We start from the raw sequence: 57,671 nt of genomic DNA, 5'->3' as shown, positions 1-57,671 counted from the left end.
TAAATCCAATAACATTAACACGAAAATTACTGTTTTGTATTACACTGAAATCGTCATTTACAACAAAAGGTGAAGATGAATCGATAGATTTTATCTCTCCATCAACTTTAACATCAAATTTTTGCTTACAATTTTGTGCAATCTCAAAGTATTGAGGTTTTAAAGTTGTTATTTTTTTGTTACCGATATAAACAACAATATTACCATTAACACCTTTTACGCTACCCAATGGATGCGAAAAGTCAAATACATTACTCTTCGATTTTATCGGAATAAAGCTTAAAGATTTTTTTATATCGGACAAATCTAATGAAATATTGTTATTTATTCGTAAAATTCCATAGTTTTTGAGTATTTCATCTAGGTTTCTTTCATTTAAATCAAAATCTCTTTCAAATGAAATTTCCATTATTTTCATAAATTCTTCTATTGCTAATAGTTGATAAAATACTTTTTTTGAGAGTGAAGATAAATTTTTACTGCTTTCTATTGCAAATGCCGGTTTATTGTTAGTTACGGCAAAATATGTTAAGGAGAGTTGCATCGCTTCATCATCGAATTTTGTATTAGTATTTTTTACATCTAGTGTATGGTGTTGTTTTAGTAATTTTTTATTAATTTTTTCAGTAACAGTAGAAGCTATAGAATTTAAGTTTCCAAATGGTTGATTTTGTTTTAATTGGCATTGATCTATAACACATGTTTGCCCCCAAGCATTAGGGTTAAATATATTACCTTTGTTTTCTTTTCTGTAAAAGCCGTTTCCATCGTGTAAATTTAATACCAATGAGACCTGTTTTGAGAGAATAATCTCTTTTATCTCTTTAACAATTGAACTGTCTTTATCGTTCTTTTTAATAACAGAAAATTTCCTGTTCATATCTCCATTTATACCTCTTCTGTTTGCCTGAACACTGGATTTATTTAGATTGGGTACTATCCAAAGATTTTTTGAATTTACTTTATAATGAGTCGCCAATACAGAAGCGGCAAAATAGCCGCCCGGCTCATCACCGTGAATACCACCGATAACAAGGAGAGTTGTATTTGAATCGGTATTTTCTTTTTTTATTAATTGTACATTTGGAGAAGCATGAATATTTACACTAAAAAATATTAAAAGAAGAATAAGTGTAATTTTATGCATATTATTTTTCTGTAACTATTTTCATGGTCTTATTTTCATCAATTCTTACTACTAATGTTTTGTCCCCAGTGAATTTAAAAGTGTCAGATTTATAAAACTCTTTAAATGTAATATAATAAGTGTCTTGTGTATTTGGATAAGGTAGTACATTAATATCATTGAAAATAATTGTTTTCTTTTCAACTTTTTTAAATACTCTGGTTTTATAATTTTTAAATTTATTAAAATTCATTCCATCAAACCTGAGAAATTCATCAGAATAAAAATTCAAATATCCTTCAATGTCATCAAACAACCAATAATATCTCCATAAATAGAGTTGTGAAAGTATAGTTGCAAGTGTTTCTTTTGATATATTTTTTTGTACTTCATTACTGTTTATTATAAGAAGGGTTTTATCAATATCTATGTTTCTGTTTAAACACTCTATATTTGTGTTGTCAATAGCTATACAGCCTTTTGTAAACTCATCTCTTGTCTGTTCGGTTGGAAGCCCATGAATCCAGATTCCATGGCCATTTTTACCTCTATATTTATCATATGTATTTGGGTAAGATGTTACAAAAGCCAAAGGACCGTAAAATGAGTCAAGATTAGTCTTTTTGGATAATTTTTTTGTTATTTGATAGATTCCTATAGGAGTTTTAAGGTCTCCTTCTTTTATCTTATCACCTTTTATTTTCCCTGTGTAAGCACTATATTCTTTTTTAAACGAGTATGTGTTATTTAAATCTTTTCTATATAAATTAAGAGTTGATTTTTCTTTATTACATGTTAAAATATTTGGATAAGACTCTATATAACCAAATGTTGTGTCGATGTCTTTTATATAATTGCTCCAGTACTCTTTTTTTGTGAGTTCCAAGTCCATCTGTTTTTCAATATTGTCAATACCGTTTATTCTATAGTTTGTTAGTATGTCATTAGAATATAAAGATAAAGTGATTAGTAGTAAAAAAATTATTTTCATGATTTATATCCTATTTCTTCCAAAAATGCTTTATCTTTAGACCAGCCTTTTTTTACACTTACTTGTAAATTAAGATATGCTTTTTTACCGCTTAGTCTCTCTACTTTTTCTCTTGCAGATTTGCCGATCCTTTTTATTGACTCTCCGCCTTTGCCAATAATGATTCCCTTTTGAGACTCTTTTTCTATAATAATAGTTGCATAAATTCTGTCGATGCCTTCTTCTTCTTCGATCGAGTCGATAAGAACGTCAGACTCGTAAGGTATTTCATCACTTACGTTTTCAAAAATCCCTTCTCTAATAAAACCGGCATATATATCACGGACAAGTTCACTTGTTAAATCTTCTGGGTCATATAGAAACGGGGAGTCAGGCAGATTTTTAGATATGGTTTTTAGTAAATCTTCATGACCTACTTTTTTTGGAACAGCAACAGGAATTAATGCTTCAAACTTATCTGAAAATTGATTATAAGAGGCAATTTTTTTAAAAAGTTTTTCTTGGTTTACCTGATCAATTTTGCTAAGAACTATTATATGTTTTACTTTGGAGTTATTTAGTTTTAGAAACTTTTCATAATGCTCTACGGAATCAGTTACAGGAGCTAAGTAAACTATTAAATCACAATCACCCATCGCCTTTAAAGCTTCATCCAGCATAAATTGGTTAAGAACTTTTTCTCTTTCATGAAGTCCTGGAGTATCTACAAAGATGATTTGTGTGTCTTGATACATTACTATGGCATTTGAACGTTTTCTGGTTGCGTTTGCCTTTTGGCTAACCATTGCTATATTTTCACCAAGAAGAGAATTCATTAGTGTGCTTTTACCAGCATTTGGACGTCCAATGAGAGATACGAAACCAGCTTTTGTCATAATATTGCCTTATTTTATAATTATTTGCAGATACAAGTATCTGCTTTTAGTCGCCACAGCGGCGCAAGAGGAGTAAAGGGGCTTAGCTCCTTTACGGGACTATTAAAGTATATATCTCGATAAGTCATCATCTTCGACAACAATATCAAGTTTATCATGTACTAGTTTATCCGTAACTATAAACTCTTTGTCTTTATATTCGTCAGCATCAAAACTGATGTCTTCAAGAACTCTTTCCAAAACTGTATGAAGCCTTCTGGCTCCAATATCTTCAGTAATTTCATTTGCTCTGTGCGAAAGTTTTGCTATGGCTTTAACAGCTTTATCTTCAAAAACAAGCTTTACGCCTTCAACACCTAAAAGTGCTTCATACTGTTTAAGTAGAGAGTTATGTGTCTGTGTAAGTATTTGATAAAGTGTATCTTCCGTTAATGATTCAAGTTCTACTCTTAGGGGAAATCTACCTTGTAATTCAGGAATAAGATCACTTGGCTTTGTTAGATGAAATGCACCCGCGGCAATAAAGAGAATATGGTCAGTATTTATGACACCGTATTTGGTAGTCACGCTGCTGCCCTCAACTATAGGAAGTAAATCTCTTTGAACTCCTTCTTTACTTGGATCATTTCGCCCTTGACTTTTTGCACTAATAGCAATTTTGTCAATTTCATCCAAAAAGATTATGCCGCCGTCTTCGGCACGTTTTAGTGCTTCAGTATTTATATTTGTCATATCTAGAAGCTTGTTGCCGGCTTCAACTTTTAGTATAGATTTAGCATCTTTTACAGTAACTTCTTTTTTATTGTCTTCTTTATTCATTGTCTCAAAGATTTTAGAGAAAGACTCCTGGACTTTTTGCATCTCAGGTGGAAGATTTGTATCACTGAATTCTACATGTACTTTGTCGAATTGAAGTTCTATGATTTTATCATCCATCTCACCGCTGAGAACTCTTTTTTCCATTGCTTCTAAAAGTCTTTGATAATCATCTTTTTTACTCTCACTAGCACCTTCTGGAAGTGGAGGTAAAAGTTTTTCTACTATCTTGTTTAAAATATAGTTTTCTATTTTTTCTTTATTTGCTTCTTCTTTTTCTTCTTTAACAATAGCAATAGAAGAGATAACCAAATCACGTATCATAGATTCAACATCACGACCGACAAAACCGACTTCTGTATATTTGCTTGCTTCTACTTTAATGAAAGGAACTTTCATCATCTTTGCTAGTCGTCTTGATATCTCTGTTTTGCCGACACCTGTTGAGCCTATCATTAAGATGTTCTTTGGCATGATTTCATTTTGTAGTTCTTGGGAGAGTTGCATTCTTCTATATCTGGTTCTTAGAGCAAGAGCAATCGTTTTTTTAGCATCACGCTGAGATATTACATATTTGTCTAGATATTCAACTATCTCTTTTGGAGTTAAATTCATTCTTTATTATCCTCTAATGTAAGAGTTTTTATGCTGTGGTTTGTATAGATGCACAGGTCTGCTGCAATAGATAAGCTCTCACGTACGAGTTCTTCTTCATCTAAGTCTGCATGTTTTTTAAGTGCACGCGCTGCAGAAATAGCGTAGTTTCCGCCACTGCCTATAGATGCTATTTCTCCATCTTCAGGTTCAACTACATCGCCGTTTCCTGTGAGTATAAAAATATGATCGTTATTGAGTACTATCATCATCGCTTCAAGGCGTCTTAAAACCTTGTCTTTACGCCAAGCTTTTGAAAACTCTATGACAGATTTTAATATATCGCCTTTTTTATCTTCCAAAAACTCTTCAAACATATCAAAAAGATTAAAAGCATCTGCTGTGCTTCCTGCAAAACCGGCTAGTATTTTGCCTTTGTGAAGTGTACGAATTTTTGTTGCATTACCTTTTAGAACCGAATCTCCAAAAGTAACCTGTCCGTCTCCACCTATTACAGCTTTGTTTTTGCCTTTGTAAGCAAGTATTGTAGTAGCGTCAAACATTATTCGCCTTGTACATCCACATGTAGTGTTGCGTGAATTGCGTGACCAAGTTTTAAGTCTAAGTCGTGTTCGCCTACAGTTTTGATAGCTACTTTATCAATAATATGTTTTTTGTCTATTTCTATATTGTGTTGCTCAAGCAGTGCTTGAGCAACTTCATCTTTTGTTATTGCACCAAAAAGATGACCGTTTTGACCAAGTTTTTTAGTGATGATGATTTCAACTTTGTCAAGTTTTGCAGCCATAGCTTTTAATGTTGCGATTTCTGCTGCTTCATCTTCTGCTCTTTGCAATTCGTCAGCCTTATGTTGTGCTAAAATCTCATCAGTTGCATGTTTAGCAAAACCTTTTCCTATTAAAAAGTTTTTTCCATAACCGTCTTTTACGTCTTTTACCTCACCAGCTTTTCCAAGGCTTTTAACATCTTTAATCAGTAATACTTTCATCATCTTTTCCTTAATTTTATTACACTATATTTTTTTGGGCAATAAAGCCTGCTTAACTAGTGCAATTGTTGTAATTATCTTTCTATTTCACCGCCATAAGAGACAATACCGTGAGTAAGATTTCCTATTTTAGTGTATCCCATATCTGTTAGTATTCTTGCACAGTGAGCCGAACGGCTACCAACATGACAGTAAAGAATTATATTTTCATCTTTAGATAGTTTTGCATCATCTAGCACTTGGAAGAAACTACTAGTAGGAACTAGAACATCCGCACCTTTGATATGACCCATTTGCCATTCCATATGCTCTCTAACATCTACAAGTTTAAAATCAACCATACCAAGTTCTCTAGCTTCAAGAAGTGATACTACTTCATCTCCGTCAAGTTCAGATTGTCCAACCAGCACTGCACATTCTTCTTTAGTAAGACCGCGAGAATGAGTATGAACTACTTCTTCCATTCCCATCTCTATGCGTTTTGATTCAGCAAATTCAGGAGTACAGAAAATACCGCAGTGACATACTCCATTTTCAGGAATCTCTCGCTCTATAGCAGGTTTACACGGGCATATTCTATCGTCAACACTTTTAGGTTTTTCACCAGTTGTATCAACCATAAAACATGGACAAAATCTTTTGCTGTACATCATCTTGTTTCTAGCAAGACCCATTTGTACGCCTTCGTTTACTTCTTCTTGAGGATTATAAACCCATCCACGAGATTCACAAACCTTATCAGTAAATTTTACTGTTTTTTCCATCTCAGTTTGAAATTCATCTGAGTTCATGTCTATCTTAATTATACTCATATCTTAGCTCCCTTTAAACTTTATTTTTGATTTCTTTTTTTACCGGCGATGATTCTTCTTAGTGCATTAAGTCTAATAAAACCTTCTGCATCTTTTTGATTATAAACTTCATCTTCTTCAAATGTCGAGTGTGCTTCAGAGTATAAAGACATGTCTGATTCACGTCCTACTACTTCAACATTACCTTTGTAAAGTTTTAGTTTAACACTACCTTGCACATATTTTTGTGTAGTGTCAATAGCAGCTTGAAGCATCTCTCTCTCTGGTGAGAACCAAAAACCGTTATATATCAGTTCAGCATATTTAGCAATCATACCGTCTTTCATATGAGCTTCTTCTCTATCTAAACAGATTGATTCTATGGCGCGGTGAGCTTTTAACATAATCGTTCCGCCCGGAGTCTCATAACAACCTCTAGCTTTCATACCGACAAAGCGATTTTCAACAATGTCGATTCTTCCGATACCGTGTTTGTTTCCATATTGATTTAAAGTTCTTAGTATTGTTGCAGGAGACATCTCTTCGCCGTTAATAGAGATAGGATCACCATTTTTATATCCAATAGTGATATACTCTTTTTCATCAGGAGCTTTTTCAGGTGATGTAGTCCATAACCACATTGATTCTTCAGGTTCATTCATCGGGTTTTCTAAATGAAGGCCTTCATATGAGATATGAAGAAGATTCGCATCCATAGAGTAAGGGCTTACTGTTGGATTACCATCTGCATCAACATGCTTTTGATCAATTTTTATTCCATGTTCTCTGGCATATGCTAAAAGCTTTTCTCTAGAGTTTAAATCCCACTCTCTCCACGGAGCGATTACTGTAATATCAGGGTTAAGACCTAAGTAACCAAGTTCAAATCTTACTTGGTCATTTCCTTTTCCTGTCGCTCCGTGAGATACTGCATCTGCACCCATTTTACTTGCTATTTCAATTTGTTTCTTAGCAATAAGCGGTCTGGCTATAGATGTGCCAAGCAAGTATTCACCTTCATAAATAGCATTTGCTCTAAACATAGGGAAAACGTAATCTTTTACAAACTCTTCTTGAATGTCAAGTATAAAAATATTTTCAGGTTTTATACCGTTGTCAAGCGCTTTTTGACGTGCAGGTTCTACTTCTTCACCTTGACCTAAGTCGGCTGTAAAAGTGATGACTTCAGCATTATATTCGTCTTGTAACCATTTTAAAATGATACTTGTATCAAGTCCACCAGAATAGGCAAGAACTACTTTTTTTACTTCTTTTTTCATATAGAGAGTTCCTTATAGCAAAATAATTGACGCGATTTTACTACAAAAGATATTAAAAAACGGTTAGTAGGACATTTAATTGTTAATAGAGGAATAGAATTAAAGAAATGGTATATGCTCAAAAGGGTAATTATTAATCACCCTTTTGAATCAAATAATATACCCGTTATCTCTTGCATTTTAGGAAGAAAATCCATTGCCTGTTCAGCCGGAAATCTTCGAATCATTTTACTTGTTTCTGATTCAACTACAGAGACATAAAAAACATCCTGTGAATCAACTCCAAATTTTAAATTTGTATTCATCGGTGCCATTGCTTTGTTAAGTTGATCTACCAATTCCCGCACTTGTTCTTTAGAGTTAATTTTAGTACTTGTATCAGAAGATTCTTTTTGAATTTCTTTTACAACATCAGCCTGTTTTGGTTGCTGAACTTGCTGAGCCGCTCTTCCCTGAGCTTCTTGCGAACTTAGTTGTGATTGTTGTTGTCTTGCAACATTTGCTATGCCATCCATGACGCACTCCTTGTTAAAAGAATATTGTTAGTACACAGCATATCGGCACAAAAAAAAATAACTTTAATAAATAAATAAAAATTTTTAAATTTTTTTTTTAAGTGCTGTAGAATATGATAATCTTTCACTTATGAAAGAGTATATACAACTATTAAAATCAGAACCAATTTTAAGAAGACTATCAACAATACAACTTATTGCATATTTTGGCGCATGGTTTAGTAATGTGGCGATATATACGTTGCTTCTTGACTTAAACGTATCAGCATCTGTAGTGGCATTTGTAGCAATGTTACATTTTTTAGCAGGTGTGGTTCAAGCACCTTTTTCTGGTTCAATTATTGACAGTGTACGACCGAAAAAACTTTTACTAATTCTTATCAGTTCAGAAATAATTGCAACTTTTTGTCTGATTTTTGTAAATTCTACAGCGGATTTATTACTTTTATATATGTTAATTTTTGTAAAAATGGCAGCGGCAAGTTTTTATTTTACTACTGAGATGTCACTGCTTCCAAAAATCTTACACGGCGATAAACTTCAAAAAGCAAATGAACTTCACTCTATTATATGGTCATTTTCATATACTTTGGGAATGGCGATTAGCGGATTTGTAGTGTATTGGCTTGGTGTTAAAGTAGCGTTTATTTTGGATGCATGTATGTTTGTTATTGGATTTATACTGCTTTACAATTTAGATATAAAAGTGGAGATAATCAAAACTGGTGAAAATCTGCTACAGATGATGCGTGATACTTTTAGATACATTAAAAGAACTCCTCAGGCACTGCATCTGATGATTATTCATTCTTTTGTTGGCTTAACAGCTTTTGATGCTTTGGTCGCTCTTATGGTTGATAAATATTATGCATCCGTGATAGCAACTTCTTTGGCTCTTGGCTTGCTTCATGCATCTCGTGCTGTTGGTTTAGTCATTGGACCCATAATTATCGGTAACTGGATAAATAATAGACGAATTGTATATATTTTTATTATGCAGGCGTTTGCTGTTTGGCTATGGGCTTTTATGATGAGGGATTTTTATCTGTCTCTTTTTGCCAGTGTTATTGTCGGCTTGTTTACTACAACACTTTGGTCATATACATATACACTGCTTCAAAAAAATATAGAAGAAAAATATTATGGAAGAATAGTTGCATATAACGATATGTTGTTTTTAAGTTCAGCAGCTTTTACTTCGTTTATGATAGGTTTTTTGGCAACTGCTAGTTTCTCTTTAGAATTTATAACAGTCATTATAGGAATGGGGTTTGTTATCGGCGGAATCTATTTTGCATGGATTTTAAAAACTCAAAATATTAAGGACATCAAATGATATATAAATCAAAAATCGGAGATATAGATTTAGCAAAGCTGACAAGACTTTATCCGGCTGCGGTCGTAGAGATGCAGGGTGAAGTGGCTGAGATGAGCTTGGAATGGATAGAGATGAATGAGGATAAAGTAAACCTAAGAGGGTATATTTTAGTCTTTGATTTCACTCCGCCAAAAGAAGAGATTAAAGATAAGAAAGTTTTGCATTTTGAAACAAAAGATGAACTTATTCAGACTATGACAGAGGTAGCACAATTTTTTCAAGACTGATTTCAAACGATACAAGACGTGTATTTAAAATAGCACTTCCCGCCGCTCTTAAACATCTGGTTGATATTTTACAGATTCTTATAGATATGCTTATGGTAGGGATGGTCAGCGTGTCTGCACTTGCAGCCGTTGGTATGAGTATGCAGTTTATGATGATTATAAATGTGTTGATGACTCTTTATGTAGTCGGAGGGAATGCTCTGATTTCTAGGTTTATAGGGCAGGGCAGAAAGAGACGGGCATCTGCTCTTTTGTATTCGCTTGGTATATTTGCAATTGTTCTTTCTGTTTTTGTGACTATCGGCGGTTACTTTGGAAGTGCATATATATACAGCATTATGGGAGCATCTGCTGATGTGGTGCTTGAAGGCTCTATGTACTTTAAAATACTTTCTCTTGGTCTAGTTGTTATTTTTATAGATACTCTTCTTTACAATGCACTCTCAGCTGCAGGAGATACTAAAAGTTCATTATATATAAAACTTTTCTCGGCACTCATAAATGCTTTTTTAAATTATGTGCTTATCTTCGGTCATTTCGGCTTTGAAGCATACGGTATAGAAGGTGCAGCATATGCCACCGTAATAGCCTATAGCTTTAATGTCATCGCTTATTATTTGCTTATTAAAAAATCAGATTCTCAACTGAATCTTATACCGATTATACGCATAAAAGACATGATAAGAGTTTGGAATATCGGCTGGAGTGCAGCACTTGACCGTGGCATCTCCAGTTTGTCGTTTTTGGTCTTTGTGTCAATTATAACGGCTTACGGAACTGCAGAACTTGCCGGTTATCAAGTAGGACTTCGCATAGAAGGCATAGCATTTATGCCTGGTTTTGGTTTTGCAATAGCTGCAATGGCTTTAGTTGGACAGAATCTAGGTGCAAACAATAGTGACCGAGCTTATAATATGGGTGTGATTAGTGGAAGAATTGCTTATGTATTTATGGGAAGCGTAGGTGTATTTTTAATTGTTTTTCCGGAAATTTTAGTTGGTTTTTTTACCCAAGACGCAGCTACTATACAAGTCGCATCGTATTATCTTATATTGGTAGGCTTGGCTCAGATTCCATTGGCCATTATGTTTGTGTATTCCGGAGCACTAAGGGGTGCTGGAGCTACCAAGACTACGTTGAAAGTCAATGTTCTGTCTTTATGGATTCTTAGAGTTATCCCGTCTTATATTGCTTATAAAACTGGATATGGAATTATTACAATTTTTATCATAATGAATGTGGAAACACTTCTCAAAGGCTTGATATATTGGTACATATATCAAAAAAAAGAATGGTTAAACACCAAAGTTTAAAATTAAAATGTTATAATCAAAAAAATTTATAATAATGGGTAATTTTGAGCATTCCTGAGCAGACAAAAAGAAAGACACTTTTGATATCTATAATTGTATTGCTTATATCATGGGTAGTAGGTTATATATTTTTAGATTACGAGTTTAAAATTTCTGTCGATGAACAATTTAAGAATATATCTGATTCTACAGAAAAACTTTTTGACATAAAAATCAAAGAAGAAGATAGAATTATGAAACTCAAATTAGATACAATAGTCTCTGCAGACGGTTTGGCCGAAGCTGTGGCAAAAGCTGATTATAAAAAAATAGATTCTATTGTTGCTCCTTATTATAATCGCTACAAAATTATAAACAGTGATGTAAAAATTCTTACATTTCGTTCTCCAGATGGCATAACACTCTATCGTGCGCATAAACCTGACTTTTATGGAGACTCATTAAACAAAAAAAGAAAACTTATTTTAGATACCAACACTGTGCAGAGATCTTTTAGCGGTTTTGAAGTAGGTAAGTTGGAGATGACTTACCGTACAACGCAAGCAATTTTCTATAAAGACAAATATGTCGGAAATGTTGAGCTTGGTGTTTCTCCTAATCTTTTTATAAAAGATTTGAACTCTATTTTTAATATTGACGCTGGAATTGCCATAGATAAATCTTTGGCAGATATTATGCTTGAGAAAGATTCATTATCTATAAACGACAAATATGCTTTAATTCGGGCTTCAAAGCGTTTAAAACATTATTTTGTTGAACCAGAGAAATTAGTTGATTTTAAAGTTAAAATGAATATACCACTGCAAAATCATCTATCTACTACATTGGGTTTTTTAGTAGTTGGATTTGATATAGCAAATATTGTAGAAAACAATAAAGCGTTTATGTATAAATTGCTTTTAATCGGAATATTTGTAGCCTTACTTCTCGTTATAGTTCTGCATGAGGGCTTTAATGTGATGTTAAATCATTTAACAAGGCAAGTCTATACGGACCATCTAACAGGTTTAAAAAACAGACAGGCGCTTAACGATGAGGTATATTCAGAAGAGAAGAATGTTCTTATACTAAGTAATATAAAAGAGTTTAGTCTTTTGAATGAGTTGTACGGTGTTGATATTGGCAATGAAGTCTTAAGACAAGTTGCAAATGAATTTGAAAAATTTGCATCTGAATATGAAATGAAAGCATATAGAGTTTCATCTGATGAGTATGTATTGTTCAAAGCAGATGATAACTTCGAGGCAGATGTTTATAATGATGTTTTAGATGAACTTCACAGTAAAATCAATTCATTATCTATATATATAAATGAATTAGATGAAACTTTAGGAGTAGAAATATATTCCGGTCTTGCGTTTGATCATTCACATTCTCTCGAAGAAGCTCAGATGGCACTAAAAAAAGCTAAAGAGAAATCATTGCCATACCTTGCATATTCGCAGAGTGTAGATACTAAAAAGAATTCTGAGCGCATATTAGGCATGAAAAGAGTCATTAGACACGCGTTAGAACATAAAAATATCATTCCGTTTTTTCAGCCCATTACAGATTGTGAAGGTAAAATTATCAAATATGAAGCCTTAGTGCGTATCGTAGATTTTGAGCATGGTGAGAAAAATATAATCTATCCGGATGATTTTTTACCCGTAGCTATAAAGAGCGGATTATATATTGACGTAGCGCTTGAGATGCTCTCTCAGGCACTTCCGTTTTTTGCCAAACGAGATGAAAAGATTTCTGTAAATTTATTGCCAAATGATTTTTTCAATTACACGCTAATGGATAAATTTATGAATCTCATAGGTGAGTTTGATTCACCACAAAACATAGTAATTGAAATTACAGAACAAGAGGGAATCGAAGATTTTGACAGACTAGAGCGAGTTGTCGGAAAGTTGAGAAAACTCGGTGTTTTAATAGCTATTGATGATTTTGGCAGCGGTTATGCCAACTATGCACATATTTTAAGAATTAAACCGGATTATCTAAAAATTGACGGTTCTTTGATTAAAAATATATTAACCGATGATGATTCAATCATACTGGTTAAAAGTATTATACATTTTGCTAAAGATTTAGGAACTAAAACTGTTGCAGAGTACGTAGAAAGTAAAGAAATTTTTGATGTTTTAAAAGATTATGGCGTAGATGAATTTCAGGGATACTATTTTGGTCATCCTGCGGATCTTTTAAATGATTAAATACGAAAGGATTTAAGAACGTGATTAGTTCAGAGTTAAAGATTTATTTAGAAACAAATTTACCAAAACCATCGCTAGATTTTAAGTGGAGTGATGCAGATAATAAAAATTTATTTCTTTTTATTGGTGAAAAATTTTCAAAAGAAGATATTCAAAAAGATGAGATTCAGGAAGATATTAAAAAAGCTTTTAAAAATTATTTTGAACCGGTGGGTTATATATTAATACAAATTAAGAACAATCGAATACGCCTAAAAGTTTTTCCATATACTCTAGAACCAAAGGATAGCGTGAATTTATCTTCAATAATTGAAATGATTCAGGATAACCTAGATTTAGTAAAATATGTTGACAACCGAGTCGTTATAAAAGAGAAATTAAGAAAAAATATTTATAACTTTGTTGATAATATTGATAATGAAGAGATAAACAAAAAAGAGTTGGCAAGGTTTGCAGTAAGAAAAGCCCTGGGACTTAAAAAGAATGATATTGTCATAATAAAAAAAGAGCAGATATTTATTAAAATTTTTAATGATAAAAAAATGCGCGAAGTGTCTTCAAGTGACCAAAATACCATAGCAGGACGTTTTAACGGGATTGAAGAAGCAGAACTGGATGATTTTTATGATGAATACTTTTCAAAAGAAGAGAGCAGAAACTTTTTTAAGGTAGTTGTAAAAATATTTGTTGAGACATATTTTATTGAAGAAAAAATTGACAACCTTACATATGAAACTAATGTGTTTGGGTACATTCAGTCTTTGATTATAGAACAGCTTATGAATGAATTTGACTGTAGTGAAGAGTTTTATAAAGGATTCTCCGGCTATATACTTAGAATACATTTTAATGATGTTTTTGAACTAATTGCTGATTTTATGTTAAATGAAATTTCTCTCTCAAATGAGTACATAATTGATTTTTTAAAATACTACTCACTAAATATTGTTATAGTCAATGGAGTAAAATATAAAGTTCCCGAATTAGAAACAGAGGATGGATTAAGATGGAATGTCATCTCCATGTTGTCAATTGCTAAAATATACACCAGAACAAGGACTTCTGTCAGAGAGTTAAATAAAGAGATACACAAACTTGATGAAGATATTTTAAAATTGTATATCAATGATCTCTCACCTGTTGAATATAATAATATTTTTATCAAAGAGAAGCAAAAAATAACTGAACAATTAAGAAGTGAAAAACAAAAATTAGAACAGTATATGGATACATTTAAAATAACGAAAGATGAAGAGAGAAAAAAAGTTTTAAATAATGATATCAATAGAATCAAAAGAGGCATAAGTCAATTGACGCAAAACATAGATAAATTGTCTAAAAAAGAGATTAGAAAGACTATTATTGACAAGTATCAAAAACTAGAAAGAGAAATGGATACTCTTCTTAGAGAACAAAAAGCGGCAGAAAAAATATTGGCTCAAAATGAAAAATCATATCAATCAATCAAAAAGTCGCTCGTAAAAGCCTTGATATCGAAAAAACAGAGAATCTAAGATGAATCAAAAAAGTTATGAAGAGGCAGTTGAAAAACTAAACCTTTATTCTCGTCACTATTATGTACTTGATGATCCTCTTACAACAGATGAAGTATATGATAAATTATATCACCAAGTAAAAGAGTATGAGGATAATCATGCCGATGAGATATTGGCTTCGTCACCAACTCAAAGAGTCGGTGATGTTATATCAAGTGGATTTACTAAAGCTTCGCATCTCTCTCGCATGTGGAGTCTGGAAGATATCTTTGATTCAAATGGACTGCAAAAGTGGCTTACTAAAACATATAAACTTGACGAGAATATCTCATTTTATTGTGAGCCAAAATTTGATGGAGCATCTCTAAACCTTATTTATGAAAACGGTGTATTGGCTCAAGGAATTACAAGGGGTGACGGAACCGTAGGTGAGCTAATTACTCAAAATGTAAAAACAATCCGCTCTATTCCTCTTACAATAGATCATTATGAACGTATAGAGATTCGCGGAGAAGTAGTCATCTTTAAAGATGAGTTTGAAAAAATCAACGAAGCAAGATTAAAAGAAAACGAACCACCTTTTGCAAACCCGAGAAATGCCGCGGCAGGAAGTCTTAGACAGCTTGATCCCAGCATCACTGCATCCAGAAACCTGGTCTTTTTGCCTTATGGTGTAGGCGAGAACTCATTGGAGCATAAACTACTGAGTGAAAAAATGGCGTATATTTATGAGCTAGGATTTAGAAAGCCGCCCGATCGTTCAACGTGCAAAGGCTTTAATGAGATAGAAGCCATATATGAAGTGATGAAAAACAGTAGAGACAACTATCAGATGATGCTTGACGGTATGGTTATAAAAGTCAACGAAATAGCATCTCAGATAGATATGGGCTATACGGTTAAAAATCCTCGTTTTTCTGTTGCATATAAATTCCCCGCTGTTGAGAAGATTACTACCATCAAAGAGATAGTTCTTCAAGTGGGACGAAGCGGAGCTGTAACGCCTGTCGCTCAAGTTGAGCCTACGGATATTGACGGCGTCATAGTAGAGCGCGCGACTCTTCACAATTTTGATGAGATAGACAGAAAGGACATACGTATAAACGATAAAGTGATCATTCTTAGAAGCGGAGATGTGATTCCTAAAATCATTAAAGTATTGAGTCATGAGAGAGACGGAAGTGAAGTCCCGTATCAGCGTCCTACACTTTGTCCTGTCTGCAACAGTGAGCTTCTTGATGAAGGAGTTTTATTAAAGTGCCAAAACTTGGAGTGTGAGGCAAGGGTAGTAAACTCTATCATCTACTTTGCCTCTAAGCCGTGTCTGAATATAGATGGTCTGGGAAACAAAATAGTAGAAGCTCTTTTTGCATCCGGGCTTGTAAAGAGTGTTGTTGATCTGTTTGATTTGACCTTGGATAAGTTGTTAGCTCTTGAAGGTTTCAAAGAGAAAAAATCTCAAAATCTTTTAGATTCTTTGGAAGCTGCAAAGGGGAGTGATTATTGGAGATTTATAAACTCTTTAGGTATTGAGCATATCGGAGAGGTAGCATCTAAGACTTTAAGCGAAAATTTCGGTTCATCTTTTATAGATGCCACAAAAGAAGAAATAGTCGCATGTGATGGCATCGGTGAAGAGATGGCCGAATCTGTTTTAGAGTTTGTAAGAGTAAACCGTGATACTATCTTAAACTTGCAAGAGATTTTAAAACCGCTTGAGCCGGCACAAAAAACTGAAGCGGCGGAAAACCCTTTCAAAGGTAAAACGGCAGTTTTAACAGGCACTATGAGTGAATCTAGAGGCGCTATTAAAGAGATGCTAGAAAAGCTTGGTGCAAAAGTATCAGGTTCTGTCTCTAAAAAGACGGACTTTCTGATTTACGGTGAAGATGCGGGAAGCAAGTACGACAAAGCTATCTCTTTGGGTGTAGAGTGTTTAACAGAACAAGAGATGAGAAAACTAATAAGCGAGAACACATAAATGAAAATAATCTTATCAATACTGCTCTTTTGTACACTTTTACTGGCAGATAGAGATGGCGGACCATACATAGGCTTAGGCTATGGACTTTCCCAATTTAATGATGATGGCGTCTATAAAGAACAAAAAATGAGCAGTTCGACATCGCTTATGCTCTATGGCGGTGCATATATAAACAAATATCTATCGGTAGAGCTGGCTTATGTAAATTTTAATGCTGGAAATGCATATAAAGTCGTAAACGATACTAATACAGAAGTAGAGATTAGTTTTACATCTTTAAATGTGAGCACTTTGGCGCACTACGCTTTTTTTGATGATACTTTGGATTTTTACGGGAAGTTCGGTGTTGGCGAAGTTGGTTCAAGCGGTGCAGGCACAAGTGGTTTTACCATGCTTTTTGGTACCGGTGTCGGATACAGGTTTAATGAGACGTACAGTATGAAATTAGCATATGACAGATATTTGATAGATTATAATAAAGCAACAGTAGAAAAACAGATGAATGTAGATGTATTATATGCAGCATTTGAGGTTCAGTTTTAATGAGATTGGACAACTATCTTGTCCAAAATGCACTTAGCGAGACTCGGACAAAGGCTCAAGACATAATAAAAGAGGGGCTTGTCAGTGTCAATGGAAAAGTAACTACCAAGAGCTCACTAAGGATAGAAGATGGTTATGAGGTTAGTGTAGGAGAGCATAAAGAGTATGTTTCTCGTTCGGCACATAAACTGAGTTTATTTTTGCAAGAGTTAAAACTGGATGTTAAAGATAAAGTAGCTTTGGATATAGGCTCATCTACAGGTGGATTTACTCAGGTTCTCTTGGAATGTGGAATTAAAGAAGTAAGTGCAGTAGATGTAGGACGTGACCAACTTCACAAGAGTCTGCTAGAAGATGAACGTGTGTTCTCACATGAGAGTTGTGATATACGAGAGTTTAAAAGCAATAAAATATTTGACATAGTTGTCAGTGATGTTGCTTTTATATCACTGCTTAATATTATAGACGACATAGACAGACTTGCATCTGAGAAAATCATACTTCTGTTTAAACCACAGTTTGAAGTCGGACGCGAAGCTAAACGAGACAAGCATGGTGTAGTAACAGATGAAAAGGCTATATTAAAGGCGATGATAAGATTTGAAGATGCAGCTAAATTAAAAGGATGGAAACTTATTATGAAATCTCCATCAAAATTGACAGGCAAGGAGGGTAATCTTGAGTATTGCTACTGCTATGAAAAATAGTACTGCCATAGCCATCGGCGGGTTCGATGGTATGCATATAGGTCATCAGCATCTCTTCGCGGAGCTTGATGATAACGGGACTATTGTTGTTATTGAGACAGGATATGCAAATCTCACTCCTAAAAGGGAGCGAGAGCATTTTTCCCATTACCCAATTATGTATCTTGAGCTTGATGAGATCCGTCACTTGAGTGGAGAAGAGTTTATATCTTTGCTTGAGAGTAAATTTCCAAAACTTAAAAAGATAGTTGTTGGTTATGACTTTCATTTTGGTAAAGACAGAAAGTATTCATTTGAAGATTTAGATATTCTTTTTAGCGGAGAGGTAAAAGTTGTTGCTGAGGTCACACATAATGGTGATTCAGTCCACTCTCACAAGATTAGAGCAAAACTGCAAATCGGTGATATTAAAGGCGCAAATGACTTTTTGGGGCATAACTACACTATAAAGGGAGCTTTAGTAGCCGGACAAGGTATAGGTAAAAAAGAGTTGGTTGCAACTATAAACATAGAAGCTACGGGCTTTTTAACTCCAAAAGAGGGTGTTTATGTAACTCTTACTCGTATAGACGATGAAGAACATTATCATCCGTCTGTCTCTTTTGTCGGACACAGAGTTACGACAGATGGCTCATTTGCCATTGAGTCACATATTCTAGATGGTGAAGTATTATGTGATACGAAAGCCAGAATAAGTTTTGTTTCTTTTATAAGAGACAATAAAAAGTTTGACTCCATTGCGGAGTTGAAAAAAGCGATACAGAGTGACATCAATATCGCTTCACAAAAATTAAAGTTGTTACAATTATGAGAAAAAGAGAATATTTACAGAGTGTCGGTGACGATATAGATTTTAAATTTTACCAGACTCCAACAGATTTTATTGTTGATGAAATACCATCAACAGAGTTCAAGGGCAAGGGTAATTACCTGATATTGCACGTTAAAAAAGTTGAACTTACCACTTGGGATATGATTGCCATATTTGCTGAGTATATGGGAGTTCCTGCACAAAAAATAGGTTATGCAGGTTTAAAAGACAAGCATGCAACTACTACGCAGTATATCTCTGTGGAAGCATCTTATGAGAAACTGCTTAAGAAGTTTTACCATAAGCAGATAAAAATACTGAGTACCACGAGACACTCTCACTCTATTCGTATGGGTGATTTAGCAGGTAACAGATTTAGCATTAATCTTCACTTTGTTGATAACATAGATGCCGGCAAGATAGAAAAAGTTGCGAGAAAAATAGCTAAAGAAGGTTTGCCTAACTATTTCGGTTATCAAAGATTCGGTCGCGATGCAGATAGTATCAAACAGGCTAAAGAGATGATTCAAGGAGAACTTTTTATAGAAGATAATAAAGTGAAAAACTTTTTGATATCTATCTATCAAAGCATTTTTTTCAATGAGTGGTTAAGAGAGCGAGTAAAACTTACATTAGATGCGAATGAAACGGTACTTAAGATAGTTGAAGGTGATGTTTTTGTTGATGATAAAGGAAAACTCTCTACTCCAAAAATTATGCCGATAAAAGAGTATCAGAGCAGAAAACTTATTCCGACAGGTCTTTTATGCGGTAGAGATGTTTTTCGTGCACGTTCAGATGCAAGAGAGATAGAAAAAGAGTATGACGATGAATTTTTACAAGAAAAAGGTTATAGAAGAGAAGCTGTAATATATCCAAAAGATATAGTGTGCAACTATGTCAAAAAACAGACACTTCTAAATATCTCTTTTACACTTCCTAAAGGTTCTTATGCTACCGTGTTTTTAGAATCAATAGCCGGAAAAAATTATAGTGCCAAAGATGTAAAAGCTAAGGCTAAAAAGTAGTAAATATAGATAATTTGTAAAAAAATATCTTTTATTATAATAATTTAATGCAAGTTAGATTATAATCACGCAATTTATTTGAGACAGGGAGTACACCTATGGGTGAATTATTCACATTTTTTGGTCTAATATCTCACGATAAGACTTTTATCTACTTAACACACATGATATTATCTGCCGGTATCGCTTTACTAATTGTAAGAGCAGCAATGTCAAACCTTCAACTTGTTCCTAAAGGAACTCAAAACCTAATGGAAGCGTATCTCGGCGGTGTTCTTCAAATGGGTGTAGATGTAATGGGTGCAGAAAATGCACGTCGTTATGTTCCTCTTGTTGCAACAATCGGTCTTTTTGTTGTTATTGCTAACCTAATAGGTGTGGTTCCAGGCTTTGAAGCTCCGACAGCATTTTTAGAAATGCCTTTAACACTTGCATTAGTAGTATTTGTTTATTACAACTACGAAGGTATACGTCGCCAGGGTGTTATCAAGTATTTTAAACATTTTATGGGCCCTGTTTGGTGGTTATACTGGTTAATGTTCCCGATTGAGATTGTTTCTCACTTTTCTCGTCTTATCTCTCTTTCTTTCCGTCTTTTTGGAAATGTAAAAGGTGATGATATGTTCTTAATGGTAATCTTGATGCTGGCTCCTTGGTTACTTCCAATGATTCCATTTGCACTGCTTACTTTTATGGCTTTCTTACAAGCTTTTATCTTCATGATGCTAACAACTGTCTACCTAGGTTCTGCAGTAGCTATAGAAGAACACTAAGTCTCACTTGAGATAATATGCAAAAAGATAAATTCGATAGAATTATAAGCTTTTTGCTTGGGGCATCATGGGCAATTGTCATCTTTGGTGCTCTTATAACTTTTAAACTTTTTCTCTTTCTCGGCTTTTCATTAGCTCTTTTTATCACAATCGTTTTTATTGTTATTTCATTTTTCTTGATTTTGACTCTAGATGCATTTGCCACAAACAGACAGAGACTTGAAGAAGCTAAAAAACAGACGGAATTATTAGAAAAGATTTACTCCAAACACACTTCATAAAAACCTTTAAAGCAAAAATTGGATAAAATGGATAACTAATTATTATTTATCCAAGGAAATATATGTTTGAGGTAGTTATAGGGCTTGAGGTCCATGTACAGCTAAACACAAAAACGAAACTTTTTTGCTCGTGTCCTACGAGTTTTAATCACAAACAAAATACAAATACCTGTCCAACCTGTCTGGCACTTCCAGGTGCTTTACCGGTTTTAAATAAAGAAGTTCTACATAAGTCGATTATGTTAGGTACTGCAATAGATGCGACCATAAACCAGACATCTTTTTTTGATAGAAAGTCTTACTTTTATCCTGATTCTCCGAGTGCATATCAGATCACTCAACTCTATACCCCAATAGTAGAACATGGAAAATTAAAGATAGATTTTGAAGACGGAACTCATAAGATCATAAGAATAAACCGTGCTCACATTGAAGCAGATGCAGGTAAAAACATACATGACGGTGACATCTCCAAAGTAGACTTAAATCGTGCAGGGACACCTCTTTTAGAGATTGTCTCAGAACCTGATATGAGAAGTGCTGAAGAAGCAATTTTGTATCTTAAAAAGCTTCATTCAATCATTCGTTATTTAGATATCGGCGATGCAAATATGCAAGAGGGAAGTTTCCGCGTTGACGTAAATGTTTCAATACGCCCTAAAGGTGATGAAAAGCTTTATACCCGTGTTGAGATTAAAAACATCAATAGTTTCAAATTTATTCAAAAAGCCATAGAGCTTGAAGTTGCTCGTCAGGTTGAAGCTTGGGAAGACGGTGTTTACGATAATGAGATATCTCAAGAGACCAGACTATTTGACCAGGTAAAACAAGAGACTCGTTCTATGCGCGGTAAAGAAGAAGCCGCAGATTATCGTTACTTTCCTGAGCCGGATCTCTTAAAAGCGATAGTTACTGACGAGATGATGGAGGTATACTCAAAAATTCCTGAACTACCGGATGAAAAGATGGCTAGATTTGTAAAAGATTACGGAATGAATGATTATAACGCCAGCGTTGTCACATCAAGTGTTGAAATGGCTCATTTCTTTGAGACTATGATGGAAGAGGGCATTAGTGCCAAAAATGCTCTTACATGGCTTACGGTTGAGTTACAAGGACGTTTAAAGGGTGAGGTAAATATTACTAATTCACCTGTAGATGCTAAAAAACTTGGTCATCTGGTTAAACGTATAGAAGACAATACGATCAGCGGTAAGGCGGCTAAAGAAGTTCTTGATAAGCTTATGGAGGAAAACTTGGATGTTGATGGTGTCATAGACGCATTAGGATTAAAACAAGTTAGTGACACAGGGGCAATAGAAGCTATGTGTGACGAGATAATCAACGCTAATCCGGAGAAAGTTGAACAATACAAAGGCGGTAAAGACAAACTTTTTGGTTTCTTTGTCGGTCAGGTTATGAAAGCTAGTAAAGGCAGTGCTAACCCGCAATCTGTAAACGAAGTATTAAAAGCAAAGCTTGGGTAGAGAGCAGTGATAAAGCGATTGATTGTTGATTTAGCCTATTTTATAAACACATCAGAAGCTTATCAAAAGAAAAAACATTTTTTTTACAACTTACTAGAAAATAGTAACTATAAATATAAAAAATATTTTGACATATTTATGATAACACTTATTTTTATGAGTGTTATCATACTGATCAGGGAAGTTAAGTCACCTGTAAATGATACTTTACTCTTTTTTAACAGCTATATCGTTTCTATTATATTTTTTATAGAGTATATATTAAGGCTTTGGATTAGCAGTAGTGTTACTCAGATAATTATAGATCAGAGTGAACATGATGTTATGCTTGGAGATAAGTTTAGACTTGTAAAAGCTCTCAAAGACATAACTATTGTTAAGTTTAAATATATATCATCAGTAAAAGCCATTATCGATTTACTTGCAATTATTCCGTTTTTTCATCAGTTAAGACTACTTCGCATATTTATACTTTTTAGAGTCTTTAAACTATTTAGATATGCAAAAAGTATTCAGACGTTTACCTCTGTAGTAGCAGCTAAAAAGTTTGAGTTTTTAACACTGCTTATTTTTGCTTCTATCATTATATTTGTTTCATCGGTTTTGATATACGTTATGGAAGCCAATAATCCCGATTCTCCTATAAATACACTTTTTGAAGCAGTTTACTGGTCAATAGTTACTATTTCTACAGTTGGTTTTGGAGATATAGTGCCTGTAACACAGGAAGGACGTGTTGTAGCAATGTTCGTGATTGTTGCGGGTATAGGTGTCTTTTCATTTACAACTTCACTTATAGTTACTTCTTTTACGGAAAAACTTGATGAGATAAAAGACCTTAAACTCATTGATGATATATCAAAAATTAAAGAGTTTTATCTTATCTGCGGGTATGAAAACGTGGCAAAAGAAGTAGCTAAAAAACTTAGTCTGCATAATAAGGTAATTATTTTAGAAGAAGATTTGAAAAAAGTAGAATCGGCAAAAAAAGATGGTTTTACTGCACTTAACTATGATCCTGGATCTATAGAAAGCTATAAAAAACTTCGCATAGATATAGAGTCTCAGGTGAAGGCTATCTTATGTTTAAGCCACTCGGATGTAGAGAATGTATATACTGCTCTGACTGTGCGGTCATTTAACAAGGATGTGTTTATACTCTCTATTTTAATAAATAAAGAAAATAGAAACAAGTTGAATTTTGCTGGTGTTAATGAGCTTTTTTATGAGAAAGAGCTGGTTGGAATAATCGCAAAGGAATTTGCAGGACAGCCTGTTGCATTTGAAGCAATACACGCTCTTCGCACGAACTATAACGGTATTGATGTTCAAGAAATATTAATAAGTGACAGAGTCCTTGAGAGCTTTGTAACGGTTGACCAACTAAGAAATAAAAAATATAGAATAGTACTATTGGGTATCTATAAAAAGGCTAAAAAAAGATTCTTCTTTAATCCTATTGAAAGTACTGTTCTTGAAGTTGGAGATTATCTTTTAGTAATAGGAAATTCCCAATTCCTAAAAGAGTTCACTACTAATCTTCATAAAAAAGGCTCAAGTGATGGAGAATAATGCTTTAATATTTGGATATAACGAATATACATTTGAGATTGAGAAAAACATATCATCAAATTATAAAAAAATACATATTTTAAAACTTGGTAAAGACGGTGAAGACGGCTTTGACTTAAGTGATAATTGGGATAATCTAAGTAATAGAGTCGATATGAATGATTGTGTCGCATTTTGTATTCTTGAAGATATGGCAGAGAACATATTTTTAACGATATCGCTTCGAGAAGCATTTAAAGATTTAATTATTGTTGCACTGGCACAGGACAAAGAGAGTGCAGATAAGCTCTCACTAGCAGGTGCTACCAGAGTTCTTCCTACCACTCAAACAACGGCTAATGTTATTGTTGAGATGCTTGAGAAGCCAATTGTTACAGAGGTCTTTCATGATATACTATATGAAAAGAGTGCCTTAAAAATAGCTCAAATAAAGATAGAAGATCATACAATATTCGAAGGAAAACATCCTACAGACATTGAATGGAGCTCTCAGTACGGTATTATTGTAATATCTGTCGTCCATGAAGATATGAGCAGTGAGTTTATTCATTCTACAAAGGCAAGACATCATGTTATAAAAAGTGGTGATATCTTTGTTGTAGTTGGTTATGAGAATGACATAAACGAGTTTGAAAAACTGATAGGGAGTAAGAGTGAGTAAAATAGGAGTAATTGGAGCTGGAAAATGGGGCTCTGCATTGGCTTTTGCATTGGGACAAAACAATGAAGTATATATTACTTCAAGAACACCAAGAGATATTGAGAATTTTGTTTCATTGGATGAGATCTTAAAGTTAGAGTATTTAGTTATAGCAATTCCGGCACAGCAAGTCTCATCATGGCTAAAAGAAAATTTTGTTTTTAATAATCAAAAAGTCTTAGTAGCCGCAAAAGGTATAGAAGCTAGTACAGGAAAGTTTTTAAATGATATTTACAAAGATTATGTTCCAGATGCAAATATAGCCTTTCTCTCAGGTCCCTCTTTTGCCACTGAAGTCAGAAAATCTTTGCCGACTGCACTCGTTATTAACTCTCATAACGAAGAACTAAGTGCAAAATTTGCTACTTTTTTTCCGTCATTTATAAAGACATATACTTCAACGGATGTTATGGGTGCTGAAGTTGCTGGAGCTTATAAGAATGTGATCGCAATAGCTGCAGGAATATGCGAAGGACTGAAACTTGGTAAAAATGCAGCTGCTTCTCTTATCTCACGCGGATTGGTTGAGATGCAAAGATTTGGCTACGTTTACGGAGCAAAAGAAGAGAGTTTTGTGGGGCTTAGCGGAGCAGGGGATCTGTTTTTAACCGCTTCATCTACAATGAGCAGAAATTTTCGCGTAGGGCTTGGAATAGCAGCCGGAAAAGGTCAAGAAGAGATACTAAAAGAGTTGGGTGAAGTTGCCGAAGGCATAGGAACTACCTATGCTCTTAATAAAATTGCTAAAAATAAAGATCTTTATCTTCCTATAGCAAGAGAAGTATATGAAATGTTAGAGGGAAAAGACCCTCATGTCAGCTTAAAAGATTTTTTGGCTAATTAAATATTATTTATCTAATATATACTCAGCAATAGCCTTAATTTCTTCGTTGGTAACAACCTCTCTTTGTGAAGGCATTAAACCAAAACGTTCTTTAGTCTCTTTTGGAAAAAGCATTTTGTCTTCTGATGGATTAAGTGCGTAATTTACAAGAAAAGTAACTCCGTCTAATCTATTTGGATAAGCCATTTTAATTTTTTTAGCTAAAGCCCAATATGGCGGTGCAGACATTCTGCTAAGCTTTTCTTTGGTTACTTTGCCCATAAGATGACATGCTCCACATTTTTTTTCTGCCAAACTTTCTATATCATCAGATGCTTGTACAAATAGTGATGTAGCAATAATCAAAGGTAAAACCAATAAATTTCGCATAATTAAATCCTTATAAAAATATTTAATAGGTATTATAATTCAATATTATTTTATTAGCTTTGACTTTAATCAAATCATCATGTATAATAATTTTATATTAACTTAAGTGAGTATAGATGAGAGAACACCAAGAGCAGTTTAAAAAAATAGGAATCGGTGTTGTCATCGGGATGATTGTATTTTCTTTTTCATTGATTCTATTTAATGCCACACAATCTTCACTTCTGGGGCTTATAGCACTCTTGGTCGTACTTTGGACAAATGAAGGTTTACCGCTTGCAGTTGTGTCACTTCTTCCGATCATACTCTTTCCCGCTTTTTCCATTTTAGACACAAAGGCTACGGCTGTTAATTATTCTCACCCTATCATATTTTTGTTTTTGGGTGGTTTTATGCTTGCCATAGCGGTTGAGAAAAGTAACCTGCATACTTGGATAGCGGATAAGATGCTGGGGATCTTTCCAAATACTCCAAGAGGAATGATTTTTTCTCTGGCTATTACATCAGGGTTGTTAAGTTCAATCCTTTCAAACACTACAACAACACTGCTTCTTATGTCTATTGCTCTTTTTATCACAGACGATGTAAAGTTAAAGATGAGATTTGCTCTTGCTATCGCTTACGGTGCAAGTGTAGGGGGAATAATGACTCCAATAGGAACACCTCCAAACCTTATCTTGCTTGGGATTATGTATGACAAAGGCATGAATGTTATACCGTTTTTTCAGTGGATTTGGATGGTTGCTCCACTTGCTTTTGTAATGTTTATAGCAGTAAGTATGTTGCTTAGTTTGGGTATTCCAAATACGGCTATTCATAGAGATGAAGAAAAGATACCTTTAAACACGGCACAGAAAAAAGTCCTTTATATAATAGCAGGATTGATTTTTCTTCTTCTTCTAAATGCACCGATGAAACCGTTTTGGGGTGGTCTTGGGCTAAGTGAAGCAGGAATTTTACTATTTGCGGGACTGCTTTTGTTTATGCCGCCGTTTAACGTGCTGGAATGGATGGAAGATAAAGCAAAAATACCTTATAGAATCATGTTCTTATTTGGAGCGGGTTTTTCTATAGCAAAAGCATTTAGCGGTACGGGTCTTGCAGACGAAGTAGCATCTTATCTCATTACGATGACGCATCTCTCTCCTATACTTTTACTTTTTTCAGTTGCAATGCTTATAACTTTTACAACAGAGATAACATCAAATACTGCGCTTATATCAATCATGCTTCCTGTTATCTACTCAGTAGCAGAACAGACAGGGATAAATACCACGTTATTTATGATGGTAGCAACTCTTTGCGCCAGTTATGCTTTTATGCTCCCTATCGCCACCCCGCCAAATGCAATTGCTATGAGTAGCGGTGCCGTAAATGTAAAGAGTATGATCAAGTATGGAATCATTTTAAATCTTGTCGGAATATTTTTGATAGTTATGATAGCCGAGTTTTTCTGGAAAGGGATTCTTACTTAGTATCGCATCTGTTGATTTTTTTGTTTTTTATCATAGTATATATGTCTTTTATGATTAAAATTGCACAGACGAACCAAAGAGCGTTGAGTATGTAGTTTTGGTTGAGTCCGTTTAAGTAAAGAAACGGATAGCCTACAAGATACGGCCACTTCAAAAAATAAAAAAACAGTATGGCACTTCCGTATAAATCTTTAAGAGCTTTTTTCATAAAGCTATTATGGTAAACTTTCACTAAAAAAGGCATAAAAATGATAGTACATATAGTAATGTTCAAGTTTAAAGATGAAAATAAAGACGCAAATATAGCCCAAGTGACTGAAAGATTAAACGCTTTGGTTGATTTGATACCGACTCTAAAATCAATGGAAGTAGGAATAGACTTTAACAAATCTGAGAGATCATTTGACCTTTCACTTTACAGCACTTTTGAGACAAAAGAAGACTTAAAAGCCTATGCAGTTCACGAAGAGCATCTAAAGGTTGTTGAGCTTATAAAAGAAGTTACACTTGAATCAAAAGTCGTTGATTATATATTAAACTAGTTTACTTAACATAAAAGGACAGAATAATGGCACTAGAAATCGAGAGAAAATTTTTAATAGACATAAACAAGTTGGAAGAACTGCAAAACGGTTATGAGATTAAACAAGGTTATATCCAAACTAAAGATGAAACTGTTGTTCGTGTTAGAATTAAGGGTAATGGAGCCTTTGTTACCATCAAGGGCGGAAATGTTGGTGCTACTAGACTTGAGTATGAATACTCTGTACCTGTAGAGGATGCTAATGAGATGCTAGAGAAATTTTGTACTAAACCTATCATACATAAGACTAGATATCTTATCTTGCATAAAAAGCATACCTGGGAGATAGATGTTTTCCACGAAGAAAATGAAGGCTTAATAGTTGCAGAAGTAGAGCTTGAAAGCGAAGATGAAACAGTAGAACTTCCAGAGTGGATACTGAAAGAAGTCACCGAAGATGCAAGATACTATAACTCTAATCTTTTAGAGAATCCATATTCACAGTGGGGTTAACGATAGGCTTCTTATCTTCAAGAAGCAGTATCGGTTCTATAAACGGGGCTACTTGAGCTAAAAAGTCCAAGAGCGCCATGACTGGAGATGCGTAGAAGAATTTTACCTTGTTGTTGTACTGCCAGAGTCTGTCGGCATATTGGTATATCTTGTGAGAAGTGTCACCGATGTTGTCGCCGTCTTTATCAAAACCTGTGTATCTGTCCCAGTAGTTATGCTCTACTACATTTAGCTTAGTCTCAAATCCTGCCGTACTCTTTACTATGTCGTCAATGTTGCCTACAAATTCATTATCTGTAAATGTATTGTTTCTTATAGTCAGGTGGAAGTGTATGGCTTCTTTGTTGTAAGATATCTCATTGTTAGTTATATATCTCTTCATTCCCATCTCTGTCCACTTTGAGTCTATGTACATTCCCTTAGCATTGTATCTGAGTATGTTATTCTTAAAAATAAGGTTAGAGCCACCCTTTAGCATTACTCCGATGCCGGCAGCTCCTTTAGAGCTTTGTATGATGTTGTTTGTTGCTTTTGTGTTTTGTGTCATCATCAGCATCAATGAGACTGAGTTATACTTAAAAGTGTTCTCTTTTACGATGTTGTCTTTTGAGTGAGAAATGTTAATACCGAATCTGGAGTTTGTGACAAAATTATTGATTACTTTGTTGTTGTTTGAGTAGTTTAGATTTGCATCTCTTGCTTTATCTATGATGTTATTGCTGATGATGTTGTTGTGAGAGTGCCAGATCTTTAGAGCATCTCCTCTTAGGCTTATCTCATTCTCTTTTGATGTTATAAAATTATCTGAGATGATGGAGTCTTCAACCATCAGCATGTTTATACCGTAAAGAGAGTTTAGAATCTTACAGTTGCTTATCTCAAAGTGTTTAGCTTTTTCTATAAATACGGCAGAATCTAAGTTGTACATCTCATTTCCACTGTTTGTAATAGTAAGGTTTTTGAGAGTTACGTCTGAGCTGTTTATGGTTATGACTACTCCGATGCCTTCACCGTCTATGATAACACCATCCTCGTTGCCAAGTATAGTAAGAGGTTTGTTTATAATGATGCCGCCTTTGTAGATGCCGGCGGGAAGCTTGATGGTTGCTCCAAAAGGAGCAGTGTCTATAGTTTCTTGGAGAATATTTGAGTGTAGGGCAGAGACAAAAAATATAAATAGTAAAAGTTTTTTCATCTGCTTAAAGTGGGTTTTTAGTAAAACCTGTGAATCTCTTCCATAATATTAGAAAAATCTACATCGTCACCTTTAGACTTAAGGAAGTTAACTAAATGCTCTTGAGAAGCTTCAACACCGTCTTTCTTTTCTATTTTTAAAAGTTCGGCATATAGCTCGGCAATAGTGTCTATAACAAATTTAGATATAGTTTTTCTAGATGCATGATAACCGATAATCTTACCAGTGTCAGTGTCTTTACGAATTTCAAACTCTGTAAATATCCAGTAATATCTGCCGTCTTTTGCAAGATTTTTTACAACTGCATTTATATTTTTACCGGCAGATATAGTTTCCCAGAGTAGTTTAAAAACAACTTTTGGCATATCAGGATGACGTACGATGCTGTGCGGAGAACCGATAAGCTCTTCTTCCGAATAGCCGGATACTTCTTTAAAGTAGTCATTACAGTATGTAATCTTACCTTTGGCATCTGTCTCGCTTACTATATATCTTTTTGGGTCTAACTCTATTTCAACATCTAATGGTGTAGGCTTAGTCATTTTATATCCTTCCGTTTAAAAGTCTGATAAGTGCTTCCGATATTTCATTGAAGTGCATGATTCTCTTGCCGTTATATGTCTTAGAGAAATCTTCTGCCGATTCATATGTTGCAAACGCAGGAAGGTCATCTCCGGCAGGAGAAGTAGGGCTTCCTCCGTAAACATAGAAAGCACCTTTGGCATTGATCGGTTTTAGTGTTGCAAAATCTGTAACAAGTATCTCTTTAAAGTCATCTTCACTTTTTACACCTACATCAAACCATTTTCCGGGTCTATGGTAAAATTCTATCATAGACTTAGGACTGCAGAAAAATACTTTCTTACCATTTTTTAATTCTATTTTTGCTACCCATTTCGGGTCTTTATATACTTTTAAATGTCTAACCAGACCAACTGTGTCCTTTGTATAATCCATTTCATATGAAAACAAAACACTCGCTGCTAAAACTACCGCTAAAACTATTTTTATCATTATTTCTCTCCAATATTAAACTAAATCTTTTTTCTCAAAAATTTTGTAACCCATAAATGCAAAAAGCAAACCTATAAAAAGAGGGTAACCTATAGATACAAGTACAAAAACCATCTGGCTCATCGAATCAAGTATGTAAAATGCTACCGGACCCATAACAGTAAGTTCAGGATCAAACAAAGATATGGCTGCAACACGGAAAATCTCCATAGGATTTGCCATTGCTATAAAGATAATAAGCTCTTCATTAAATCTGTTTTGCATCATAAGTGAGATAAGAGCAATATCTATAAATGCAAGTAAAAATATCCATACAAAAAATGCGATACCAAGTGCTACCTCACTAGATTTTACAAATGAAGAGATAAAAAAAGCTATGCCCAAAAAAGCACTGCTCATCGCAAACAAAAGACCTGTATACAAGAAGAAGATGCTCCAAGGAATATCTGCGCCTTTAAATGCTCCGTAAATCACAGCTATAACCATTGCAAAAAGTACAGGAAGATAGACTGTGATGAAACGACCTATTATCTTACCCCAGTAATACTGTTTAAGTGATATCGGAAAAGAGAGCATATACTCCAAGATATGATTATCCCTGTCTCCAGAGATAGACCTGACAGTAGTTATGAGTATAAATATAGGCAGAATTACAATCGTAATCTGTATATACATCAAAAGCAGTCTACTAAGACCACTAAAGCCCATAACCTGAGACTCGGTTACTCCTGCAATAAAAAATAGAGCGATAAGCCCTCCAAATACAAGAGAGTAAATTACAAACCATCTAGCTCTAAGAGACTCTTTTAAGTCCAAATATGCGATTAAATATAAATTTTTCATCAATGTCCTAGTATCTGTTTTCTAATTTTTGGGTTAGCCATGTGCTCACCTCTTAACATTTTCATAGTAACTTCATCAAAGTCTATATGACCTTCAAAACCGTTTTCATAGGCACAAAACCCATATGACATAGGTGTTCTTTCACCTATTTTAAAACTTGCACCTGCAGCATCTATATAGTGAGCAGTATCTTTAGAAAAGACTTTTGCTTTTTCTATATTAGCGTCGTATTCATTACCCCATAAAATCATACATCCAATATCATCAAAGTAGTGTATGGTACCATTATTAACTAAACTGGCACTATATTCGTTCGATTTTGAAACTTCCATATGACATTTTGGGCAAATCCTGACTTCACTCTTTAATGCTTGACTTGATGAACTCTCTGAAGAGTTACAAGCAGTGAAAAATGTGAGTGCTACAATGAGCAGAAGATTAAATCTTATCATCGGAAACCACTTTTCCTAAATCCATATATATTTGTCTGTTTACAAGATCTTTAACTTCTTCTAGTCTGTGTGTTACAAAAAGAAGAACTTTTTCTTCTTCGTTTTGTTTTAGCAGTCTGTAGAAGTCATCTCTGGCTTTTGGGTCTAAGTTTGCCGTCGGTTCATCATAGATGATAATATCACTTTTTTTAGCCAGTGAGATAGCTATAAGAAGCTTCTGCTTCATTCCGCCGCTGAGTTTAAAAAAAGATTTGCCCATATTTGATTTAAGATCAAGTTTCATCTCGTTTGAGTAATGCATGATCTTCTCTTTGCTCACATCTGCACTTATGCTGATGTACTGGATAAGTTCTTCGATGTTTAGCTTAATCGGAGGAGGCAGTTGAGGAACAAAACTGATCTCTTTTAAAACTTCGATTCTTTGTTTTATAGGATCAAGACCATTGATGGAAACACTTCCTGAATCTGCATGATAGTAACCGAGTATGGAGCGGATAAGAGTAGTCTTACCAGCACCGTTTGCACCCATAAGGGCAATAGACTCATTCTTGTTAAATTCACAACTGACATTGTCTAGAGAAACATGAGAACCAAATTTTTTAGTTAAGTTATTAATCTTTATCATTATCTACACCAAGCTTTTTAATCTAAAGTCAAATTTAAGAGCATCTACGTGACATACGTCTACGCATCTTCCACAAAGTGTACAATCAGCACCTGTGATATACTCTCTTGTAATACCTTTTTCTTCTCTTTGTTTGTCATATTTTGCTTTTGTTATTTCTAATACCTGATTTTCAAAACAAACATCGCTACAAACCATACAGTGGTCACAGTTATCATTCCACTCGATTCTAAGTGCAGAAGCTTTACCTATGTAGCCATAAGTAGTACCTATAGGACAGATGTAAGTACACCAAGCACGACGAGAATAAAAAACTTCTATAGCAAATACAACTACAACCCACAGAAGTGCTAAAGACCACCCGTAAGCAATCATTCTACTTAAAATTCCGACAACATTAAATGTCTCAAAAACCAAGTAGCCGCTTGTCGCAGATAAAATTAAAAATATTGCCCAAAATATGTGTCTGACCCTGTGGTCAAACTTACGTTCTTTGATGATTTTTTTATTTACCAAAGTGTTATGCCACTTTTCACCTATCTCACTTAATATTCCATAAGGACATACCCATGCACAGTAGCTTCTACCGCCTACAAGCAGGTAAACAATCAAAATAGTTGTTGTACCTATTATCATGTTTATCGGCAATTCATGAGTCGCTAAATACATTTGCATAGTCGTATATATATCTATCATGTGAAAACCTAGAAATCTAGATCCATTAAGCGTTCCCTCTAGCATCTGCAGGTCAATGAAAAATGACAAGAAGAAAAGAAGATGGATAGAAATAACAAGTATCCATCTCTTCATTCTATAGCTGAAAATTCTTTTGCCATCTTTTGTAGTATCAAAAAATGTAGAGAAGAAAGTTGATTTCTTTATGGTTTCTCTATTATTATACTTATCCATTTAAAAACTCCGTTTTATTTACTATTACTGTTGCTTTGCCGCTTGTTGTTTAGCTCTCTCTGGAAACTCTCCGATTTCTTTTGCAAATCTTTTTAAATCATCATCATTAAGCTTGATTAAAAGACCTTTCATAATCATGTTCTCTTTTCTGCCTGCTTTGAAGTCGATTAATTTTTTATATACTTCTTCTTCAGTCTGTCCAAACAGTTTAGGCCCCATCATAGGTTTTCCGTTTTGAAATCCTGAACCGTTAACGCCGTGACAAGATGAACATTTACTTTTATACTCATTACTTACTTTAAAAGCTCCTGCATTTCCTGCTTTGTCTCTAAGAGCACTAAGTGCTTCGTCTTCTTTCTCTCTATCAGATTTTTCTTTAGGATCTGCAGAAGTAGAAGTTGTTTGGCTCTTACCGTCACCTGTACCGAAATCTTTTATAACTTTTGAATGTTCTCCACCATGATATACAGCATCATCCATCGCTGTAAAAACCATCAATCCAATTATTACAAGTGTTAAAGCACCTACTATTATATTTTTCACTATTTATTCCTCATTTCGTTAATCTCTTTGTTGAACTGATAAATCTCATCAGCTAGTTTTTTAATTTTTTTATCATCCATCATTTTTACTAAGTCACTCATCAATGGATTTGATTTTTCTCCAGTTTTAAAACTGACAATTTTTTTGTATATGTAAGAAGAGTCTTTACCAAGAAGTGACGGACCGATTATTCCATTTGCGTAGTCATTGTGACATGCAGAACACTTTACTATAAATTCTTTGGAGAGTTTTCTTACAAGCATAGAAACCTGTACCTTCTCATACGGACTTCTAACATTCATATTTGCTTCAATGCTCGTTCTAGGTTTAGTACGCACTGATGCATCTTTATTTGCAGGTCTTGAGTTCTCATCATAAGCACTTTTGACGTTGTAATCATAATAATAAGACTTACTTTGAGACTTGTCATTTTCTTTTGCTTCGACTTTGATAGCGTGGGCATTTTCATTTTTCACGACTTCAATTTTCGAAGCATCTGCTACCTTAGCTGAAGTGTCTTTTTTTGACTGTTTATCTTCACCGTTGTCACTACAACCTGTAAATGCTGCAATAAGTAAAAAGCTTAGCGCATATACAACGCCTTGAATTTTATGTGTTTTCATGATTTCTCCTAGTTTTTACTTGCGTAATATTCTTCATAGGTAACTCTCGGTTTGACTACTATAGACGCTACAGTAGTTGGACAGACTTCTTGACATGCCCCACATCCAATACAACCATCGTAGATTTCGGGACGTTTACCACCCTTACTATCAGGAATCATTGCAATTGCACTGATTGGATTTGGAATTGGACACATATCTGCACAGAGGGTACATTGCTCACCTTCAAACTTTGAGAATTTCTCGGCAAGGTCAATTTCAAGCTGGGTAATGTTTGTAACAGAATCATTATATGCCAGCATATGATCGTTGTAGCCCTTAGGGACAACAGTTTTACTGATAGCCAGACAAGTGTCTGGAAATTCCAACACAGCGATCCCCATATGAATATCTTCGGGCTTTTCACAATGATGATCTAGAGCGCCGCTTGGACATGCCAAGACACAAGGAACAGCCTTACATGCATAACAAGCACGCTCGTCTGCATCTATGTATGGAGTTCCAAGACCATGACCTTTAGCCATATCCGAGAGTTTTATTGAGTGATACGGACATACTTGAAGACATTGACCGCATTTAATACATAGAGCAAGAAATTTTTTCTCATCAACAGCCCCGGGAGGTCTTAGTCTATTTTCTGCTCTAAGCGTGTATGGGCTAAATACTATTCCACCACCAAGGGCAAGACCTAGTATCCCAAGTGTAGAGTATTTTACAAACTCTCTTCTATCTGTTTGTACAGTTGCCATAATTATCCTTTAATCCTAACTTTAGGTTTTTCATCTTCTAGTAAAAATAACGGTTTTGTAAATGGAGCCAGTTTAGCTAAAAAGTTTAACAATGAAATTACAGGCGAACCATAGAAAAACTTTACATCAGGATTGTATACCCAAAGTTGATCTGCGTATTGATAAACTCTATGAGGAGTATCACCGATATTGTCACCATCTCTATCAAATCCGGTATAGTTATCCCAAAAGTTTCCAACTATCTCATTTTGATTAGTTTTCGCACCTCTGCTGTCATTTACTATATCTTCTATATTTCCCATTATCGTATTGTCTTTAATAATATTGTTTTCACTTAATGAATGGAAGTGAAGAGCCTCTGAATTATAAAGTACTTTGTTTCCTATTAACCAGTTATGTGTATCTGGTTCAAAAGGGGATCTGTCTATATAGATGCCTTGTGCGCAATAAATTATAGTATTGTCTTTTAAAGTAAAGTTTGAAACATCTTTTAGTCCAATACCCATACCCGTGGCACCAAGAGAACTTTTTACAACGTTTCCGGATGCTATTGTATCTTTGGAGTACATAAAAAATATACCGACACTGTTAAACTCATACATATTATCTTTAATGATATTTTTACCGGCATACATAAGATGCAAAGAGTATCTGCAATGTTTTGCATAGTTTTCGACTATCTCATTTCCATGAGAATACCATATAACCATATCTCGAGATTTGATAAGAGAATTTTTCTTTACAATGTTGTCGTTTGAATACCAAAGTCTAAGTCCATCACCTCGCATACCCAGGTCTAAATCTTTTGAAGTAATTTTATTTCCGGATATTATAGAATTGCTTACCATCTGTAAATCTATACCAAATAAAGAATCCTCAATAATACAGTTACTGATTTCACAATTTTTACTCTCAACTACGGTAATAGCCGAATCTATTTTATCGTGTCTATCTCCGCTTCCTGTAATTTTCAGGTTTTTAAGAGTTACATAAGAACTTTTAACATGTATAACAGTTCCTGAGCCTTCTCCATCAATAATTACGCCGTCTTCTTTACCAATTATAGTAATTGGCTTTGTAATATTGATGTTGCCTTTATAAATTCCGGCAGGTAATTTTAATATAGAACCTTCTGGAGCATTGTCTATTGCATCTTGCAATATATTTGCGCTAAGTTGGACATATAAAACAATTGCAAATGCGAAAAAGATTCTAAACATAAAAAGCCTTAATTTTTAACTTATAACTGCATCTCTTTAAATGCTTTTTGTTTTGCAAAAAATGCAAGTAGACTAAGTAAACCAATCAATATAATCATATAAAAACCAATTGTCGGATATGAGTGTGTAATAAACTGAGCTATTTTACCATCCCCAAAAACCGTCGGCATGAAAGGTTTTATTTTGAATGCTCCCCAATCATGTAGATTATGTCCAAACCAATATAGCCAATACGAATAATCAGCAATGAACAGTATAGGTAGAGAGGCAGGGACAAGCATTACATAGTTTAATAACTTATTGTTATAAGCTATGAAATAAATTATACCAAGAGATAGTAACAATAACGCATAGATGCCGATTTCTCTCTCAAATACTCCGCCAATCCACATAGGATCCATTCCTACGTAATGGTTGATTGTATTCATTTCATGAATCTCTCCACTAAATCCATCAAAGTGAAAAAATACGGGTATACCTTCTGGAAAAGCTTCTTTTGGGTAGTTTGGTGCTTCAAGTGAAACAGCCCAAATCGGCAATGAAGCCACGCCAATCTCAGATGCAGACTCAATCATCTGTTCTAAGTTATTGTGAGCCTCTTTAGGAGTAGATATACTCTTATACCTACCTTTGTTGTAAAAGTTCCATACTTTTGCGCTAAACGAAGATACTTGATCACCTTCTTGATGATCGATCTGAGTAAGTACACCGTTAAACGCTATCATTGGAAAGGTGAACGAGAAAGTTAAGATAAGTAAAGCTAAAAGAGCAAAGATTCTTGCTTTTTTTATACTTGGATGCATGTGTGTTTCCTTATTAAAAATAATCCTAAATTTATTTAAATCTCCAATTATTGTGAAAATAATATTTGATGTAAACAAATCTCTAATTATTATAGTTATTATATTAATAGATTATATCAAAAAGATTAGTTACAAAACTAGATTTGTATCAATTTTGAGTAATATAATAAATAATAAACTTTATTATATTTAAAAACTATAATAAAAAGTGGGAAATTATAATGGAATAATTGATGTAAGTCAAGGAGATTTAATAAAAAAAATGATATAGGCATTTATGTGAAAAAAGTGACAAAATTCACTTAAAAAGTGGTATTTTTTCTGTTATTTTATAGGAAAAAGTATGTACAAGTGAGGGGAAAACCCTCTCTTGTATAAAGCTAAATCTTATTTCTAGAATAAGTTTGCATTCTCGTCTACCCATTTAAGGTATTCAACAATGTCTTTAACTTCTTCTTTACTCATATGTTGGTTAGGCATTTTAAGATTGAAGTAATCAATCATGCTTTTAACATATGGGTCTTCGTACATTGCTTCTGGATCTAAAATGAAGTTACTAACCCATTTCTCACCATTTTCATGTCTTTGTAGTGCACCTGTAAGGTCTGGACCCGAAGATACTTTACCGATAACGTGACATCCAGAACAACCACCTTCACCAAACGTTTTTTCACCTCTTTGAGCTGAAGTAGATTGTTTAGTAGCGATTAGTCTTACTAGAGTGTCTTTCGCTCTAATACCAACGTCTGCAGTTTTAACCATTAGCTGCCAAATCATGTTCTCAAAAAGGATAGCTTTTTCAATATCACCTTTTTTGAAGGCTTCATCAGCTTTCTTTTTCTGAGCAGGAATTTGACCATATTGGTCGAATGCATCAGTTACAAGATCAGCAACAACTTTATGATCTCCGAATTTGTTCTCTTTTAAGAATGCAACAACTGATTGAATTACAGCGTCTGTAGCATCATTTACAGCAACAGTTTTTTTGTATTCAGCAATCATTTGATCTTTAGACATACCTTTCATTTTTAGTTTTTGAGCCGAAACATATTTTTTGTTCGGATCTTTAACCATAAGGTAACCCATCATCTCTAAGTGTAGTGCAGAACAAAACTCTGTACAGTAGTAAGGGAAAACACCCTCAATATCAGCAATGAATTTTATCTCTGTAGTTTCACCTGGCTCTAATGAAGCGTGAACGTCAAAGTTATCTACAGTAAAACCGTGAGTCTCATCTTGAGCTCTCTCTAGGTTTGTCATGTAAATAGTAACTTCGTCACCTTTGTTTACTGTAATTCTCTCAGGGTTGATGTGAGATCTTACAAGCGTAGCGTAAACAGTAACTTTATTACCTTTTCTCTCGATTCTTTCTTGACCAGCTAAAGTTTTACCAACATGTTGTTTACCAGTTTTAGCATTAGTACCCATTTTGTATCTTACGTGTGGGTGCAGTTTCTCAGCTCTGATAGCTACAGCTTGGTGAGGCTCACCAAGAGGTAAAGGCATGTCAACTAGTAAGTCCATCGTTTTACCACTGATATCAATCAACTGGTGATTTTGTGGGTGAAGAGGACCAACATTTTGGAATCTATCGATTGCAAGTTTGTTAAGAGCAATGATGTATTTACCTTGAGGATCTGCAGTTTTACCTTCCATTCCACAAAGGTGACCAATGTTATAGTGAACATTCTCTTTATCTAAAACTTTAAGAGTTTTGTAGTTCCATTTAACAACTTGAGAATCAACATAAAGTGAAGTATATATTTCGCCGTCTATAGGAGAATACTGATTATGTAATGGCCCAAGACCTAGCTCGATTTGACCGTGTAAAGATGACTTCATATCTAAGATAGGAATACCGTATGGATCTTTACCAGCGTATTTTTTGCTTTTAATAAGTTTTTTAATCTTGCTCCATTTATAAACAGAGGCATGAGTATCTAGCTTACCACAAACAGTGATGTATTCACCATCAGGAGAAACGTCAACACCGTGAGGTGATTTTGGCTCAGGAATTAAAAATAATGCTTCATTTTTAACAGCAATATCCATAGGAATAATTCTATGGTTATTTACAATTTTTACATTTTTCTTGTCTTTAGCCAATTTAGCTAATTTTTCCCAGTTATATACGTGTAAAAAGTCAGTGTCGTTTCTTGACATACCAGCTTCATTTGGCGGCATACCAACTTCGATACCACCTGTATACATCTCTGTATTAAATGAGTTTGTGAAACCCCAACCGTAACTTGCACCTTTACCTGCATCAGATAAATCTTGCATATATGGAGGCATTTCTACAGTGAAAGATTTATCTTCTTCAATCCTACCTGTTTTATGGTTGAATTTCCATAATGTAACACCACCTCTATAAGTTTCCTTATACTCTTCGATTGAGTGATAGTTGTTATCAAATGGAGCTGCATATTGTGCAGCATCAAGGATATACTCAGAGTTTGGTGTAAAGAATGCACCACCGTGAGCCGATTTGAATACTTTGTTAGAAACAATTTGTTTTGTCTCAAAGTCATGTAAATCGATAATAGCGATACGTGGATTAGCTTTATCATTAATTGCTAACCATCTACCGTCATATTTACCGTCTTTTTCAGAAATAGCAGGGTGGTGAGTATCACCCCAATTGATTTCACGACCACGAATGTTACCTTGTCTTAAAATTTTAAGACTGTCAACATCGTAACCATAACCTTGCCATGGCTCAGGTGTAAATACAGCGATATATTTTAAGATTCTCATAGATGGCACACCGTAAACAATTACTTGTCCAGATTGACCACCAGAACTAAATACGATAAACTCATCCCTACCACCAGTAGGGTTGTAAGTCTTCGCAGCACGAATTACATCGATCTCTGTTAAGCCTCTTGCCTTCATTACTTTTTGTAGTTCACCACCTGAAGCAGCTGTTGCAACTGTTGCAGCTAGTGTTGTACCTAAAATAAGTGAAGTAAGCTTGTTGAAATGCTTAGTCATTTTCTTCTCCTTAATATTCCTTTGAATATATAAAATATATCCAAATGATTCAAAATATTAGTACATTTTGGAGGTCAATAATTTGACTAAGGTCAAATTATAAGATTAATTTTAAAATTTAAGTTTATTTAAGTTTGTAAGCGGAAACAAGATTATCTAAATCAGATTTTAGATTTTCCAGTTTTATAGTAGATGATGTTAACTCTTCTAAAGATTGGATCAAAGTATCTTCTTTTTTAGTTAACTCTTTGTCAATACTTTCACTGTCATCCATTACGCAGAGTAATTCTAGCAGATTCTCAATATCGCTTTCTAAATATTGCAGTGATATAAAAGAATGTTCTATAGATTGACTGGAGTTTCTTATTGAATTGTTAATCTTGTCTACGAGAAAATTGAAATTATTACTTGCTTCTAAGAGTTCACTGCTGTTGTTGTGAACACTGATAGGCTGTAAGCCTTTAATGCTTGAGTTGGTAATAATATCTTTTGAAGTTTGTATAAATTTTTGCATAAAGGAGATTACATTTTTTATCTGTGAGAATAAATATATAAGCAGTAGTGCTAAAATTAAAAATAGTGTGTATTGCAAGTTTTTGTAGCTGTTTAAAGTTTTTTCAAAATACTGGTTATGCATCTTTATAAGCTTATTGAACTCTACGACTAATTTGATATTTGTGTTGTAAATATCATTTACGACTTGTTCTAAAAGAATACTTGAATATGCTGAGACTGTTTTTCTTTGGTCTCTGAAGTTTTGTACATATAGGTAGAATTGATTCCATAAAATGACAATCTCGTCACTCTCTTTTTTAATAGATTCAGAGTTTATGTTTTTTAATATCTCATCTTTATTGTTTAGATTATTTATAAATTTTCGAATAGAGTCATCTAACTGTTGCGAGGAAGCGTTGTTATTTCTGTAGATGTAGAAAATATTTTTAGATATCTCCTGTGTAAAACCTTTTTGTGCATTGATAGTATCTAAAATATTATTGTTTATTCTGTTCTCATTTGATATATAGCTTGATAGAGATGCTAAGGCAATGGAGAGTATAAAAATCAGTAGCCCGGCTACTTTTATCTTAGTCATTTCCTATCTCCCTTAATGCTATTGTATCTAATATTGTAACTTTACCTTGCATTATATCAATAATTTTGTTTCGCTTTAACCTATTTAGTACGCGGGATAGAGTTGCAGGTTGAATATGTAAAATAAGTGAAATATCGTGTCGTTTTAGTTTGTTAAACATATCCAGATCAGCGTCTAGCATCATTGCTACTTTCTCTACAGAGTCAAAAATAAATTCTCTATTTATGAGAGATTCAATTTTTTGAGACCTTGAACTAATCTCATTGACAAGTTCCAAACAAAGCAGGTTTTTTTCTAAAAAATGTTTTTTAAACTGTTGATAATCAATGCTTAAAATCTGCGAGTCTTCAACAAGTGCAACATTTGAAAATGATGTTAATGTCTCATCATTTATATCTGTAATCTCTGATATTAGAGACTCTTTATATATATAGTATAGAAATATTTCATTTGAATGTTTATCTATCTTATATGTTTTAGCCAATCCATCAATTAAAAATAAAAGATTATTACTTTCATCTTTCTCGTAATAAAGCACGTAATCACTGCTGTACGAATGAATGGCAGAAATTGAGGCTAAGAGCTCAACTTCTTGAGTGCTTAAAGCGGAAAAAAAACTTAAAGACTCTATTATGCTTTTGATGGACAAAGCTAGACCTAATTAAGACTCGTTGAACAATCTTTCTGTGCAATATCAAACTGAAATAGACGAGTTTTTGTTTTTGCGCTTACATATACATATGAAGTATTTATTCCAGCTTCTAAAAATTTTCTTGATGATTGGCAGACACCTTCAGTTACAGCCTGTTTCATTCTTGTTCTGTCTTCTTTTTGGACAGCTTCATCACTTTTTACACCTGTGTTTATCTCAAACGTATAAACAAGAGTTGTGTCTGCATTCTTTACAGAAGCTAAAGTTGTATATTTGTCTATTACTTGTGGAAGAGTGCTTGAAATCTCTTTTGCAACAAGTTTGGCTATTTTTTTATTTTGTGCTTTCATCTCTTTATCAGGAAACGTACCTGTTCTTGTAGGTGTATCAGAAGCAAGTAAAGAAAAGCACAGAGCGAGTGAGATAGTAATTATTTTATTCATGTAAACTCTTTTTTTTGAAGTATTATACACAATATAAAGTAAAAATAATATTTATTATAAGAGTAAGAACCTAATAATTAGATTCTTAGTCTTGTTGTTGCCTCATATAAGAGGGAATATCTAAATAGTTATCGTCAAAATCACCGCCAACCACGAGCTTTGGACGAAGAATTGCTTTTGGAGCGGGAGTGTCGTTTACAAAGTCTTCATTGTTTGTTTTATTACTTATATCTCTTTCAAAACCTGTTGCAACAATAGTGATTTTGATATAGTTTGGCTCTATACTGTCATCTGTAGAAGTACCAAAGATTACTTCTGCATCTTCATGCGCACTCTCATGTACAACATTCATGGCATCTGATACTTCCATTAGTGGAAAGTCAGGGTGCATTTTAAAGTGCACTAAAACACCCATTGCACCGTTAATTGTCATATTGTCAAGCAGTGGAGATTCAATAGCAGCTTTAATGGCTTCATAAGCAGCATTCTCACCTTCATATTCACCTACACCCATAAGTGCCATGCCTTTATGACTCATAACAGTCTGTAAGTCGGCAAAGTCAAGGTTTATGTCATTTTCTCCGCTTGAGAGTATAACACCTGAGGTTCCGCTAACTGCTTGAGCTAATACGCTGTCTACTATTTTAAAGCTATCTTTTAAACCGAGTCTTCTGTCTATAATAGAAAGAAGTTTGTCATTAGGAATCACGACAATAGAATCACTCTCTTTTTTTAACTCTTCAAGCCCTGTTTCTGCAAGTTTGAGACGTTTCTTTCCTTCAAAAGAAAAAGGTTTTGTAACTATTGAAATTGTTAAAGCACCAACTTCTTTTGCTATTTGAGCAACAACCGGAGCAGCACCTGTTCCCGTACCGCCACCGAGACCTGCGGAGATAAATACTATGTCTGCACCTTCTAAAGCACTTCTGATTTCATCATAGTTCTCTAGTGCCGAATCTTTACCTATCGCAGGTTTCATTCCTGCACCGAGACCTTTTGTAAGTTTAGTGCCGATTTGGATTTTAGAAGCATTTTCCGCTTCTTTAAGAACCTGCGCATCTGTATTGACCATAATCATTTCGATGCCGCTGACACCTTCTTTGATCATGTGACCGATCATATTACCGCCGCCGCCGCCAACACCGACTGCTATAATTCTTGCTCCGCTCAGGTTGCTTGCTTCTTCAATTAAAAATGGTTCCATAATCTCACTCCTTTAAAATAGCTGGGTAGCCCAGTTCCAAAACTTGTTAAAAGCTCCGGCTTCGTCACTCTTCTTCTCTTTTTTCGATGGTAGAGTAACCATTGTTTCTATTTTCTCTTCAATAGATGGAGCGATAGGTATTTCAGGCTCATCTGAGAAATCAACATTGCTGTGAGATACTGGAGTCTCGTTAGCGTGTCTAACTCTTTTATTTACATCTATTTCATAAGGAGTAAATGAATTAGCACTATACATGACTAAACCTATGGCACTTGAATATTCAGCACTTCTGAGGTTGTCAAACAGACCGTCCATCTCTATCGGACGAGCAAGACGCACAGGTACAGAACCAAAAGTAGCTACTGCTAAGTCTCTGATTCCTTCCATCTTTGAAAAACCGCCTGTTAGAACTATTCCCGCACCCAATTGGTCTTTAAGTCCGCTGTTCTCAATAAACTGGGCTAAAATCATCAAAGTCTCTTCAACTCTTGCAAAAATAACATTATGAACAACTTCAAGAGATACTTCATGAGTAGTATTTTCATCACCGATTATAGGAAGTTCTATAAGCTCATTGCTTGGCGTTAAAAGTGAGCCGTAGCTGAGTTTTACACTGTCGGCTATATTTAACGGTGTATGAAGAGCCATTGAGAGGTCACTTGTTACATGATTTGAACCAACACCTAAAAAGTCGTTGTATCTGATTGAGTTGCCTGAATGAATAATAATATTGCTAGTGTTGCCGCCCATGTCTATAACAGCTACACCCAACTCTTTTTCATCATCATTCAGCGTAGCTATAGAAGAAGCATAGCCGTTTAATACTACGTTTTCTACTTCAACACCGGCTCCGCGAACAGCTTTTTTCAGGTTGTTAAGGTTTGATTTTTGAGTAGTGATTATGTGTGTTTCTACTTCAAGTCTTGAAGCATTCATACCAAGTGGATCTTCTATGAAATCCTGATCATCAACTTTAAAATTAAATGGAAGTGCATGAAGAATATCGTATTCATTTGGAATGTTTGCATTATACAGAGATGTGTGCATAACACGTTCTATCTCTTTAAAACTAACTTCTTTATTTTGAATATTTACAATACCGTTTGAATTTAAACTTTTTGTATAGGCACCGGAAATAGAAACAATAGCGGTCTTTACATCACTGCCCGATACTCTTTTTGCATCATTTAAAGCAGTCTTAATAGACTTGGAAGCTAACTCTATGTTAGTTATGCTTCCTTTTTTTAAACCTTGCGCTTTGGAAATTCCTGCCCCTGTTATAGCTACTGAGTTGTCATCTGCAATTTCTGCGATGATAGCACATATCTTTGTAGAGCCAATATCTATGGCTAAAACAGTTCTGCTCAACTTAGAGTCCTTTGATGAATATCTCAGTTTTGTACTTGTTTTGAAGGTTTTTGATTAGACCCTCGTTAAACATAGCACTTTTTAATCTAACAATCGGGTTGTCTGGATTAGTGTTAGTTTTGTTAAGCAGTTTTTGTTCCAAGATGTTATATAAAACAACATTTCCATTTTTTAATGTAATAAAACCTCTTTTTTCTTTTGAAGAGAAAAGCGCACCAAGAAATTCATTTGCATCTGCTGCGTTGAGTTTTGTTAGTTTATCTGCATCTGTACTTGTTATAAAGTCTGTTTTTGTCCCGCTAAACGTTGCTGCCGATTTTTTTGCCAACTCAAGAAGTTTAGCATTTTTTTGCTCTTTTACAAACATAGGTAAAACGTCTTTTTTTGCTTCTTCAAAAGATTTTGCACTAGCCGGATTTATTTTAGTTAGTTCAAATATAAAATATTGATCATTCACTAAAACAGGTTTTAGGTATGGAGAGGTAGGAGAGAGTTTTGAAATTTTTTGTAAAACTTCTTCACCGTAAGGATTGTTTGAAGCTGAGATAATAGCACTGGATACTTCTACATCAGAAGCTAGTTTGCCTTTTTTGTATGCTATGTATGTTCTAAGGGCTGAATCTTTAGTAGCTTTTGCATCTAATTCATTTATGACAGAAGCTCTTGCTCCTTCTAAAGGTAAAAGTTTTCCATCAACATCTTTAAAGTGAGTTTTGTTAGCTAAGTAATGTTCTTTAATCTTAGCATCTTCATATTTGTTAGATAGTCTAGCTTGTTTAATGTACTTGACCTCATATGTTACTTCATTCATAAACTCTTGTTTTCTATTTTCCCAGTAAGGCTTAAGAGCAGCATCTGAAGTGTCAATATTTATTTTCTCGTCACTTAACACTTTGTAGTCTATTTTATCTGCAATGTTGATTATTGTATCAACAATGCTTAGTTCATTTTTACTAACATCTACAGGAAGCAGTTTTAAAGTTTTTTGAATAAGAAGCTGTTTTTTTACATCAGCTTCATACTCTTTTATGCTCATATTGTTTCTAGATAAAACTTGTTTGTATATCTCTTTGTCAAATACACCGTCTTTAAAAAAATATTCTTGAGTTTTTAACTCATTTAAGAGTTCAGCGTCGTTAATCTCTAAATCATAAGATAGTGCAAGATTTATAATAAGCGCCTGATCTGTCAGATGTTTAAGTGCTTGAGACTGTAGTCCAAAGCTTTTTGCTTTTTCTTCATCAAAGTTTCCTTGAAACATTTTGTTATACTGAGCATAAAGATTTGAATATGTTTTTTGTAATTCACCCATAGTGATCTCAACATTTCCGACCTTTGCTACGGCACCGGCTTTGTCACCATAGCTATATTGCCCCCATCCTACGAACCCAGCTCCAACAAAAGCTATAGTTGAAATCCAGATAGTAATTATGAGGTATTTTTTATGTCTTTGCATCCATGTAATCATCTAGTTTATTACCTTATGTATGATATTTTTGTAATTCTATGTAAATTCGTATTAAACCTTGATAAATGTGAGTCTGTTATTTTAGTTAAAGTTTACATAAACTTACTATGATGGTTAGACAATATCATTATAAACTCGACTTTTTAATATATTTCATATAGAATTGCATTAAGTATATTATGAGGATAGTTAGTATGAAAAACGAAGAACTTAAAAATAGAGACTTGGATGTCTTATGGCATCCGTGTACCCAAATGAAAGATCACGAAACCTTACCGCTCACTCCTATAAAAAAAGCTTACGGTGTATATCTTGAAGACTTTGAAGGCAATAAGTTTATAGATGCGGTAAGTAGTTGGTGGGTTAATCTCTTTGGACATACTAACCCTTATATAAATAAAAAAGTGAAAGAACAGTTGGATACTTTAGAACATGTTATTTTAGCCGGTTTTACACATGAGCCTGTGGTTAGGCTGTCTGAACGTTTGGTAAAACTAACACCGGAGGGCTTAGAGAAATGTTTCTATTCAGACAATGGTTCAAGTGCTGTGGAAGTTGCTCTAAAGATGAGTTATCATGCACACAAAAATGATGGAAAAGTCGGTAAAAACATCTTTGTATCACTAACAAATTCATACCATGGTGAAACCATCGGAGCACTTAGTGTTGGTGACGTAGAGCTTTACAAACAAACATATGAGCCACTTTTGCTTAAAACGATACAGACTCCGGTTCCTAGTGATATGAGTATAGAATCCGCACAGATAGCAGCAGGCAAGTTTGAAGAGTTGTGTAAAAATAGAGCAGATGATATAAGTGCAATTATTCTGGAGCCATTAGTTCAAGGTGCCGGTTATATGCATATGTATCATCCTGAATTCTTAGTTCTTGTGCGCGCCATTTGTGATGAGTATGATGTACATCTCATAGCTGATGAGGTAATGGTCGGTTTTGGTAGAACGGGAGAGTTGTTTGCGTGTCAAAAAGCAAATATCACGCCTGATTTCATAGTTTTATCAAAGGGCTTGACAGGAGGCTATCTTCCTCTTTCTGTAGTGCTTACGACAAATGAGATATATGCAAAGTTTTATTGTGACTACGGTGAATATAAAGCATTTTTACACTCTCACTCATACACAGGAAACGCACTTGCCTGTGCCGCTGCAAACGCGACGCTCGATATATTTGAAAATGATGATATTATTGAGAAAAACAGAGCTATTTCAAAGTATATGGGAAATAAACTTGAAAAGTTTAAAGAACTTGAAAATGTAGCGTCTGTCAGGCAAACAGGGATGATATGTGTGGTTGAGTTAAAAGGATATAAAACGGAAGAGAGGATAGGTTTAAAAGTTTACGCTCACGGACTTAAAAATGGTGTTTTACTTAGACCTCTTGGACATGTGGTTTATTTTATGCCTCCATATATTATAACGAACAAAGAGATTGACAAGATGATGGATATAGCCTATGAAGCTATAAACGGATTATAGTTTAGATTCTATGATTTTTTGGATATCTTCAGATAAAACAACACCTTCTGCTTCGTAGAGAATATTGTCTTTGTTTTCAAATATAATCATGGTAGGAAGTTGATAGACGTCATAAGCTTCTGCAATCTCTGGAGATTCATCACAATCGACTAGCAATATTGATACATTATTATTTATGTCTTCAAGCTGGTCTAGTTCCATTTCTAATGCGGAACAAGCTTCACAAAACTCTGAACCAAACTTTACTATAACAATTTTGCCCTTACCGAGCTCTCCATCCATTACAACTTGAAAACTTTCTTCATCTACATTGAATTGTGCCATTTATATATTTCCTTTTATTTTTTTAGTCAAAATTAAAATCTCTTTGAGAGCCGTCAAGCATCAGAAGCCTGCAACTTTTTTCCAGAATTGCTAATTTTTTTGCCATTTCATGTATATCTCTGTTAAATGTGTAAACGCCATAGCCCCGTATAACCATTATGTTTGTTTTTTGTGTTTGAAAGTAGTAGGCAATTTCGCTTTGTGCTCTGTCATACCAATCTTCAAACTGTTTTGGATCGATTATATCAATAGAACCAAGCTCTTTAAAACCAAAATAATCTTTTGGAGTAATCATGTTGTGTTCTAATGAGTAGGCTGTTGTAAAAGGAGGCATGCTGAATGATACAAATTTAGCATCTGAGATTTGAGAATAGATGCTAAAATGGATATTTGAATCTATGCTCGCTTGGTTCCATCTGTAATCTTTTTTAAAATACAATTCAATAAGAGAATCATTGTCTAATGCATCAAAGACAGCTTCTTTTGTGTTTATAATAAAGCGATTTGATTCAGTTTTTGCAGATAAAGAACCGTGATAGATGCCAAAAAAATCTTTTCTAAACATAGATAATGCCAAAGTCGATAGTTGATTTTTTAAGTGTTGTCTATTCATCTTGTCACATCTGCCTTTATGATTTTGGGTAGTTTATCATAAATTATCTTTTAATTTCTTAGCATAAATGAGTTTTATTTTTTGTGATTTGTTACATATGTTAATTTTTATTATAAATTTTTATATGTTACTATCACATTTCAGAAACTATAAGTAAAAATATATAATAATAAAGAAAAAAATGGAAGTGGAATATAATGTTTAGACTTAATCTTTTTGTTCCTCTTATGTTTGTCACACTTATAATGGCCATATTTACAGTGGTTACAATAATATATGTACAAGAAGATTCTATTCATAAAAGTAAAGAGAAGATTGCAGAACAATTTGCAAAAGACTTAAATGAAAAAGTCTCAATAGAAGCTGCCGTAATTAGTGAATATATAAATTTCATTCAAGAAAAAAAAGATGTTTCAGGATTTTTTTTAGAAGGAGATAAAGTAAAACTCAATAAATCTGTAAAGGATTTGTATGATAGATTGAACAAAAATGTACAACTCACACATATGTATTTTATTAAAACTGACGGCAGTGTTTTTCTTCGAGTCCATAATTATCAAATAGATAAAGATATCATAGATAGAGTTACGTTTAAAAGAGCAAAAGAGAGTAACTCACTTTTTTACGGCTTAGAATTCGGACCGATGAAAAACTATACATTACGGGTAGTAAAACCGTGGTTTGTCGATGGAAAATTAGTAGGCTACATAGAACTTGGAAAAGAAATAGATAAGATTATTAATCAACTATCACTCTCTTTAAATACGGATATCTACATAGCTGTAAAAAAAGATATATACAAAGAGTGTTCCCAAGAGCTGAAAAAATCACTTTTATCAAAAGTTCAGACAAGCAATCATTATATTGTATATAACACATCAAAAGTTCCACTTGAAATAGAGTCTATTTTAAATGGCGATATTTTAAATGAAGACATACATCACGATGGCAATGAATATTTCATTTCTAAAAATATTCTTTCAGATGTATCTGGCAAAGAACACGGTTATTTTATTTTTTTAAGTGATGTTTCTTTAGAACATCGCATTATGTATGGTTCTATAAAAATATTGAGTTTAATTATTTTGGTAATAGCCGCCATATTGATTGGCGGTGGATATATTCTAATTAAAAGTAAAGAAAAAAATATACATAGGTTGACTTCCAGACTTGAGAAGAAAAAAAATGACCTGGCTATTTTTAATACTAAGCTTCAAAAGCTTTTTGATCTTCAAAAGAATATTATTGTTCTTACCAACGGCAGGTCTATTGTTATGGCGAATCAGGCAATGTTTGATTTCTTTGGATTTAAAGATATTGATGATTTTGCAAATCATCATAAATGTATATGTGACAGATTTGTCAAAGATGATAATTTTTTTCATTTGGATAAAGTTGCTGAGGATAAAAACTGGATTGATACAGTTAAATTTTTATCAGAAGAAAAGCGCATTGTCGCAATGCTTGATTGTAATTTGATGTTACACACCTTTAGCATCTCTGTCAGTCCGTTTGAAGAGGGAAGTTTTATTATATCTTTTACAGATATCAGCAACACAATGATTGAACATTCTAACTTGAAGAAAAAAGTAACTCACGATAAATTAACAGGTGCTCTAAACAGAGAGTTTTTTGAAAATAATGTTGAATTAATTATCAAAAATGCACTTCCTAGAAGAGTGGGATTTGTTCTTTGTGACATTGATAATTTTAAACTTGTCAATGATACTTACGGACACAATTGCGGAGATATTGTTTTAAAAGATTTTACAAAAATCATCAAAAACTCAATACGTGAGAGTGATTATCTTATCAGGTGGGGTGGAGAAGAGTTTATAATTTTGATGAATATCAATAATATAAATGCACTTGGTAAAGTTACAGAGCACATACGAAAGCTTGTTGAAGAACATCATTTTGAAGAAGTAGATAGAGTAACATCAAGTTTTGGTATTTCACTGTACAATGAAGGAGAAGAAGTGATTGATACCTTGGAAAGGATAGATAAGGCTTTATACAAAGCAAAAGATAACGGAAGAAATCAAGTTCAAATACTTTAAAGGGATAAAATGAGCTTTAAAATAAAATTTGGAAATCTTGTAAAAGAAAAAGCTACATTTATAGTAAATGCGTCTAACACGGAACTTACACTGGGCAGCGGTGTGTCACATGCTTTTAGTGAGCAATGCGGTGGTGCTTCTTATCAAAAAGAGCTTTATGAAATCAAAAAAAATGTTGGGAATATAGCACAAGGTGATGTTGTTATATCAGGCCCCGGTTCTGCTACAAATTTCAGATATGCTCTTCATGTCGCAGTAATGAACTACAGTGATAACTCAAAACCTGCTAATCCTACATATATGCAAATACAAAATGCTTTAGAGTCGATGTTGAGTATTATCAAAAGCAAGGTTCAAAACGAAAGTATTCAAAATCCGAGTGTGGTTATACCGCTTCTTGGATGCGGGGTCGGAGGATTAAAAAAAGAGAAAGTATTTTTGATGATAAAAAGTATTTTTCAAAAAGCGGATTTTGATTTGGATACAATCATCTGCTTTCATAATAAACAAGACTATTATGAGTTTTCGTCTAAAGTTTAGGTGATGAGAGCGGTTTATTTAAACCAGCTCTTCATTTTCTCAATTGCAGAGTCTAAAACTCCCTCATGAGGTTTAGATTCGATGCCAAAAGAGTCTTGTAATTTAGTCAAAAGCTCTTTTTGTTCATCATTTAGTTTTTTAGGATAAGTGATGTTTACTTGAGCGATTAAGTTTCCTTTACCGTGTCCGTGTACATCTTCAATACCTTCACCTCTAAATGTGAAGTGTTGTTTATCTTTTGTTCCGACGTCAAGTTTAAGTTCTAACTCTCCAGTTAATGAAGGGATAGTAAGAGTCTCTCCTGCAACTGCCTGAGTGAAGAAAACGGGGATAGCGATATAAACATCGTTTCCTTCTCTTTGGAAGTGTTTATCAGGTTTTACGGCAAAAGTAACATATAAGTCACCTCTTGAACCACGTTTGCCTATATTACCTTTTCCTGAGACTCTCAGACGATTACCTTCATCTATCCCCTTAGGAACCTTGATAGTTACAGATTCTCTTGCCTCTTCATAACCTTCTCCATGACAGTTAGTACATGCTTCTGATGGAGCACTGCCTGTACCGTTACATACAGGACAAGTTTGAGAGAAAGTCATAAAGCCTTGTTTCATATAGACTTGACCCTGACCTTTACACTGTGCACAAGTAGAGAGCTTACCGTTCTTAGCTCCGGTGCCGCTGCATGGTTTACAAGCTTTTTTGTAAGTAAACTCTATCTCTTTTTCGCATCCAAAAATAGCTTCATTAAATGAGATGTACATATCTACATTCATATCAAGTGGATATTTTTCCATGTCTGCCGGATTTTGACGACGACTTCTTCCGCCTCCAAATCCGCTAAACATCTCTTCAAACATCGAGCCTAAATCATCAAAGCCGCCAGATGAACGGCGACCGCCGCCGCCCATGCCTTGAAGTCCTTCTTTACCGTAACGGTCATAGATGCTTCTTTGCTGGTCGTCACTTAGACATTGATATGCTTCATTACATAATTTAAATTTGTGTTCTGCTTCTGAATCACCGGGATTTTTATCGGGATGATATTGTTTAGCCATTTTTCTATAGGCTTTTTTAATAGTTGTTTTATCAGCATTTTGCGATACTTCTAGTATTTCATAATAACTTAGATCTTGCATAATATAATTACTGTCCTATAAATAAATTTTTCGCAATTATATCGTTTTAAATTTAATATCAGTATAATCCTATTTATGACACTAAAAATTATAACTCTGTTTTTCATTTCTCTACTCTTCTTAGGCTGTTCCATAGAACCTAAAATACTCTTTTCTCAGATGCCCCAAACACACTTGACGCAAACTGATTTTGATGAACTTCCCAACTGGGAAAATGAAGATTATCGGCAAGCAATAAGCTCTTTTTTAAACAGCTGCCAAAGTCCTAAGAGCAAAAAAATATACTCTGAGTTATGTTTAAAAGCAAATGACACTCAAGACTATAAAGCATTTTTTGAGAGAGAGTTTAACGTATATAAGATTGCATCTGATGATGCAAGTAGTGAAGGACTTTTAACCGGTTATTATGAGCCTAGTCTAAAAGGTTCTTTAACAAAAAAAGAACCATATATCTATCCTGTATACGGTGAACCGAATGACCTTGTTAGCGTTGATTTAAGCAGCATCTACCCGGATTTGAAAAACTATAGGCTTCGAGGTCGCATCGAAGGCAAAAAACTGGTTCCGTACTTTACAAGAGAAGAGACAAAAGAAGAAAAATTAGATGCCGATGTTATCTGTTATACAGATTCCATAATCGATCTTTTCTTTTTAGAAGTTCAAGGCTCAGGAAGAGTGAACTTGGATAATGGAGAAAGCATTTTTATAGGCTATGCAAATCAAAACGGCTATAAATACAGCTCTATTGGAAAATATTTGATAGAAAAAGGCGAAATAGCAAAAGAAAATATCTCACTTCAAAGCATCCGAGCGTGGTTTGAAGAGCATCCTGATAGAGTAGATGAAGTCCTTAATTATAATAAATCCGTAGTATTCTTCAGAGAAAAGAATCATGCGGCATCCGGGTCGTTAGGAGTAATTTTAACACCTGAGCGTTCGTGTGCCGTAGACAGAAACTATATTCCTTTAGGAAGTATGTTGTTTTTAGATGCTAAAATAAACAAAAAAAATGTAAGCAGGATAGTAATGGCGGAAGATACGGGCGGTGCTATAAAGGGTTCTCTTAGAGCAGATATGTTTTTCGGTTCATCTCCTGAAGCAGAAGCAACTGCCGGCGAATTAAAATCGCCTTTGAACTTGTGGATATTTTTACCAAAGGGTGCAGATGCGCGGCTCACTAGATAAATTCAATCGTTTGGTAGATGCATTACAGGAACTGCCGACAATAGGCAAAAAATCAGCTACAAGACTTGCCTATCATATGGTCATCAAAGAGAGTTATGTAGGTATGAAGATATCTCATGCCATTGAAGAAGCTCTTGGCTCTGTAAAGAAGTGTACAATTTGTGGCGGTATGAGCGAGGATGAACTATGCTTTATCTGCTCAGATGAGAGACGAGATGCTACGGTACTGTGTATTATAGAAAATGCAAAAGACATCCTTTTACTTGAAGAAAACGGACTCTTTGACGGTAAATATTTTGTACTTGATTCTTTGGAAGAACTCAGTATCTCTCATCTGCTTAAAATTGTTGAAAGCGGAGTGAATGAAGTAATATTTGCTTTAACGCCGTCTATCTCAAACGATGCCGTTATCCTTTACATAGAAGACAAGCTTAGTGAATATAAAATCAACTTTTCTAAAATCGCACAAGGTGTTCCAACAGGTGTAAGTCTGGAAAATATTGACATTTTGTCTCTTACAAGAGCTATGGAAGATAGAGTAAAGGTGTAGTTATGAAATATATATTACTGTTTTTGTTTTTGTGTTCAGTTCTTTTTTCTTCTAATATAGATGCCAAAAAAGGTAAAGAAGTTGAAAAGTATGAAGTAAGCGAGATAGAAGATGCCAAGGCGAAAAGAGGTATGCAAAAGTGGCTAAACAGTGACTTTGGACTTAAACCGCACAAGGTAAACTACATACTCCCTTTTGCGTACAGAGAAGGTACTTATAAGTCCTATGTGCTTACAGACGAGTACAGAAATATTGAGGGCGAACTGCAAATGAGTTTGAAATTGTATTTAGGCACCGGTTTATTTGGCTTAAATGAGAGTTATTATCTTGCTTATTCGCATCAGGCCTTTTGGCAGATATATTCAGAATCTTCCCCTTTTAGAGAGACTAACTATAATCCTGAAGGCTTTGTGGAATTTCCTATAGCTGATAAAGATTCATTTTTAAATATGAAATCTGTAAAACTTGGTCTGGCTCACACTTCAAACGGTCAAGGAACTAATAAAGATGTTGTATATGCCACTCCTGCAGATAATCCCGGGAATCGTTCAAGAAGTCTAAATTATATGTACTCAGAGTTTGCATTTCAGTATAATACGCTTCTTACCGAGCTTAGACTTATATCTCCATTCCCTGGAACAGAAGATGACGAAGACAATCCTGATATTATGAAATACCTTGGATATACATCTGTAAAGTTTAATTACTTCACGGGAGAACATATGTTTACTCTTATGGGAATGGGAAATTTTTCCACAGGATACGGGGCAGTTGAAGTAACATATTCTTATCCTCTTATTGATGATGCCTATCTGTATGTAAAACTCTTTAGCGGTTACGGAGAGAGTCTTATCGACTACAATAACTACATAACCAAATTTTCTGTGGGGTTTAGCTTTTCAAGATAGATTGTTATATAATATATAAAGTTGTAAAAAGTTTATATATTAAGGATTGCATATGAGAGTGGTAATCGTCGGTGGCGGAATTGCCGCTGTATATTTGGCAAACAACCTTAAAAAACAAGACTCCTCTTTGGAAGTCACTATTGTCAGTGACGAGAAGCATCCTCCTTATGACAGGATACATCTTTGCCGTCTTATTGATGCCTCACAAGATGAAAGTGACATCTCTCTGCCGCTTGACCCTACCGTACAATTGGAACTAAACCACACAGTAAACAAAATAGACAGGGATGCCAAGAGAGTCTTCTCCGATAATGCCATGTTTAGTTATGACAAGCTCATCATTGCCACAGGTTCCATTCCTGTTACTCTTTTTGATATAAGTGGCATAAAAAATGCAGCTGTATTTAGGAGTGCTGATGATTGTGACATAATCAGAGGCGAAACAGAAGGAAGAGAAGTAGTCATAGTCGGAAGCGGTCCTATTGGTCTGGAACTCCTAGAGACTCTCAATGACATGCCAAATATTTCAAATATTACTCTGCTCATCAGAGGTAAGCATCTATACTCCAAAGACCTCTCTATAGATTCTGTAAAAACCATAGAAGAGTGTTACACGAAAGATGGAAAAATCAAGATATCTTATGAAGATGAAATAATTGATAAAGTTATTGAAAATGGTGAAATAGTCTCAATCCAAACAAAAAAACTAAACATTAAAAATCCTTTTCTCATTTTTGGTACAGGTATAAAGCCAAACATTGAAAATTTCAGAGATACTCTTAGAAGCAACAAGGGAATACAAACAAACCTTTATATGCAGACGGAAGATGAGAGCATCTATGCAGTAGGTGAGTGTGCCGAAGTAGAGGAGTTTAACTTTGTAGCAGGGCATGTCAAAGAGTGTACTATGGAAGCTGATTGTGCTATTTCTCATATAGTAGGAAGTGACGTTAAAGAGTTTGAACTAGGAGTCAGCATCGACATGCTAAAAGTCGGTGAGTTTGACCTCATAGAAGTTAATTCTCCAAAGTTCAGCAGTGATTATGAGAAGATACTTATTACTTCAAAAGAAGATAGCAGAATAGATGAGTATTTTCTCAAAGATGACAAACTAACAAGATTTATAGGAATCAACTCAAACGTAGATGTTGGTTATATAGAGACACTCATAAACAGTGCTGAAGAAGTAGATATAAACTATCTTTACAAAAACAGGCTTGTAGGTGAGAGAGGACGACTCATTTGCAGTTGCGAGCATGTCTATCATCAAGACTTGGTAGATATAGTGACTCAAACAGGTATTGGCTCTTTTTCTGAGTTATCAAGTTTCTCCCAAGCGGGCAGGGTTTGCGGAAGGTGTAAGATAATGGTGCAAGACATTATAAAAGAGTCTCAGCATCTCATAGACCCGAATATGCCTAGAAAAACGCCCGAAGACATCAAACGTGAACGTGAGATAGCCGAAGTTCAAAAACGCATAGATAAGTTTAATGCACTCAACCCTAGAAATAATCTTACAACCGATAATCTAGATGCAGCGATGAGCTCCTTGGACATTGCAAAGTCAGAAGTAAACAGCTGGGTGTCGATGGTAACGGCTAACTTGCAACTTCATCCAAATTTTGAACAAGTCATTGAAGGTGCAGTATGTGCCTTGAATAAAGTCCCTATCATCTGGCTGGAACTCAGTGACTGCAGTGGAAATTCAGAAGCATTCATAAAGTCTACAAATCCGGCTATAGAAGATATTATATTTGACTATGTATCACTTGATTATCATGAACTGCTTATGAGTGCAAGCGGAGATCAGAGCGAGACTATTTTAGAGGATATCATCAACACTCAAAAAGATGAGTACATCTTGATTGTAGAGGGTGCGGTTCCGCTTGCAATGGATGGAAAATATCTTCGCATCGGACCAAAGGGCGAGACAGGAATTGAGCTTCTTAAAAAATGTGCCAAGGATGCTGCTCTTGTTTTATCCGTAGGCTCCTGTGCATTTGACGGCGGAGTCGTTGCAGCGCATCCAAATCCTACAGGTGCCGTAGGTGTTGCCCAGGCACTTGGCAGGGATGATGTCATAAACCTCTCAGGATGTCCTACGAATCCTACAAATATAGTAGGGACACTTCTCTCATATCTTATGTTTGAAGAACTTCCTCCGCTGGACAAGTTTAATCGTCCGCTTTGGGCTTATGCAAGTCGTGTGCATGATGATTGTGAAAGACGGGGTAACTATGAACTTGGTGAGTTTGTAAAAGAGTGGGGTGATGAAGGTGCTAAAAAAGGCTGGTGTCTTTTTGAGATGGGATGTAAAGGTCCGTACACAAACGTAAACTGCCCGACCATGAAGTTTAATGGCGGTACAAGTTGGCCCGTACAAGCAGGTCATGGATGCATGGGCTGTACAGAAATGGGCTTTTTTGATAAGTTTGC

The 57,671-nt window shown here is 34.5% G+C and carries 59 protein-coding genes (2 of these 59 running past the window's edge); 26 read left to right on the top strand and 33 right to left on the bottom strand.

The features are described 5' to 3' along the window. The 9 genes from ABYK18_RS07380 to ABYK18_RS07340 form a co-directional block, all read right to left on the bottom strand. Nucleotides 1-1,147, bottom strand: the 5' portion of a protein-coding gene (locus ABYK18_RS07380; RefSeq protein ID WP_373036014.1) for a M99 family carboxypeptidase catalytic domain-containing protein. It extends 152 nt beyond the left edge of the window; 1,147 of the gene's 1,299 nt are visible here — the first part of the coding sequence; the start codon lies at nt 1,145-1,147; its stop codon lies beyond the left edge, outside the window. A 1-nt stretch (nt 1,148) separates the two neighbouring features. Then, nucleotides 1,149-2,117, bottom strand: a complete 969-nt coding sequence (locus ABYK18_RS07375; protein ID WP_373036013.1) for a murein L,D-transpeptidase family protein — start codon at nt 2,115-2,117, stop codon at nt 1,149-1,151. Beyond that, nucleotides 2,114-2,992 (bottom strand): GTPase Era, encoded by an 879-nt coding sequence (gene era / locus ABYK18_RS07370; protein ID WP_373036012.1) that lies wholly within the window; start codon nt 2,990-2,992, stop codon nt 2,114-2,116. The genes ABYK18_RS07375 and era overlap by 4 nt, the downstream gene beginning before the upstream one ends. 102 nt (nt 2,993-3,094) lie before the next feature. Continuing rightward, nucleotides 3,095-4,423 carry an HslU--HslV peptidase ATPase subunit gene (hslU, locus tag ABYK18_RS07365; RefSeq protein WP_373036011.1) on the bottom strand — a complete coding sequence of 443 codons (1,329 nt, stop codon included), beginning with the start codon at nt 4,421-4,423 and terminating at the stop codon, nt 3,095-3,097. Continuing rightward, nucleotides 4,420-4,965 carry an ATP-dependent protease subunit HslV gene (gene hslV, locus ABYK18_RS07360; RefSeq protein ID WP_373036010.1) on the bottom strand — a complete coding sequence of 182 codons (546 nt, stop codon included), beginning with the start codon at nt 4,963-4,965 and terminating at the stop codon, nt 4,420-4,422. The genes hslU and hslV overlap by 4 nt, the downstream gene beginning before the upstream one ends. Then, the gene (gene rplI, locus ABYK18_RS07355; RefSeq protein ID WP_373036009.1) at nt 4,965-5,411 is read right to left on the bottom strand and encodes a 50S ribosomal protein L9; all 447 of its coding nucleotides are present in this window, start codon (nt 5,409-5,411) and stop codon (nt 4,965-4,967) included. Before rplI ends, hslV begins: the two co-directional genes overlap by 1 nt. A gap of 74 nt (nt 5,412-5,485) precedes the next feature. After that, the gene (locus ABYK18_RS07350) at nt 5,486-6,223 is read right to left on the bottom strand and encodes a ferredoxin-thioredoxin reductase catalytic domain-containing protein (protein ID WP_373036008.1); all 738 of its coding nucleotides are present in this window, start codon (nt 6,221-6,223) and stop codon (nt 5,486-5,488) included. Between the two features lie 20 nt (nt 6,224-6,243). Then, complete coding sequence (locus ABYK18_RS07345) at nt 6,244-7,482, bottom strand: argininosuccinate synthase (protein WP_373036007.1); 1,239 nt, start codon at nt 7,480-7,482, stop codon at nt 6,244-6,246. 137 nt (nt 7,483-7,619) lie between these two features. Beyond that, nucleotides 7,620-7,997, bottom strand: a complete 378-nt coding sequence (locus ABYK18_RS07340; RefSeq protein WP_373036006.1) for a flagellar protein FlaG — start codon at nt 7,995-7,997, stop codon at nt 7,620-7,622. 130 nt (nt 7,998-8,127) lie between these two features. Between ABYK18_RS07340 and ABYK18_RS07335 the strand changes: the two genes are divergently transcribed. The 16 genes from ABYK18_RS07335 (at nt 8,128) to ABYK18_RS07260 (ending at nt 25,345) form a co-directional block, all read left to right on the top strand. Further along, nucleotides 8,128-9,333 carry an MFS transporter gene (locus ABYK18_RS07335; protein ID WP_373036005.1) on the top strand — a complete coding sequence of 402 codons (1,206 nt, stop codon included), beginning with the start codon at nt 8,128-8,130 and terminating at the stop codon, nt 9,331-9,333. Further along, complete coding sequence (locus ABYK18_RS07330; RefSeq protein ID WP_373036004.1) at nt 9,330-9,602, top strand: hypothetical protein; 273 nt, start codon at nt 9,330-9,332, stop codon at nt 9,600-9,602. The genes ABYK18_RS07335 and ABYK18_RS07330 overlap by 4 nt, the downstream gene beginning before the upstream one ends. Further along, entirely contained in the window at nt 9,587-10,915 is a 1,329-nt protein-coding gene (locus ABYK18_RS07325) for an MATE family efflux transporter (protein WP_373036042.1), read from the top strand. Before ABYK18_RS07330 ends, ABYK18_RS07325 begins: the two co-directional genes overlap by 16 nt. Before the next feature lie 44 nt (nt 10,916-10,959). Beyond that, nucleotides 10,960-13,119: an EAL domain-containing protein gene (locus ABYK18_RS07320; protein WP_373036003.1), complete on the top strand. Its 2,160-nt coding sequence runs from the start codon at nt 10,960-10,962 to the stop codon at nt 13,117-13,119. 20 nt (nt 13,120-13,139) lie between these two features. Then, complete coding sequence (locus tag ABYK18_RS07315) at nt 13,140-14,633, top strand: hypothetical protein (protein ID WP_373036002.1); 1,494 nt, start codon at nt 13,140-13,142, stop codon at nt 14,631-14,633. A 1-nt stretch (nt 14,634) separates the two neighbouring features. Further along, nucleotides 14,635-16,596, top strand: a complete 1,962-nt coding sequence (gene ligA, locus ABYK18_RS07310; protein ID WP_373036001.1) for an NAD-dependent DNA ligase LigA — start codon at nt 14,635-14,637, stop codon at nt 16,594-16,596. After that, entirely contained in the window at nt 16,597-17,142 is a 546-nt protein-coding gene (locus ABYK18_RS07305) for an outer membrane beta-barrel protein (protein ID WP_373036000.1), read from the top strand. It abuts the gene before it with no gap. Continuing rightward, the gene (locus tag ABYK18_RS07300) at nt 17,142-17,849 is read left to right on the top strand and encodes a TlyA family RNA methyltransferase (protein ID WP_373035999.1); all 708 of its coding nucleotides are present in this window, start codon (nt 17,142-17,144) and stop codon (nt 17,847-17,849) included. Before ABYK18_RS07305 ends, ABYK18_RS07300 begins: the two co-directional genes overlap by 1 nt. Beyond that, complete coding sequence (locus ABYK18_RS07295) at nt 17,839-18,660, top strand: bifunctional riboflavin kinase/FAD synthetase (RefSeq protein WP_373036041.1); 822 nt, start codon at nt 17,839-17,841, stop codon at nt 18,658-18,660. Before ABYK18_RS07300 ends, ABYK18_RS07295 begins: the two co-directional genes overlap by 11 nt. Further along, on the top strand, nt 18,657-19,688 hold the full coding sequence (locus tag ABYK18_RS07290; protein ID WP_373035998.1) for a tRNA pseudouridine(13) synthase TruD: 1,032 nt from the start codon (nt 18,657-18,659) through the stop codon (nt 19,686-19,688). The genes ABYK18_RS07295 and ABYK18_RS07290 overlap by 4 nt, the downstream gene beginning before the upstream one ends. A gap of 98 nt (nt 19,689-19,786) precedes the next feature. Then, on the top strand, nt 19,787-20,461 hold the full coding sequence (locus ABYK18_RS07285; RefSeq protein WP_373035997.1) for a F0F1 ATP synthase subunit A: 675 nt from the start codon (nt 19,787-19,789) through the stop codon (nt 20,459-20,461). Between the two features lie 17 nt (nt 20,462-20,478). Continuing rightward, nucleotides 20,479-20,742: a hypothetical protein gene (locus tag ABYK18_RS07280; protein ID WP_373035996.1), complete on the top strand. Its 264-nt coding sequence runs from the start codon at nt 20,479-20,481 to the stop codon at nt 20,740-20,742. 62 nt (nt 20,743-20,804) lie between these two features. Then, on the top strand, nt 20,805-22,229 hold the full coding sequence (gene gatB / locus ABYK18_RS07275) for an Asp-tRNA(Asn)/Glu-tRNA(Gln) amidotransferase subunit GatB (protein WP_373035995.1): 1,425 nt from the start codon (nt 20,805-20,807) through the stop codon (nt 22,227-22,229). Nucleotides 22,230-22,235: 6 nt separating this feature from the next. After that, the gene (locus tag ABYK18_RS07270; RefSeq protein WP_373035994.1) at nt 22,236-23,801 is read left to right on the top strand and encodes an ion transporter; all 1,566 of its coding nucleotides are present in this window, start codon (nt 22,236-22,238) and stop codon (nt 23,799-23,801) included. Continuing rightward, nucleotides 23,791-24,462 carry a TrkA C-terminal domain-containing protein gene (locus tag ABYK18_RS07265; RefSeq protein WP_373035993.1) on the top strand — a complete coding sequence of 224 codons (672 nt, stop codon included), beginning with the start codon at nt 23,791-23,793 and terminating at the stop codon, nt 24,460-24,462. The genes ABYK18_RS07270 and ABYK18_RS07265 overlap by 11 nt, the downstream gene beginning before the upstream one ends. Beyond that, complete coding sequence (locus tag ABYK18_RS07260) at nt 24,455-25,345, top strand: NAD(P)H-dependent glycerol-3-phosphate dehydrogenase (RefSeq protein WP_373035992.1); 891 nt, start codon at nt 24,455-24,457, stop codon at nt 25,343-25,345. The genes ABYK18_RS07265 and ABYK18_RS07260 overlap by 8 nt, the downstream gene beginning before the upstream one ends. A gap of 3 nt (nt 25,346-25,348) precedes the next feature. On the opposite strand, the gene ABYK18_RS07255 is transcribed toward ABYK18_RS07260, so the two are convergent. Continuing rightward, nucleotides 25,349-25,714, bottom strand: a complete 366-nt coding sequence (locus ABYK18_RS07255; protein WP_373035991.1) for a cytochrome c — start codon at nt 25,712-25,714, stop codon at nt 25,349-25,351. A 116-nt stretch (nt 25,715-25,830) separates the two neighbouring features. Between ABYK18_RS07255 and ABYK18_RS07250 the strand changes: the two genes are divergently transcribed. After that, nucleotides 25,831-27,189, top strand: coding sequence for a DASS family sodium-coupled anion symporter (locus ABYK18_RS07250; RefSeq protein WP_373035990.1), 1,359 nt, complete (start codon nt 25,831-25,833; stop codon nt 27,187-27,189). Here ABYK18_RS07250 and ABYK18_RS07245 read toward each other — a convergent pair. Continuing rightward, on the bottom strand, nt 27,182-27,397 hold the full coding sequence (locus ABYK18_RS07245) for a hypothetical protein (protein ID WP_373035989.1): 216 nt from the start codon (nt 27,395-27,397) through the stop codon (nt 27,182-27,184). The two genes, ABYK18_RS07250 and ABYK18_RS07245, sit on opposite strands and share 8 nt — an antisense overlap. Nucleotides 27,398-27,437: 40 nt before the next feature. Here ABYK18_RS07245 and ABYK18_RS07240 point away from each other — a divergent pair, with 40 nt between their 5' ends. Both ABYK18_RS07240 and ABYK18_RS07235 read left to right on the top strand, forming a co-directional pair. Then, a complete protein-coding gene (locus tag ABYK18_RS07240; protein WP_373035988.1) occupies nt 27,438-27,731 on the top strand; it encodes a Dabb family protein in 294 nt (97 codons plus the stop codon). Between the two features lie 26 nt (nt 27,732-27,757). Next, entirely contained in the window at nt 27,758-28,225 is a 468-nt protein-coding gene (locus tag ABYK18_RS07235) for a CYTH domain-containing protein (protein ID WP_373035987.1), read from the top strand. Here ABYK18_RS07235 and nosD read toward each other — a convergent pair. The 19 genes from nosD to ABYK18_RS07140 all read right to left on the bottom strand — a co-directional run bounded on the left by nosD (nt 28,188) and on the right by ABYK18_RS07140 (nt 46,423). Then, the gene (nosD, locus tag ABYK18_RS07230) at nt 28,188-29,420 is read right to left on the bottom strand and encodes a nitrous oxide reductase family maturation protein NosD (RefSeq protein WP_373035986.1); all 1,233 of its coding nucleotides are present in this window, start codon (nt 29,418-29,420) and stop codon (nt 28,188-28,190) included. The two genes, ABYK18_RS07235 and nosD, sit on opposite strands and share 38 nt — an antisense overlap. A 17-nt stretch (nt 29,421-29,437) precedes the next feature. After that, a complete protein-coding gene (locus ABYK18_RS07225) occupies nt 29,438-29,962 on the bottom strand; it encodes a PAS domain-containing protein (RefSeq protein ID WP_373035985.1) in 525 nt (174 codons plus the stop codon). A gap of 1 nt (nt 29,963) precedes the next feature. Next, nucleotides 29,964-30,434 carry a nitrous oxide reductase accessory protein NosL gene (locus ABYK18_RS07220; RefSeq protein WP_373035984.1) on the bottom strand — a complete coding sequence of 157 codons (471 nt, stop codon included), beginning with the start codon at nt 30,432-30,434 and terminating at the stop codon, nt 29,964-29,966. Nucleotides 30,435-30,449: 15 nt separating this feature from the next. Beyond that, the gene (locus ABYK18_RS07215; protein ID WP_373035983.1) at nt 30,450-31,277 is read right to left on the bottom strand and encodes an ABC transporter permease; all 828 of its coding nucleotides are present in this window, start codon (nt 31,275-31,277) and stop codon (nt 30,450-30,452) included. Further along, nucleotides 31,277-31,729 carry a hypothetical protein gene (locus ABYK18_RS07210; protein ID WP_373035982.1) on the bottom strand — a complete coding sequence of 151 codons (453 nt, stop codon included), beginning with the start codon at nt 31,727-31,729 and terminating at the stop codon, nt 31,277-31,279. The genes ABYK18_RS07215 and ABYK18_RS07210 overlap by 1 nt, the downstream gene beginning before the upstream one ends. Continuing rightward, complete coding sequence (locus ABYK18_RS07205; protein WP_373035981.1) at nt 31,716-32,354, bottom strand: ABC transporter ATP-binding protein; 639 nt, start codon at nt 32,352-32,354, stop codon at nt 31,716-31,718. The genes ABYK18_RS07210 and ABYK18_RS07205 overlap by 14 nt, the downstream gene beginning before the upstream one ends. Before the next feature lie 3 nt (nt 32,355-32,357). Then, nucleotides 32,358-33,263: a NapH/MauN family ferredoxin-type protein gene (locus ABYK18_RS07200; protein WP_373035980.1), complete on the bottom strand. Its 906-nt coding sequence runs from the start codon at nt 33,261-33,263 to the stop codon at nt 32,358-32,360. A gap of 24 nt (nt 33,264-33,287) precedes the next feature. After that, nucleotides 33,288-33,806: a cytochrome c gene (locus ABYK18_RS07195; protein ID WP_373035979.1), complete on the bottom strand. Its 519-nt coding sequence runs from the start codon at nt 33,804-33,806 to the stop codon at nt 33,288-33,290. Continuing rightward, nucleotides 33,806-34,429 (bottom strand): cytochrome c, encoded by a 624-nt coding sequence (locus tag ABYK18_RS07190; RefSeq protein ID WP_373035978.1) that lies wholly within the window; start codon nt 34,427-34,429, stop codon nt 33,806-33,808. Before ABYK18_RS07190 ends, ABYK18_RS07195 begins: the two co-directional genes overlap by 1 nt. 8 nt (nt 34,430-34,437) lie before the next feature. Continuing rightward, nucleotides 34,438-35,178 carry a 4Fe-4S dicluster domain-containing protein gene (locus ABYK18_RS07185; protein ID WP_373035977.1) on the bottom strand — a complete coding sequence of 247 codons (741 nt, stop codon included), beginning with the start codon at nt 35,176-35,178 and terminating at the stop codon, nt 34,438-34,440. 2 nt (nt 35,179-35,180) lie between these two features. Continuing rightward, complete coding sequence (locus ABYK18_RS07180) at nt 35,181-36,398, bottom strand: nitrous oxide reductase family maturation protein NosD (protein WP_373035976.1); 1,218 nt, start codon at nt 36,396-36,398, stop codon at nt 35,181-35,183. A 20-nt stretch (nt 36,399-36,418) separates the two neighbouring features. Further along, on the bottom strand, nt 36,419-37,201 hold the full coding sequence (locus ABYK18_RS07175) for a cytochrome C (RefSeq protein ID WP_373035975.1): 783 nt from the start codon (nt 37,199-37,201) through the stop codon (nt 36,419-36,421). Between the two features lie 393 nt (nt 37,202-37,594). Beyond that, nucleotides 37,595-40,195: a Sec-dependent nitrous-oxide reductase gene (gene nosZ, locus ABYK18_RS07170; protein WP_373035974.1), complete on the bottom strand. Its 2,601-nt coding sequence runs from the start codon at nt 40,193-40,195 to the stop codon at nt 37,595-37,597. 124 nt (nt 40,196-40,319) lie between these two features. Then, entirely contained in the window at nt 40,320-41,288 is a 969-nt protein-coding gene (locus tag ABYK18_RS07165) for a hypothetical protein (protein ID WP_373035973.1), read from the bottom strand. Then, a complete protein-coding gene (locus ABYK18_RS07160) occupies nt 41,281-41,937 on the bottom strand; it encodes a Crp/Fnr family transcriptional regulator (RefSeq protein ID WP_373035972.1) in 657 nt (218 codons plus the stop codon). The genes ABYK18_RS07165 and ABYK18_RS07160 overlap by 8 nt, the downstream gene beginning before the upstream one ends. Nucleotides 41,938-41,945: 8 nt before the next feature. Continuing rightward, nucleotides 41,946-42,383 (bottom strand): hypothetical protein, encoded by a 438-nt coding sequence (locus tag ABYK18_RS07155; protein ID WP_373035971.1) that lies wholly within the window; start codon nt 42,381-42,383, stop codon nt 41,946-41,948. An 85-nt stretch (nt 42,384-42,468) separates the two neighbouring features. Beyond that, on the bottom strand, nt 42,469-43,587 hold the full coding sequence (gene ftsZ, locus ABYK18_RS07150; RefSeq protein ID WP_373035970.1) for a cell division protein FtsZ: 1,119 nt from the start codon (nt 43,585-43,587) through the stop codon (nt 42,469-42,471). A gap of 12 nt (nt 43,588-43,599) precedes the next feature. Continuing rightward, on the bottom strand, nt 43,600-44,955 hold the full coding sequence (gene ftsA, locus ABYK18_RS07145) for a cell division protein FtsA (protein ID WP_373035969.1): 1,356 nt from the start codon (nt 44,953-44,955) through the stop codon (nt 43,600-43,602). A gap of 1 nt (nt 44,956) precedes the next feature. Next, nucleotides 44,957-46,423, bottom strand: coding sequence for a SurA N-terminal domain-containing protein (locus ABYK18_RS07140; protein WP_373035968.1), 1,467 nt, complete (start codon nt 46,421-46,423; stop codon nt 44,957-44,959). A gap of 194 nt (nt 46,424-46,617) precedes the next feature. Between ABYK18_RS07140 and ABYK18_RS07135 the strand changes: the two genes are divergently transcribed. Beyond that, complete coding sequence (locus ABYK18_RS07135) at nt 46,618-47,916, top strand: adenosylmethionine--8-amino-7-oxononanoate transaminase (protein WP_373035967.1); 1,299 nt, start codon at nt 46,618-46,620, stop codon at nt 47,914-47,916. On the opposite strand, the gene ABYK18_RS07130 is transcribed toward ABYK18_RS07135, so the two are convergent. Together ABYK18_RS07130 and ABYK18_RS07125 are read right to left on the bottom strand one after the other, a co-directional pair. After that, complete coding sequence (locus ABYK18_RS07130; RefSeq protein ID WP_373035966.1) at nt 47,911-48,240, bottom strand: thioredoxin family protein; 330 nt, start codon at nt 48,238-48,240, stop codon at nt 47,911-47,913. The genes ABYK18_RS07135 and ABYK18_RS07130 overlap by 6 nt on opposite strands. 22 nt (nt 48,241-48,262) lie before the next feature. Beyond that, a complete protein-coding gene (locus ABYK18_RS07125) occupies nt 48,263-48,853 on the bottom strand; it encodes a class II aldolase and adducin N-terminal domain-containing protein (protein WP_373035965.1) in 591 nt (196 codons plus the stop codon). Nucleotides 48,854-49,050: 197 nt separating this feature from the next. Between ABYK18_RS07125 and ABYK18_RS07120 the strand changes: the two genes are divergently transcribed. After that, a complete protein-coding gene (locus tag ABYK18_RS07120) occupies nt 49,051-50,913 on the top strand; it encodes a diguanylate cyclase domain-containing protein (RefSeq protein ID WP_373035964.1) in 1,863 nt (620 codons plus the stop codon). Between the two features lie 9 nt (nt 50,914-50,922). Continuing rightward, nucleotides 50,923-51,453: a macro domain-containing protein gene (locus ABYK18_RS07115; RefSeq protein WP_373035963.1), complete on the top strand. Its 531-nt coding sequence runs from the start codon at nt 50,923-50,925 to the stop codon at nt 51,451-51,453. 14 nt (nt 51,454-51,467) lie between these two features. Here ABYK18_RS07115 and dnaJ read toward each other — a convergent pair whose 3' ends face one another. Continuing rightward, entirely contained in the window at nt 51,468-52,592 is a 1,125-nt protein-coding gene (gene dnaJ, locus ABYK18_RS07110; protein ID WP_373035962.1) for a molecular chaperone DnaJ, read from the bottom strand. A gap of 75 nt (nt 52,593-52,667) precedes the next feature. Between dnaJ and ABYK18_RS07105 the strand changes: the two genes are divergently transcribed. The 4 genes in view from ABYK18_RS07105 to ABYK18_RS07090 are tightly spaced (at most 52 nt apart) and all read left to right on the top strand, a layout consistent with a single transcriptional unit that may run on beyond the window. After that, entirely contained in the window at nt 52,668-53,777 is a 1,110-nt protein-coding gene (locus ABYK18_RS07105) for a murein transglycosylase A (RefSeq protein ID WP_373035961.1), read from the top strand. Beyond that, nucleotides 53,758-54,327: a recombination mediator RecR gene (gene recR, locus ABYK18_RS07100; protein WP_373035960.1), complete on the top strand. Its 570-nt coding sequence runs from the start codon at nt 53,758-53,760 to the stop codon at nt 54,325-54,327. The genes ABYK18_RS07105 and recR overlap by 20 nt, the downstream gene beginning before the upstream one ends. Nucleotides 54,328-54,329: 2 nt before the next feature. Further along, nucleotides 54,330-55,235, top strand: a complete 906-nt coding sequence (locus tag ABYK18_RS07095; RefSeq protein WP_373035959.1) for a phospholipase A — start codon at nt 54,330-54,332, stop codon at nt 55,233-55,235. A 52-nt stretch (nt 55,236-55,287) separates the two neighbouring features. Continuing rightward, nucleotides 55,288-57,671 carry the 5' portion of a hydrogenase small subunit gene (locus ABYK18_RS07090; protein ID WP_373035958.1) on the top strand. 37 nt of this gene lie beyond the right edge of the window, so only the first 2,384 of its 2,421 coding nucleotides appear in the window; the start codon lies at nt 55,288-55,290; the stop codon falls past the right edge of the window.

Origin of the sequence: Sulfurimonas sp. (genome assembly GCF_041563495.1) — a bacterium.
In the GTDB taxonomy this organism is placed as follows: Bacteria; Campylobacterota; Campylobacteria; order Campylobacterales; family Sulfurimonadaceae; genus Sulfurimonas.
This window is presented reverse-complemented; position numbering and strand designations above follow the sequence as displayed.

Bases quoted from the DNA above. Each gene is read 5' to 3' on its own strand.
- rplI (WP_373036009.1), bottom strand. From the start codon at position 5,411: ATGAAAGTATTACTGATTAAAGATGTTAAAAGCCTTGGAAAAGCTGGT.
- ABYK18_RS07175 (WP_373035975.1), bottom strand. From the start codon at position 37,201: ATGCATCCAAGTATAAAAAAAGCAAGAATCTTTGCTCTTTTAGCTTTA.
- ABYK18_RS07190 (WP_373035978.1), bottom strand. From the start codon at position 34,429: ATGAAAACACATAAAATTCAAGGCGTTGTATATGCGCTAAGCTTTTTA.
- ABYK18_RS07335 (WP_373036005.1), top strand. From the start codon at position 8,128: ATGAAAGAGTATATACAACTATTAAAATCAGAACCAATTTTAAGAAGA.
- nosZ (WP_373035974.1), bottom strand. From the start codon at position 40,195: ATGACTAAGCATTTCAACAAGCTTACTTCACTTATTTTAGGTACAACA.
- ABYK18_RS07140 (WP_373035968.1), bottom strand. From the start codon at position 46,423: ATGATTACATGGATGCAAAGACATAAAAAATACCTCATAATTACTATC.
- ABYK18_RS07345 (WP_373036007.1), bottom strand. From the start codon at position 7,482: ATGAAAAAAGAAGTAAAAAAAGTAGTTCTTGCCTATTCTGGTGGACTT.
- ABYK18_RS07200 (WP_373035980.1), bottom strand. From the start codon at position 33,263: ATGGATAAGTATAATAATAGAGAAACCATAAAGAAATCAACTTTCTTC.
- dnaJ (WP_373035962.1), bottom strand. From the start codon at position 52,592: ATGCAAGATCTAAGTTATTATGAAATACTAGAAGTATCGCAAAATGCT.
- ABYK18_RS07165 (WP_373035973.1), bottom strand. From the start codon at position 41,288: ATGACTAAGATAAAAGTAGCCGGGCTACTGATTTTTATACTCTCCATT.
- ABYK18_RS07135 (WP_373035967.1), top strand. From the start codon at position 46,618: ATGAAAAACGAAGAACTTAAAAATAGAGACTTGGATGTCTTATGGCAT.
- ABYK18_RS07300 (WP_373035999.1), top strand. From the start codon at position 17,142: ATGAGATTGGACAACTATCTTGTCCAAAATGCACTTAGCGAGACTCGG.
- ABYK18_RS07235 (WP_373035987.1), top strand. From the start codon at position 27,758: ATGGCACTAGAAATCGAGAGAAAATTTTTAATAGACATAAACAAGTTG.
- ABYK18_RS07120 (WP_373035964.1), top strand. From the start codon at position 49,051: ATGTTTAGACTTAATCTTTTTGTTCCTCTTATGTTTGTCACACTTATA.
- ABYK18_RS07225 (WP_373035985.1), bottom strand. From the start codon at position 29,962: ATGACTAAGCCTACACCATTAGATGTTGAAATAGAGTTAGACCCAAAA.
- ABYK18_RS07095 (WP_373035959.1), top strand. From the start codon at position 54,330: ATGAAATATATATTACTGTTTTTGTTTTTGTGTTCAGTTCTTTTTTCT.
- ABYK18_RS07250 (WP_373035990.1), top strand. From the start codon at position 25,831: ATGAGAGAACACCAAGAGCAGTTTAAAAAAATAGGAATCGGTGTTGTC.
- recR (WP_373035960.1), top strand. From the start codon at position 53,758: ATGCGCGGCTCACTAGATAAATTCAATCGTTTGGTAGATGCATTACAG.
- ABYK18_RS07125 (WP_373035965.1), bottom strand. From the start codon at position 48,853: ATGAATAGACAACACTTAAAAAATCAACTATCGACTTTGGCATTATCT.
- ABYK18_RS07105 (WP_373035961.1), top strand. From the start codon at position 52,668: ATGACACTAAAAATTATAACTCTGTTTTTCATTTCTCTACTCTTCTTA.
- hslU (WP_373036011.1), bottom strand. From the start codon at position 4,423: ATGAATTTAACTCCAAAAGAGATAGTTGAATATCTAGACAAATATGTA.
- ABYK18_RS07350 (WP_373036008.1), bottom strand. From the start codon at position 6,223: ATGAGTATAATTAAGATAGACATGAACTCAGATGAATTTCAAACTGAG.
- ABYK18_RS07155 (WP_373035971.1), bottom strand. From the start codon at position 42,383: ATGAATAAAATAATTACTATCTCACTCGCTCTGTGCTTTTCTTTACTT.
- ABYK18_RS07375 (WP_373036013.1), bottom strand. From the start codon at position 2,117: ATGAAAATAATTTTTTTACTACTAATCACTTTATCTTTATATTCTAAT.
- ABYK18_RS07290 (WP_373035998.1), top strand. From the start codon at position 18,657: ATGAGAAAAAGAGAATATTTACAGAGTGTCGGTGACGATATAGATTTT.
- ABYK18_RS07180 (WP_373035976.1), bottom strand. From the start codon at position 36,398: ATGTTTAGAATCTTTTTCGCATTTGCAATTGTTTTATATGTCCAACTT.
- ABYK18_RS07295 (WP_373036041.1), top strand. From the start codon at position 17,839: ATGAAAAATAGTACTGCCATAGCCATCGGCGGGTTCGATGGTATGCAT.
- ABYK18_RS07220 (WP_373035984.1), bottom strand. From the start codon at position 30,434: ATGATAAAAATAGTTTTAGCGGTAGTTTTAGCAGCGAGTGTTTTGTTT.
- ABYK18_RS07205 (WP_373035981.1), bottom strand. From the start codon at position 32,354: ATGATAAAGATTAATAACTTAACTAAAAAATTTGGTTCTCATGTTTCT.
- ABYK18_RS07305 (WP_373036000.1), top strand. From the start codon at position 16,597: ATGAAAATAATCTTATCAATACTGCTCTTTTGTACACTTTTACTGGCA.
- ABYK18_RS07210 (WP_373035982.1), bottom strand. From the start codon at position 31,729: ATGATAAGATTTAATCTTCTGCTCATTGTAGCACTCACATTTTTCACT.
- nosD (WP_373035986.1), bottom strand. From the start codon at position 29,420: ATGAAAAAACTTTTACTATTTATATTTTTTGTCTCTGCCCTACACTCA.
- ABYK18_RS07280 (WP_373035996.1), top strand. From the start codon at position 20,479: ATGCAAAAAGATAAATTCGATAGAATTATAAGCTTTTTGCTTGGGGCA.
- ABYK18_RS07185 (WP_373035977.1), bottom strand. From the start codon at position 35,178: ATGGCAACTGTACAAACAGATAGAAGAGAGTTTGTAAAATACTCTACA.
- ABYK18_RS07240 (WP_373035988.1), top strand. From the start codon at position 27,438: ATGATAGTACATATAGTAATGTTCAAGTTTAAAGATGAAAATAAAGAC.
- ABYK18_RS07130 (WP_373035966.1), bottom strand. From the start codon at position 48,240: ATGGCACAATTCAATGTAGATGAAGAAAGTTTTCAAGTTGTAATGGAT.
- ABYK18_RS07340 (WP_373036006.1), bottom strand. From the start codon at position 7,997: ATGGATGGCATAGCAAATGTTGCAAGACAACAACAATCACAACTAAGT.
- hslV (WP_373036010.1), bottom strand. From the start codon at position 4,965: ATGTTTGACGCTACTACAATACTTGCTTACAAAGGCAAAAACAAAGCT.
- ligA (WP_373036001.1), top strand. From the start codon at position 14,635: ATGAATCAAAAAAGTTATGAAGAGGCAGTTGAAAAACTAAACCTTTAT.
- ABYK18_RS07255 (WP_373035991.1), bottom strand. From the start codon at position 25,714: ATGCGAAATTTATTGGTTTTACCTTTGATTATTGCTACATCACTATTT.
- era (WP_373036012.1), bottom strand. From the start codon at position 2,992: ATGACAAAAGCTGGTTTCGTATCTCTCATTGGACGTCCAAATGCTGGT.
- ABYK18_RS07245 (WP_373035989.1), bottom strand. From the start codon at position 27,397: ATGAAAAAAGCTCTTAAAGATTTATACGGAAGTGCCATACTGTTTTTT.
- ABYK18_RS07115 (WP_373035963.1), top strand. From the start codon at position 50,923: ATGAGCTTTAAAATAAAATTTGGAAATCTTGTAAAAGAAAAAGCTACA.
- ABYK18_RS07285 (WP_373035997.1), top strand. From the start codon at position 19,787: ATGGGTGAATTATTCACATTTTTTGGTCTAATATCTCACGATAAGACT.
- ABYK18_RS07215 (WP_373035983.1), bottom strand. From the start codon at position 31,277: ATGAAAAATTTATATTTAATCGCATATTTGGACTTAAAAGAGTCTCTT.
- ftsZ (WP_373035970.1), bottom strand. From the start codon at position 43,587: ATGGAACCATTTTTAATTGAAGAAGCAAGCAACCTGAGCGGAGCAAGA.
- ABYK18_RS07330 (WP_373036004.1), top strand. From the start codon at position 9,330: ATGATATATAAATCAAAAATCGGAGATATAGATTTAGCAAAGCTGACA.
- ABYK18_RS07265 (WP_373035993.1), top strand. From the start codon at position 23,791: ATGGAGAATAATGCTTTAATATTTGGATATAACGAATATACATTTGAG.
- gatB (WP_373035995.1), top strand. From the start codon at position 20,805: ATGTTTGAGGTAGTTATAGGGCTTGAGGTCCATGTACAGCTAAACACA.